At 36.8% G+C, this 57,671-nt stretch carries 33 protein-coding genes and 3 pseudogenes (1 of these 36 cut by a window edge); 18 read left to right on the forward strand and 18 right to left on the reverse strand.

The features are described from left to right. Window positions 1-67: 67 nt before the first annotated feature. From E4N74_RS11745 to murB, 4 genes are all read right to left on the reverse strand, one after another. Window positions 68-1,216: a GGDEF domain-containing protein gene (locus tag E4N74_RS11745; RefSeq protein ID WP_255817880.1), complete on the reverse strand. Its 1,149-nt coding sequence runs from the start codon at window positions 1,214-1,216 to the stop codon at window positions 68-70. Window positions 1,217-1,271: 55 nt separating this feature from the next. After that, on the reverse strand, window positions 1,272-2,606 hold the full coding sequence (nox, locus tag E4N74_RS11750) for a H2O-forming NADH oxidase (RefSeq protein WP_255817881.1): 1,335 nt from the start codon (window positions 2,604-2,606) through the stop codon (window positions 1,272-1,274). Between the two features lie 191 nt (window positions 2,607-2,797). Then, window positions 2,798-2,941 carry a hypothetical protein gene (locus E4N74_RS11755; protein ID WP_170225382.1) on the reverse strand — a complete coding sequence of 48 codons (144 nt, stop codon included), beginning with the start codon at window positions 2,939-2,941 and terminating at the stop codon, window positions 2,798-2,800. A gap of 172 nt (window positions 2,942-3,113) precedes the next feature. After that, window positions 3,114-4,085 (reverse strand): UDP-N-acetylmuramate dehydrogenase, encoded by a 972-nt coding sequence (murB, locus tag E4N74_RS11760; RefSeq protein ID WP_044978338.1) that lies wholly within the window; start codon window positions 4,083-4,085, stop codon window positions 3,114-3,116. A 51-nt stretch (window positions 4,086-4,136) separates the two neighbouring features. Here murB and E4N74_RS11765 point away from each other — a divergent pair, with 51 nt between their 5' ends. Genes E4N74_RS11765 through E4N74_RS11780 form a run of 4 tightly spaced genes read left to right on the forward strand, consistent with a single transcriptional unit; the run spans window position 4,137 to window position 8,516 of the window. Further along, complete coding sequence (locus tag E4N74_RS11765; RefSeq protein WP_044978339.1) at window positions 4,137-5,615, forward strand: cysteine--tRNA ligase; 1,479 nt, start codon at window positions 4,137-4,139, stop codon at window positions 5,613-5,615. 43 nt (window positions 5,616-5,658) lie between these two features. Next, entirely contained in the window at window positions 5,659-6,201 is a 543-nt protein-coding gene (locus E4N74_RS11770; protein ID WP_044978340.1) for an RNA polymerase sigma factor, read from the forward strand. After that, on the forward strand, window positions 6,185-6,847 hold the full coding sequence (locus tag E4N74_RS11775; protein WP_044978341.1) for an anti-sigma factor family protein: 663 nt from the start codon (window positions 6,185-6,187) through the stop codon (window positions 6,845-6,847). Before E4N74_RS11770 ends, E4N74_RS11775 begins: the two co-directional genes overlap by 17 nt. Next, window positions 6,837-8,516 carry a transglutaminase domain-containing protein gene (locus E4N74_RS11780; RefSeq protein WP_255817882.1) on the forward strand — a complete coding sequence of 560 codons (1,680 nt, stop codon included), beginning with the start codon at window positions 6,837-6,839 and terminating at the stop codon, window positions 8,514-8,516. The genes E4N74_RS11775 and E4N74_RS11780 overlap by 11 nt, the downstream gene beginning before the upstream one ends. Before the next feature lie 26 nt (window positions 8,517-8,542). Here the strand turns inward: E4N74_RS11780 and E4N74_RS11785 are convergent, their stop codons facing one another. Both E4N74_RS11785 and trkA read right to left on the reverse strand, forming a co-directional pair. Further along, window positions 8,543-9,985 carry a TrkH family potassium uptake protein gene (locus E4N74_RS11785; RefSeq protein WP_255817884.1) on the reverse strand — a complete coding sequence of 481 codons (1,443 nt, stop codon included), beginning with the start codon at window positions 9,983-9,985 and terminating at the stop codon, window positions 8,543-8,545. A gap of 7 nt (window positions 9,986-9,992) precedes the next feature. After that, window positions 9,993-11,393, reverse strand: coding sequence for a Trk system potassium transporter TrkA (trkA, locus tag E4N74_RS11790; protein ID WP_044978344.1), 1,401 nt, complete (start codon window positions 11,391-11,393; stop codon window positions 9,993-9,995). Window positions 11,394-11,495: 102 nt separating this feature from the next. Between trkA and E4N74_RS11795 the strand changes: the two genes are divergently transcribed. Together E4N74_RS11795 and E4N74_RS11800 are read left to right on the forward strand one after the other, a co-directional pair. Beyond that, on the forward strand, window positions 11,496-14,333 hold the full coding sequence (locus E4N74_RS11795) for a PD-(D/E)XK nuclease family protein (protein ID WP_255817885.1): 2,838 nt from the start codon (window positions 11,496-11,498) through the stop codon (window positions 14,331-14,333). A gap of 24 nt (window positions 14,334-14,357) precedes the next feature. Beyond that, window positions 14,358-17,777, forward strand: a complete 3,420-nt coding sequence (locus tag E4N74_RS11800; protein WP_255817886.1) for a UvrD-helicase domain-containing protein — start codon at window positions 14,358-14,360, stop codon at window positions 17,775-17,777. A gap of 31 nt (window positions 17,778-17,808) precedes the next feature. Here E4N74_RS11800 and E4N74_RS11805 read toward each other — a convergent pair. Both E4N74_RS11805 and E4N74_RS11810 read right to left on the reverse strand, forming a co-directional pair. Then, window positions 17,809-17,991: pseudogene (locus E4N74_RS11805) on the reverse strand (UvrD-helicase domain-containing protein); the annotation flags it as partial. Window positions 17,992-18,081: 90 nt separating this feature from the next. Further along, the gene (locus E4N74_RS11810) at window positions 18,082-23,049 is read right to left on the reverse strand and encodes a DEAD/DEAH box helicase (protein ID WP_255817888.1); all 4,968 of its coding nucleotides are present in this window, start codon (window positions 23,047-23,049) and stop codon (window positions 18,082-18,084) included. Between the two features lie 255 nt (window positions 23,050-23,304). Between E4N74_RS11810 and E4N74_RS11815 the strand changes: the two genes are divergently transcribed. The 4 genes from E4N74_RS11815 to E4N74_RS11830 all read left to right on the forward strand — a co-directional run bounded on the left by E4N74_RS11815 (window position 23,305) and on the right by E4N74_RS11830 (window position 28,435). After that, window positions 23,305-23,928, forward strand: a complete 624-nt coding sequence (locus E4N74_RS11815; protein WP_255817899.1) for a hypothetical protein — start codon at window positions 23,305-23,307, stop codon at window positions 23,926-23,928. A gap of 399 nt (window positions 23,929-24,327) precedes the next feature. Further along, window positions 24,328-24,942: an SPASM domain-containing protein gene (locus E4N74_RS11820; protein WP_255817901.1), complete on the forward strand. Its 615-nt coding sequence runs from the start codon at window positions 24,328-24,330 to the stop codon at window positions 24,940-24,942. Then, complete coding sequence (locus E4N74_RS11825; RefSeq protein ID WP_255817903.1) at window positions 24,939-25,655, forward strand: amidohydrolase family protein; 717 nt, start codon at window positions 24,939-24,941, stop codon at window positions 25,653-25,655. The genes E4N74_RS11820 and E4N74_RS11825 overlap by 4 nt, the downstream gene beginning before the upstream one ends. A gap of 2 nt (window positions 25,656-25,657) precedes the next feature. Continuing rightward, complete coding sequence (locus E4N74_RS11830; protein WP_255817905.1) at window positions 25,658-28,435, forward strand: leucine-rich repeat domain-containing protein; 2,778 nt, start codon at window positions 25,658-25,660, stop codon at window positions 28,433-28,435. Window positions 28,436-28,486: 51 nt separating this feature from the next. Here E4N74_RS11830 and E4N74_RS11835 read toward each other — a convergent pair. Continuing rightward, window positions 28,487-28,723 (reverse strand): annotated as a pseudogene (locus E4N74_RS11835) (PD-(D/E)XK nuclease domain-containing protein); the annotation flags it as partial. A gap of 50 nt (window positions 28,724-28,773) precedes the next feature. On the opposite strand from E4N74_RS11835, the pseudogene E4N74_RS11840 reads away from it, so the two are divergent. The 3 genes and pseudogenes from E4N74_RS11840 to E4N74_RS11850 form a co-directional block, all read left to right on the forward strand. Then, window positions 28,774-29,238 (forward strand): annotated as a pseudogene (locus E4N74_RS11840) (PD-(D/E)XK nuclease family protein); the annotation flags it as partial. A 115-nt stretch (window positions 29,239-29,353) separates the two neighbouring features. Continuing rightward, a complete protein-coding gene (locus E4N74_RS11845; RefSeq protein ID WP_255817907.1) occupies window positions 29,354-30,115 on the forward strand; it encodes a hypothetical protein in 762 nt (253 codons plus the stop codon). A gap of 86 nt (window positions 30,116-30,201) precedes the next feature. Then, complete coding sequence (locus E4N74_RS11850; protein ID WP_255806611.1) at window positions 30,202-30,969, forward strand: TrmH family RNA methyltransferase; 768 nt, start codon at window positions 30,202-30,204, stop codon at window positions 30,967-30,969. Here E4N74_RS11850 and E4N74_RS11855 read toward each other — a convergent pair. The 3 genes from E4N74_RS11855 to E4N74_RS11865 form a co-directional block, all read right to left on the reverse strand. Beyond that, on the reverse strand, window positions 30,941-31,468 hold the full coding sequence (locus E4N74_RS11855; protein WP_255805413.1) for a TDE2712 family protein: 528 nt from the start codon (window positions 31,466-31,468) through the stop codon (window positions 30,941-30,943). The two genes, E4N74_RS11850 and E4N74_RS11855, sit on opposite strands and share 29 nt — an antisense overlap. A gap of 139 nt (window positions 31,469-31,607) precedes the next feature. Further along, a complete protein-coding gene (locus E4N74_RS11860) occupies window positions 31,608-32,519 on the reverse strand; it encodes a PD-(D/E)XK nuclease family transposase (protein WP_255817909.1) in 912 nt (303 codons plus the stop codon). A gap of 127 nt (window positions 32,520-32,646) precedes the next feature. Next, window positions 32,647-34,011: an MATE family efflux transporter gene (locus tag E4N74_RS11865; RefSeq protein ID WP_145475300.1), complete on the reverse strand. Its 1,365-nt coding sequence runs from the start codon at window positions 34,009-34,011 to the stop codon at window positions 32,647-32,649. 224 nt (window positions 34,012-34,235) lie between these two features. On the opposite strand from E4N74_RS11865, the gene E4N74_RS11870 reads away from it, so the two are divergent. The 3 genes from E4N74_RS11870 to E4N74_RS11880 all read left to right on the forward strand — a co-directional run bounded on the left by E4N74_RS11870 (window position 34,236) and on the right by E4N74_RS11880 (window position 47,279). Then, complete coding sequence (locus tag E4N74_RS11870) at window positions 34,236-38,906, forward strand: Ig-like domain-containing protein (protein WP_255817911.1); 4,671 nt, start codon at window positions 34,236-34,238, stop codon at window positions 38,904-38,906. 21 nt (window positions 38,907-38,927) lie between these two features. Further along, window positions 38,928-45,365, forward strand: a complete 6,438-nt coding sequence (locus E4N74_RS11875) for a hypothetical protein (protein ID WP_255817913.1) — start codon at window positions 38,928-38,930, stop codon at window positions 45,363-45,365. Window positions 45,366-46,142: 777 nt separating this feature from the next. Further along, on the forward strand, window positions 46,143-47,279 hold the full coding sequence (locus E4N74_RS11880; RefSeq protein ID WP_255817914.1) for a sigma 54-interacting transcriptional regulator: 1,137 nt from the start codon (window positions 46,143-46,145) through the stop codon (window positions 47,277-47,279). Here the strand turns inward: E4N74_RS11880 and E4N74_RS11885 are convergent. From E4N74_RS11885 to tmk, 6 genes are read right to left on the reverse strand one after another with little or no spacing between them, the layout of a single operon-like run. Continuing rightward, entirely contained in the window at window positions 47,276-48,376 is a 1,101-nt protein-coding gene (locus E4N74_RS11885; RefSeq protein ID WP_255817916.1) for a tetratricopeptide repeat protein, read from the reverse strand. The genes E4N74_RS11880 and E4N74_RS11885 overlap by 4 nt on opposite strands. A 3-nt stretch (window positions 48,377-48,379) precedes the next feature. Continuing rightward, window positions 48,380-49,444, reverse strand: coding sequence for a hypothetical protein (locus E4N74_RS11890; protein ID WP_044978359.1), 1,065 nt, complete (start codon window positions 49,442-49,444; stop codon window positions 48,380-48,382). Beyond that, window positions 49,441-50,403, reverse strand: a complete 963-nt coding sequence (locus tag E4N74_RS11895; protein WP_255805421.1) for a tetratricopeptide repeat protein — start codon at window positions 50,401-50,403, stop codon at window positions 49,441-49,443. The genes E4N74_RS11890 and E4N74_RS11895 overlap by 4 nt, the downstream gene beginning before the upstream one ends. Next, complete coding sequence (gene rpe, locus E4N74_RS11900; RefSeq protein ID WP_044979704.1) at window positions 50,400-51,029, reverse strand: ribulose-phosphate 3-epimerase; 630 nt, start codon at window positions 51,027-51,029, stop codon at window positions 50,400-50,402. The genes E4N74_RS11895 and rpe overlap by 4 nt, the downstream gene beginning before the upstream one ends. A gap of 53 nt (window positions 51,030-51,082) precedes the next feature. Further along, window positions 51,083-51,697, reverse strand: a complete 615-nt coding sequence (locus E4N74_RS11905; protein WP_255817919.1) for a hypothetical protein — start codon at window positions 51,695-51,697, stop codon at window positions 51,083-51,085. Window positions 51,698-51,700: 3 nt separating this feature from the next. Further along, window positions 51,701-52,342 (reverse strand): dTMP kinase, encoded by a 642-nt coding sequence (gene tmk / locus E4N74_RS11910; RefSeq protein ID WP_084224558.1) that lies wholly within the window; start codon window positions 52,340-52,342, stop codon window positions 51,701-51,703. Window positions 52,343-52,374: 32 nt separating this feature from the next. Here tmk and E4N74_RS11915 point away from each other — a divergent pair, with 32 nt between their 5' ends. Further along, the gene (locus tag E4N74_RS11915; protein WP_255817921.1) at window positions 52,375-56,898 is read left to right on the forward strand and encodes a translocation/assembly module TamB domain-containing protein; all 4,524 of its coding nucleotides are present in this window, start codon (window positions 52,375-52,377) and stop codon (window positions 56,896-56,898) included. Between the two features lie 14 nt (window positions 56,899-56,912). Then, window positions 56,913-57,671, forward strand: partial view of an outer membrane protein assembly factor BamA gene (gene bamA, locus E4N74_RS11920; RefSeq protein WP_255805424.1) — the beginning only. 1,692 nt of this gene lie beyond the right edge of the window; the window shows 759 of its 2,451 coding nt (coding positions 1-759); it begins with the start codon at window positions 56,913-56,915; its stop codon lies off the right edge, out of view.

The following is a 57,671-nucleotide window of genomic DNA, read 5'->3' on the forward strand; positions in this document are numbered from 1 at the left end:
CCTATAGCTTGAAAAAAATATAAAAACGGTTTCAGAGGGGTTCTAATGGAATACTTGCCGGAAGTTATTAAGCGAAAATAACAACCTTATTCTTTCCTTCTCTTTTTACTTTATATAGAGCCGTATCGGCTTCTTCGATAGTATCCGTGATAGGTTTGCCTTTTGATAATTTACTAATACCGGCACTAAAGCTGATATGAGGGTTTTGTAACTTAGATAAACAGCTTTTATTAAATAAGTCTTTACTTTCATTCATTAATTTTTCGGCAGTAGTTTTATCCGAATTGATTACAATTAAAAATTCTTCTCCTCCATAGCGGAAGGCAGTGAATACATCTTTTGAATAAGATTTAAAAGTTTGGCCTAAGATTCTTATTACTTCATCTCCATATAAATGGCCGTAGTCATCATTAACCTGTTTAAAATTATCAAGGTCTATCATTACTATGTATATTTCCCCTTTATACTCCTGCACCTTACTGATATATGTTCTAAAGGCAGCTCTGGAGTATAATCCTGAAAGATCATCTATCATCATACCATGCCAATATTTCTCTTTTTCTTGGAGAGTGTTCAGTATTTTTAAAAGTTGGATATTATTGTAATTAAGAATATATTTTGCAGTAATATAGGATACAACGAGAATACATTCCAGTACCAGAAAGTCTAAGATATAATTATTTGTTATAACGTAATCTCCATCATATCTTATTATAAAAACAGACAACATGATTGCTGCAAAAGAAAAGACGGCCGTGATTTTTGTTAGCTTTTTGTCATTATAAACCGTCGATAAAAATATCATAACTAAAAAACCTGCATAAATCGTTACAAAGGCTTGATGAATTAAAATATAAAGAAAGGCTTGCAATAATGAGCTTAACATTACAAAGTAATTTTTAGTTTTCGAATCATAATACTTTCTATTAAAAATATTTGTTATAATATACAGCAGAAAATTAACGATAAATGGAATGATTACAAATTTAAGAAAATACTTACAGCAAGATGTATTTACTTGTTCTTTACCAATAAAATAATAAAAAAATTCAAGGCAGAATGCAATGATTATAATGATAAGCTGAGTTCTTATGTGAATAAGCCTGAATTGTGCCTGTAGTGAATTTATTTCATTATGTGCAATTTGAGTATTATCGTTGAAAAAATCATGCAGATGATTTTGAGTTACATCATCATTAATGCCGTAACTATTCATAGTATTATCCTTATCAAAAAACGGAGTAATTAAATAGTGCGAAAATTTTTAAAACTTATTTTGCTCCTAAAGCGGCCATCGTTATATAATTATACGGTTTATTAAAGTGAGGCAAAAAGAAAATATCTAAAAGTTTTAGCTTGTCTATTGTAAGTTTTTCTTGAATAGCAAGGGAGAACATGTGAATTCCCATAGACATATCGTATGTGGAAGCCATTTGAGCTCCGATTATAACCCTCGTTTTTTTGTTATACACAATTCTTAATTTTACGGGAGGATTATCGTGCTCCATAAATTCGGGACGCTGCAAATCTTCAAAATCGGTAAACTCCGCATCAATACCCAGCTTCTTTGCTCTCTCTACAGTAACTCCGCTCGATACCATCTTCAAGTCATAGATATTGATTCCGTTAGAACCTTGGACTCCTATGCCTTCTAGGGGAACTCCTGCTGCGTTATAAGCTGCTATAATTCCGCTTCTTACTGCGTTTGTTGCAAGAGCAATGTAGGATTTTTCGCCGAGAGAGTTATCAAAAACCGTCGCGCAGTCCCCTATTGCATAAACATCCTTTATACTTGTTTCTTGCTTTAGGTTGACCGAATAGGCTCCGTTTTTAAAGGTTTCAAGTTTATCTTTTCCAAGTTCGGTATTGGGACGAAAACCGATACAGACCACTACCATGTCGGCAGGATATTCTCCCTTGTCCGTAACAACGGCTTCTACCCTTGTTGTTCCCTTGATTTCTTGGACGAGCTGATTATATGCAAGTTTTATTCCGTGATCGCTTAAATTTTTATCCATCAAATCCGTGAAGGGTTTATCGTAATAGTTTGAAAGGCTTGACGGCATTGCATCAATGAGCACAACTTCTTTATTATGCCTTTTAAAGGCTTCGGCAAGCTCGACACCGATGTAGCCGGCTCCTACAACTGCAATTTTTTTAATTTCAGGATTTTTTAGCTTTTCGATCACCTCTTGAGCGTTTTGAAAGATTTTTACCTGCTGAACATTTTCCAAATCCATACCCTTAATTTTGGGCATTATCGGAATTGAACCTGTCGCAAGGATTAATTTATCATAGGATTCTTCGATAGGCTGTGAACCCTTTACCGTTCCGTATACGATTTTTTTGTCAAAATCGATTCGGGTAATCTCGGCTTCCATCGTAACCTTAGCACCTTTAGCTTCCAGTTTTTCCTTATTGGAATAAAAAAGACCTTCTGGGCCTCTAATTTGATTACCTATCCATAGGGCCATTCCGCAGCCCAAAAAGCTGATATTGGTATTTCGGTCAAAGACCACAACCTCATTTTCTTTTGAAATATCCGTTAAAAAATTAATGGCCGATGTTCCGGCATGATTTGCACCCACTACTACGATTTTGCTCATATTTAACTCCTTCGCCGCCTTAAGGCGGATCTCTTATATTGTACACCTAAATTCTTATTTAGTATAGGGTGTATGTTAATGATTATTTTTTACCGGTAAATTCAAACAAAAAAAGACCCGCATTCACGGGTCTTTTTTTATGGATGAATCTTTATATAAAGATTTTATGGCCTTAAATAGTTTTTACAAAATTACATTGTAAAGTAATTGATACCTACATAAGCCTTCCAAACAAGGGGCTGTTCATTAATTTTTTCTTGCTGTGTTGATATTTCGGATCTTTGAGATGTACCGTTTTTTTTGTTTGACTTAATAAATTTTAATAATGTTTTCATCTTTGCTTCTCCTTAAAGATATTGGCAGCTTTTTATCTGCTCTTGATACATCTAATATACATTAAAATAAAAAAGAAGTCAAGTAAATTTAAAAGAATTTTATGTATTTTTGTGTAAATTTAGAGAAATATTTGTAATTATTTGCGGTTTATTACGGTAATCTCTAAAAAATCTACTCCCAATCTCCTGCAAAAATAACTTCCGGTTCAAGTAAAAAGCCGGTTTTATCTTTAACGTTTTTTTGGACCTTTTCTATCAAAATTTTTACATCCGAAGCCGAAGCATCTTTTTTGTTAATTATAAAATTTCCATGCCAAGGAGCCACCTGAGCCCCTCCTTCACAGAGGCCTTTTAGGCCTGCATCTTCTATTAGCTTGCCGCTGGGCTGCCCGAATGTTCTGTTATTTTTAAATGTACTTCCGGCAGAAGGAGCCTTAAAATGCCCCTTTGAAATTCTATCTTGAATTTTCTCTTCGGTTTTGGCTGCAATTTCTTCCTTTATTCCATAAGTTAAAGTAAACACGGCAGAAATCACTATCTTTCGATTGTTTCTAATCTCGGTACTTATGGGATTTTGTTGAAACGGTGAAACTTTATAGCCCCAATCGGAAGGATTGTATTTATATTCTGCAAATTCCGTTTTACCATCATCGGCTAAGATATATTTTACTGATTTTAATCTATCCGAGATTGAAACATCATAACAGCGTGCGTTCATAAATACGGCTCCCCCGACGTTTCCGGGAAGACCTCCGAAACATTCCAGACCCGAAAGAGAATTTTTAACAGCCCATTTTGTAAGATTATCAGTGAGAACGCCTGCTCCGGCTCTTACAAAAATTTTGTTCTCGGATTCACCTATAATTTCTATCTTGTTTAAGTTTTTTAGGCTGATTAAAACACCCCTAAACCCCTTATCTGAGACAAGGATGTTCGCTCCGCCTCCTATTAACGAGACAGGAATTTTATTTTTGAGTAAAAAAATTAAGGCTTCTTTTAAATGTTCTTCGTTTTTGGGGCAAAAAAAAGCTTCTGCATTACCTCCGATTTTATATGCTGTAAGAGGTTTTAGAGTTTTATCGAATTCTATACTTCCCTCTTGAAATAAAGGGGTATTATGAAGTATACTAAATAAATTATTCATTTGATTTTAGTATATACAATTATAAATTAGATAACAAGATAGGGGGAACGTATGAGCTTAAAATTACATAATACCTTGGGTAATAAAAAAGAAGAATTTATTCCCATTCATGAAGGTAAGGCCGGAGTTTACGGCTGCGGGCCTACAGTATATGACTATGCACACATAGGAAACTTACGCACCTACGTTTTTCAAGATATCCTTGTTAAGACGCTAAGATTTTTAGGTTATGATGTTACCCATGTTATGAATATAACCGATGTCGGCCATCTGACCGATGATGAAGACTCGGGTGAAGATAAGATGGTAAAGTCTGCGGAAGAACGCGGAAAATCGGTGCTTGAAATTGCAGAATTTTATACGAAGGCTTTTTTTAAGGATACGGAAAGGCTGAATATCGAAAGGCCGGGTATTGTCTGCAAGGCTACCGAGCATATAAACGAAATGATAGAACTTATAAAAAGAATAGAAGCAAACGGACATACCTACATGGCCGGAGGAAATCTATACTATGATATTTCTACCTTTCCCAAATACGGAGAATTGGCAAATATAAAACTTGAAGACCTTAAAGCCGGTGCACGTATTGAAGTAGATAAAAACAAGCGCAATCCTCATGACTTTGTTCTTTGGTTTACAAAGAGCAAGTTTGAAAATCAAGCCCTTGTCTGGGATTCGCCTTGGGGCAGAGGCTATCCCGGCTGGCATATTGAATGTTCGGCTATGAGCATGAAGTATCTGGGTGAACAAATCGATATCCACAAGGGAGGGATAGACCATATAAGGGTGCATCATACCAACGAAATTGCCCAATCCGAAGGGGCGACGGGTAAAAAATGGGTAAACTATTGGCTTCATAACGAATTCCTTGTTATGAATAAGGGCAAAATGTCTAAGTCTGCCGGTTCTTTTATCATTTTAGAAGATGTTATCAATAAGGGTTTTTCGCCCCTTGACTACCGTTTTTTGCTTTTAGGCGGACATTACCGAAGTCAGCTTACCTTTTCATGGGAAGCTATGGAAACGGCAAAAAACGGCCGAAAAAACTTAAATATGAGAGTTTCAAAGCTGATGGAAGACCTATCCGAAGCGAAAATTAAAGAATACGTGTCCTTGACAGGAACCCTTAACCTAAAAACTGCAAAAAGCATGATAGAAAATGAAAAAGCCCGCAGCTACTTTGATGATTTTGTTGCTGCAATGGAAGATGACTTTTCTACTCCAAAAGCTCTATCGGAACTGCAACTTTTGATAAAGGAAAAGGATATTCCTAAAAAAGATGTGTTAACGGTTCTCGCAGCTATGGATTCTATCTTGGGTATCAAGCTGATAGAAGAATCTTTTAATATGCTAATGGATAAAGATTCTATTCAAATCGATGAATCCGAAATTCTAAAATTGATAGAGGAGAGAGCTTCGGCAAAACTTGACAAAAACTATAAACTTGCTGATGAAATTCGGGATAAGCTAAAAGGCATGGGTATTATACTTGAAGATCAGGGCAATAAAACGATATGGAAAAAATTATAAATTGATATGTTTTTTATAAAACTGTAACATTTTGGAGTTAAGGATGTTTAAAGAGAAAGGCGCTTTGAGGGCTTTATCGGATGATGATTTCAGATCGATATATGAGGCTCTAATGCCTGTTATTTATAAAGTAGCCTACAATATAGTCAGAGAAGGAGATATAGCCGAAGATATCTGCCATGATTCTTTGATAAAAATGACCGAAAAAAAGATGGAATTCCCGTCTATGGATGATGCTAAATACTGGCTTATTAGGGTTACGCGGAATGCATCGCTTAATTATGTAAAAAGGTGCGGTCGAGAACGAAAAGCTTATGCTAAAGCTCTAAAGGAAGATACCCGTAAGGTCGATACCGGAGAGGAGATAGTACTAAAGCAAGAGTCTATAAATTCGGTTCAAGCCGCTCTTGAAAAATTGCCGAAAAATTTGAGAGCTGTTTTACAGCTTAAAGAATACGGCAGTTTGAATTATAAGGAGATAGGCAGCATTCTTGGAATAAGCGAAGGTAACGTAAAGGTCCGAGTTTTTAGAGCTCGAGAACAATTAGCAAAATATATAGGAGAAAGCGATGTCTACATGCCCTGATAAAGATTTGTATTCAGTCTATGTTGATGGAGAATTAGAGTCCTCATGGAAAGAAAAAATAGAAGAACACTTGGCTTCTTGTGAAAAATGTAAGAGAGTGGTTGACTCATACAGAACAATAAGTTTAAAACTATCGGAAAACTCGTCTCCGGATTTGGATATTCAAGGCTCCTTTCTCAAACTTTATGCGAAAAGACAGGATTGCTTAAAAAGGATGGAGATTAATAGAAATAAACCTACAAGTTGGATGTATAAATCAAATAAGATTCCTATTCCGGCATTAGCAGCGGCAGCTTTGTTTCTTTTTGTACTAACTCCTATTGTTGTGCTTAGTACACAAAAAAGTTTGACTCCGTCAGAGTCCGTTGCTGTTAGTGAATTTAAATCCGCAGCCCCTACAACAGAAAATTTAAAATCGGTAAATAAATTTAAATTAAATGTTTCAAATATTTTCGGTTCAAATGAAAATGCTATTATTTTTGAAGGTAAGCCTCAAGAAATAAATCTAAGTAAATATGCAAATTTATATTTACCGCCATCAAATGAAACAAACTCTGATATATTAAATAAGAATATAAAAAACGAAACTTTATTTTTTGACTATACACATGGGATAACCGTAACTTCTTTTAAAAATGGGAAATAGATTTACTTATTCATTCAGAAAATTCTTTATTGTTAGATTTTTTGTATTTTTTATATTGTTAGGCGGACTTGTTGCTCTTACCTTATATTTAACTTCTTTAACTGTAAAACACCCTGTTATAGCTGAGATTGCTCCCCCGATAGCTAAAGCCGGTGATCAAATTGTAATTTATGGGGAAAATTTCGGTTCAGAGATAGATTCTTCTTGGATTGAGATAGGGGATGCAATCATTCAGGCGGAAAACTGTGATTCTTGGACAGATAAAAAGATTGTTTTTAAGTATCCGGAATATCAAAATGGCGGTATTGTATATGTGGCCGTTCAAAATAAAAAATCTCCCCCGTCATTTATGGCTTCCGCTTCTTCAATTCCATCTATCAAAGATAAAACTTATGCGGGCGGTATGCCTGAGATTATCTCGTTGGATAAAGACTTTGCCGAAGTCGGCAGCATTATAAAAATTTCAGGTGAAAATTTTGGGGAGACAAGAGGTAATTCTCAAGTTTTGTTTGTATCCGACTTTAATTCTTCAATGATTCAGCAAGTTGAAAAAAAAGAAGAGATCGAGGCAGCCCGCTGTTCGGACTATGATTTTGATTTTGTGCTTTGGTCAAATGAAGAACTGCATGTTAGAGTGCCTGACGGTGCAGATTCAGGTATGCTTATGATTATAACTTCTTCAGGAGCGAGCAATGCTGTTCCTTTTAGGGTAAGAAATAAAATAGGAACAAAGACTTATTCCAACAAAAAGAATTTTGTAATTGCAGCTGAGGTTGATATTTCGAATATGGCGGCTGCGGAAAAAAATTCTATGTTTATAAAAGTGCCCATTCCTATTGTTTTTTCGTCCCAACGAGATGTTAAGATTTTGTCTATTAATCCTTCTCCGTTTGTAGCCGATTATCAAGGGGCATCCATTCATCAATATGAGAATATAAACCCTTCCACAAAGATTCATATAAGACAAGAGTATAGTGTAAATACCTACGAGGTAAACACGAGGATAAATCCCGTAAATGTAAGAATTAACTCACGCCAAAATAAAGAGATATATGATAACTATGCAATTGCTACCGAATTGATTCCTTCTAATGATCCTATAATCCAAAAGACGGCGGCAGAAATTGTTCAAAATGAAAGGAACCCTTATAATAAGGCAAGACGTATATATAATTATTTATTGAAAAATGTTGAAATAATTCCTTCTTCAATATTGAATTCCGGTGCTTCGCCGGTAAATGCCTTAACTGAAAAAAAAGCCGACACATACGACACTGCAATTTTGTTTGCTGCTCTTGCAAGGGCTGTAGGTATACCGGCTCAACCGATTGCCGGTATTACGGCAGATGTTTCTCAAACGGTTTACCTTCACTGGTGGGCAGAATTTTATCTGGAAGGTTTCGGCTGGGTGCCTGTAGACCCCGGTATGGCTAAGGGCGTTCCTTTCGATATGGGAGTATCTCAGATGGAAAATTGGTACTTCGGCAATCTGGATGCTTTTAGAATTGCTTTTTCACGAGGTGAAAATATTCAGCCTCCTATGGCATCTAACAGCACAATGGTTTCAAAAGAAAGAAGCTATGCTTTTTATAATGGTTGGGAAGAATATTCCGGTATAACAAAGTATAATTCCGTTTGGCGGACTCCGGTTATAATAGCAATTTACTAAGGCAGACAGGTATAAAGGCTAAAGACCTATCTTTTCCAAAATGCCGGCATAAAGTAAACTATCATTGTGTATAATTCCAATCTCCCTGCAAGCATTACAAAGGAAAAGAAAATTTTTACGTGGGATGAAAAAAATGCAAAGTTTCCGGCAGGTCCTACTCTTCCAAATCCGGGTCCTATGTTTCCTATAAGTGCCAGTGAAGCCGTAAAGCCGCTCAATAGGTCAGCTCCGTCGGCGGCTGCAACCAAGGCTGTAATAAGGGTTAAAAAAAAGTAGCAAAATATAAAACCTGCAACGCTGTAGACTATGTCCTTTCTTCCAGGGCGGTTATTAAGCTGAATACCGAAAACCCCGTGAGGGCTTAAAAGCCTTTTTGCCTCCATTCCTGCTTGCTTTTTTAGGATAAGCCAGCGTATTACCTTGATGCTTCCTGCCGTTGAGCCTGAACAGCCTCCGACAAACATCAAGAAAAACAACACCATTTTTGCGAACTCCGGCCATGCATTGTAATCGGCTGTTGAAAAACCTGTAGTAGTGATTACCGAGGCAACTTGAAAAAGACTTTGCCGTAAGCCTCCTCCAAGTCCGTAAATGGGATAGATGGAAATAGCAATTAGGGCGGTTGATACAAATACTATTTTAAGATAGGCTTTAAGTTCCGAATTATGAAAAAATTCTTCAGGGTGGCCTGTGAACAAGTGAAAATACAGGCTGAAGTTTACACCGGCTAAGAGCATAAAGACTGCACAAATAATTTCAACCGCAGGAGAATTAAAGGCTCCAACGCTTGCATTTCTTGTTGAAAAACCTCCGGTTCCTAGTGAAGCAAATGTGTGGCAAAGGGCTTCTAAAAACGGAAGCCCTGCAAACATTAAAAGGATAGTTTGTACTACAGTCATTCCAAGATAGATAAACCAAAGAGCTTTTGCCGTATGGGTTATCTTTGCCGTTACCTTTCCCTTGTCGGGGCCTGTTGTTTCACTTTTGATTAGATGAAACCCTCCTACTCCTAAAAGAGGAAATAGAGCAACGGTTAAGGCTACTATACCCATTCCTCCCAGCCAGTGCATTTCGGTTCTCCAGACATGCATTGTCATTGGGCAGGCTTCGACATTAGTAAGAATTGTGGCACCTGTTGTGGTAAAGCCCGATACGGATTCAAAGAGGGCATCTGCAAAATTAGGTATTACGCCTGAAATAAACAAAGGTACTGCTCCCAAAATACCTGCAGAAACCCATGCAGCTGCAACTAAAATTATTCCGCCTGAAATTGAAAGTTTAATTTTTTTATTTTTTTGAAAAAAGAAAAAGCCGGCTGTGATTGCAAATATAAATGCTGACGGTATTAAAAAAGACGGTATTAGATAGGCTTCATTTTTATAAACTGCCGTTCCAATCGGGAGTATGAAGCTTATGGAAATAATCGCTAAAATCATAAAAATAATTCGGACATATTGGAATACTTTCATTTTAAATTCAGTTTCCTCCGAACATTTTTATAATTTCATCACTTCGAGATGATTTTACTATAAATACTATTTTATTTCCCGCTTCCAATTCAGTATCTCCGTTGGGGATTTGTTCTCCGACTTTATCCGTAATAAGAAGAACTAAATATATTCCGTGTTGTGAAATATCTTTTAGTTTTTTACCTAGAATCGGACTTTTTTCCGATACTTGAAGTTCTATGATTTCAAGTTTTCCGTCACCCATTGTATGAACACCTGTTACATTTTCGCTTACAAGATGACTCATTATAGAATCAACAACAACATCCTTAAAAGAGACTGCAACGTCGACTCCGATTTTATATGCAACATTTTCAAGGACTGAACTTTGAACAAGCGAGATTGTTTTATAAACGCCTAAAGTTTTTAAGTAGGCACAGGCTATCATATTAAATTCATAATTAGGCGTTGTGCATATTACCAAGTCGAAAGAGTCAAGGCCTATTTCGTCTACAAAGGCTTCGTCCATAACATCCGCTTTGTATATATAGGCTTCGGGAAATTCGGCAGCAACTTCCTTTGCTTTTTTATCGTTTATTTCTATAATGGAAATTTTCCATTTTTGGTTTAAGTTTACCGGTAAGAATTTTGAAAGAAAGGACTTGCTCTTTGAATTTTTAAGAAGGTATTCTGCAATGCTTTTTCCTATACGTCCCATTCCTACTAAGGCAATTTTTTTAAATTCTTGTGTTTTAAATCCCGACAGTTCATAAAATTTTTTTATGTGTTCTGGTTTTGTTAAAATTGAAACCCGTGTTCCTGCCGTCAAAATAGTGTCGCCTGAAGGAATTTTATTTTTTCCGTTTTGTTCTACACTTACGACAATGAAGGGAATATCTACATATTTTCTGATATCAAAAACAGCAAGGCCGTCCAGAGTACTTTTTTCACAAACATTAAAACGGGTAAGCTCGTAGCTTGAATTTTCAAAAGACAAAACATCGCTTACCGCTCCGTGTTCGATTGCTTGAATAACGGCAAGGGCTGCTTCTTCATCAGGATAAACCAGAGCGTTTATGCCCAGAGTTCTTTCTTCCGAAAAATTTAGGGCCTTTACATAGTCTTCATTCCGCACTCTGGCTATTTTTATAACTTTAGGAGCCAGACTTTCGGCAATGCCGCATATTATCATATTGAGTTCATCCGAGTCGGTTACAGCTATCGCAGCGTCGGCTTTTTTTATTCCGGCATCCAGTAAAATTTGGGTATCGTTTCCTGCTGCTTGTACTACCATACAGTCCAGTCTATTTGCTGCATGGCGGGCTGTGTCTTCATCTCTTTCTATTAAAACAACATCATGTTTTTTTCTTATAAGCCTGCGGGCTAATTCCGTTCCGGTAACACCGCCGCCCACTATAATTACTTTCATATTTTTATAGTACAATAAATTTTGATTTTTGAAAAGAGAGTAAATATTTAGTTTAGTATGCCCTTAATAATTTTTATATTTTATGATACAATATTACCCTGTATGAATTTAATAGAACAAACAATAAAAACTTATGGAAGAGATTTAAAAAACGTTTTTGTATTTCCTTCAAGGATTGCTTCAAGGTTGTGGTTTCAAAAATCGCTTAGTATTACCGGATTGGGTACCGTTCCTTCTGAAAATTATATGTCATGGGACGGCTTTAAGGAGACTTGTCTTGTTTCTAAGGCATCTTCTTTAAGTCCTGTGTCAAATACGGTGCGCAGAATTTTTGCTCAATATATAAGCCGCCTTAATTCGGAAAAAGCAAAAGACGGAGAGCCTATGTTTAAATTTCTTATTCCGTCAGGGTATGCCGAATCGGGAGAGGTTTTTTCCGAATGGATTGCAGGTATTTTGCCGCAGCTTGATCATTTTGAAAAACGGTATGCAGGCAGAAGTTCGGAGTTTTTAGACGATGATGAAATGAAGGATTATCTTCTTTTGAAAAAAGAATACGCCGATTTTTTAAAAAAGAATTCTTTGTTTGAACCGTCTTGGGTTTCTTCGGAATTTTATTCTAACCGGAAAAAATATATTATTATTTATCCCGAATTGATGGAAGACTTTAGTGAACATGCGGAACTTTTAAGGCAGCAGAAAGAAATAAGTTATGTTCACTGTCCTAAATTCAATAGAAAAGAAAACTTAATTGATGTTTATAAAAATTCCAGAAGCGAATTAAAAAATACGGTTTTACAAATTGAAAAACTTCTCAGTGAAGGAGTCAGAGCGGATGAGATTGCCGTAAGTGTTCCCGATATTGAAAACTATGCATCTTATATAAAAAGAGAATTTTATCTTAGAGGGATCCCTGCAGAATTCCGGTCGGGTTTTAAGTTGGGACTTGAACAAGCCGGTAAACTTTTTTCTCTTATTTATGATTGTGTGCAAAATAATTTTGCTTTTGAATTTATGAAACCGATTGTTTTAAATAAGCATATTCCTTGGAAGGATAGGGAAGGAGCTGAAGCCTTAATAGATTACGGCGTAAAAAATAATTGTGCAGTATCGTGGAAAGAAAATAAAGAAGATACTGTTTATAAAAATATTTGGATTGAATCTTTTAAAATAAATTATGAAAAAGATGAAATTGAAGTTGAACAAAAGAAAAAAGCGAGGGATTGGTTTTACAGTTTCTATTATGCCGTAAATAGAATCTGCGAATCTAAAACTTTTTCGGAGTTGCAAAAAAATTATTTTTTATTTAGAAAAGATTTAATAGATGAAAATCTTTTTTCCGAAAAAGATAATGCAATCTTGGGACGTTGTATTTCTTGTCTTCAAGAACTTTTATATTTAGAGGATAAGTTTGAAGAATATATGCCTTACGATAAATTTAAGTTTTTTATTTCTGAATTGGATAAGGCTATATATGTTCCTCAAAACACAGGGCTTGCGGTAAGTATCTTTCCTTACAGAGTTGCGGCTGCTACTCCTTTTACTCATCATTTTGTTTTAAATTGCAGCCAAGAGAATACAAATATTATTTATAATAAACTTTCTTTTTTGCGTAAGGATAAAAGAGATGCCTTAGGTGTTTTTGAAACCGATGCATCCGCTTATTTTTTTGAGGCCTATACGGAATCTCCGAATACGGTTTTTAGTTTTAGTCCTCACAATTTTAATTCATATTTGATTATAAATAATCTTTTTGAAATTTCTGAAGATGAAGAAATTAAAAATGCCGAACGAATGAATAAAAAAATAGAAGAATTAAAATCCTATGATTCTTTTTTACTGGATTATTTCGGAGAGAAAAAAAATAACTTAAAGGAAATTCCTACAATATATAAAATTCAAAAAAAAGGATTCTCAACTTTTTTTACATTCAAACAAAAAAAAGATTTTTCTTATTTACAAAATTCATATGATAGAATTAGCGAAGAATTAAATTCGTATATGGAGGAAAATTTATTTAAGGACGGAGCTTTTAAATTAAGTCAAACCGATTTAAAAATATTTACCGAGTGTCCTTCCTCTTGGTTTTTAGAAAAAGTTCTTTCCGTCTTTTCAGAAAACTATGACGCTAAAATTTTTGATGCTAGAAATATCGGCAACCTTTCGCACAATGTATTGGAGGTTCTATATAAAGAGATTGGTGTAACGGATAAGTATTTTAATTCTAAAAACTTAGATAAGTATATTGAAAGAGCTTCTTTAATATTTGATCTTCTTGCAGAAAAATCCATAGATTTTAGGGGTGGTTTGGCAAAACCTTTTATTCAATCCTTAAAAAGAAGGGTGATGGAAGCCGTCAACTTTGTTTTAGAAAGCGATGCTTCACTTTTGGACGGATATGCTCCTAAATGGGTAGAAGAATGGATCGAAATAGAAAATGACGGTATTTTGTATCAAGGGAAAATAGACAGGGCATCTTTTCCGCAAGATGAGAAGGGCGGAGTAATTATCGATTATAAAACAAATAATATGCCGGCCTATTCTTCATATGGTAAAAAAAATTTAAGTGCTGAAGAGATAGAGTTGACCGATTTTCAAATACCCATGTATATCTTTTTGGCGGAATCCAAATTAAAAAAGGATTTAAAAAACGGAAATAAAAATTTTGAAACTATAGAACATGCGTGGTTCTTAAGTTTTGTGCAGCAAAAAATAAATAAGGTTGTAAATGACAATGAAGTTATTCCCGTTACACGCAGCGGCTCTGAAAGAACTCGTGAAGATTTTCAATCTTCAATCGATGCATTTATTAGAGACGCGGAAAGATTTGCAGAGTCGGTTAATGCTCAAGATTTTACAAAACCTTCTTCCGTTTCATTTGAAACATGCATTAGCTGCGGGTTTAAGCATATTTGCAGAACAGTTTATTCGGTTAAGTAAAAATTTTATTGGAGAAAGATTAAAATGAATGATTATATAAAAAATATAATGGATAGCTTAAATGAAAATCAAAAAACTGCGGTAAGCATTGAAAAAAATTCCGTAATTGCAGCGGGAGCCGGTTCAGGAAAAACGAAAGTCTTGGCCGCACGTTATGTTTATTTTGTTGTTGAAAAGGCTGTCAGTGTAGAAAAAATAATAGCTCTAACCTTTACCGAAAAAGCCGCTGCCGAAATGCACAAAAGAATTTATAATGAATTAAAAAAAATAGATCATCCTAATGCAAAAACTGCTATCGAAAAATTTCATCTTGCTAAAATTTCGACAATAGACTCTTTTTGCAATCGAATTGCAAGGGAATCATGTAGAAGTTTCGGTATTTCTCCCGATTTTAACATTGATAATTCCGAGTCTGAAAAGTTGGCCTACCGCATAGGCTTGGATTTCTTTTTAAAAATGCGCTCCGATAAAACTATGCAGTTTTTTTTGGGAGATAACGGCATAGATGATTTTGTTTCGGGGCTTTTTGTAAAATTATTAAATAACTATGTTTTGATTTCAAAATCCATTGACTTTAAAAAAAGTTTAGAAGCTCAAATAAAATATCATGATGATGAAGAAAGAAAAACTCTAGCGGAATGTTTTGACGTTTTTGAATTTATAAAAGAAAACGATTCTTTGAAGAATTTTAAGGAAGAAGCTGTGAGTGCGTATTCTACTCTGACCCATTTTCCTGAATCGGTAAAAGATGAAGCCTTTATTAAACTACTTCTTATTGTCGATAAAATTTCTAAAACAGCAAAAGGGCGAGGAAATGATACCGTAAAAGAAGTAAAAGAAAAATTAAAAAACATATATAAAAAACTTTCATCCATTTATAATTTTGAATACTCGCGTGAGTACTTGGCACCTTTTTTTGATATGCTTGAAGGGCTTCAAAAAGAATATGTATATCAAAAAAAACAAAGGGGCATTTTAACTTTTTCGGATGTGTCACAGCTTGCTGTGGATGTTTTAATAAATGACATAGATTTACGAAACTTTTATAAAAAGAATGCAGATATTATTATGATAGATGAGTTTCAAGATAATAACAGCTTGCAAAGAGATCTACTTTTTTTAATTGCTGAAAAACTTGAACGCTCCAAAAAATCCGTTCCCGGTCCTCAGGAGCTTTGTCCCAATAAACTTTTTTTTGTCGGAGATGAGAAGCAATCGATTTATGCTTTTAGAGGAGCTGATGTTTCGGTGTTTCGAAAACTTGCTGACGATATTTCGGATAAAGAAAGACTTGCCGCTACAAGACTCTTGATAAATTACCGAACGGAGCCTGTTCTTATAAATTTATTTAATGCAATATTCTCCAAAGTTTTTTATTCCGAAATAAATAAGCCCTTAGAAAAAAACGGATTTGTTCCTCCCTATGAGGCGGAATATGTGCCGACTGAAACTAGAGCCCCTGTAAAAGGAGTTGAACCTAAAATTGAAATAATGTTTTTTGATGAAAAAAGATTTAATGCATTGGAAGATTCAAACAGCTTTCTTGATCCTGTAGAAACTGAAGCTTTTTATCTTGCAAAACGAATTTTAGAATTGCATAATCAAGGTTTTAAAATTAGGGACGGTAAATCTGCAAGAGCTTGTTCATGGAGCGACTTTGCCGTCTTGCTTAGGGCTTCGACAAAACAGAGTGTTTATGAAAGAGTTTTCCGCAATTTTGGTATTCCCTATAGGAGTGTGCAGCAAAAGGGTTTATTTAATGATGCGCCTATAAACGATATCTATGCTATGCTTAAAATTATAGCCTATCCTTCAGATAAAAAAACTTATGCACAAGTTTTACATTCGCCTTTTGTAAATATGGATGATGATGCCTTTGCAGTTTTGCTTTTAAATTTTACAAGAGCCTTTGACATTTCTTTAGCGGAAAAATTAAGCGGAAAAAATAAAGACGCCTATTTGCGGGCTTGCGATTTATTTGCTCGCTTAAATACAAATATTTTAACCATGAGCTGTGCCGAGTCGGTTACATATCTTTGGTATGAAGAAGCCTATAGATATTTTTTATTGAGTGATGAAGAAAATCATCGCTATATGGATTTGTATGATTATCTTTTTGAGCTTGCCTGTCAAGCTGATATAGACGGATTAAGTTTTTCTCAATTTGTGGATTTACTTTCATCTCATATTGAGAAGAAGGAAATGCTTGATGATATGGAGCTTCCCTTAGATGATGAAAAAGACTCTGTTCAATTTTTAACTGTGCATAAGAGCAAGGGTTTGGAATTCCCTATTGTTATAGTTCCCGACTGCGGAAACAGTGGTATCTCTGAAAGAAAAGATGGACTTGTTTTTTATAAGGAAGATATGGGACCTGTTTTGCACACTCCTAAGGCTTTGGTCTTGCCTGAGAACTCTGGCAATCTTATTTTTGAATCATTACGTGATGAGGCTAATGCAAAACTTATTGCCGAAACGAAACGGCTTCTTTATGTTGCCGCTACAAGGGCAGAATCTTATTTAATTATAAGCGGTGTATATGATTGCTTACGAAAGAAAAAGTCTAAAGATTCGAAAAAGAATGAACCCAAAGAGAATGATTGTTCGTCTTCAGACTCAAGAAGTCTTAAAGAAATAAAAAACTTGCTTAAATTTTCGGATAAGACTATAAGCTTTTTTGAATTACTTTTGCCTGCTCTTCCAGATGAACATGAAGATATTATTTTTAATGAAATCTTACCTCTTAAAAGAGAGGTTTTATTTAACAAGTTAAAAACACAAAAACATGAAAAAATAAATTTTGAAAAACTTTTTGCTTCTTCTAAGGTAAAAGAATTTAATCTTGCAGAAAAAAGAATACACACCGCTACGGGAATTGCTCATGAGGTAAATAAAAAGAGGGGCGAAGATTTCGTTTATTCTTTTACTTCCGAAAAAGATAAGCTGCCTATTTCTTCTAAAGATAAAGATGAACAAAAAGAATTTACGGCTGCCGAGCTTGGAACTCTTACCCATGCCATAATAGAAGCCCGTCTTTTAAATAAAGAATTTATTTATCCTAAAGGTCATTCCGAAGTTGAAAGAAAAAAGATTTATGCTTGGGCCGATAATTTTTTTAATTCGTATATGTATGTGCTTGCAAAAGAAGCAGAAAAATTAAAAAGCGAATACGGCTTTTTAACGGATTATGAAGGACAAATTGTAAGCGGACAGATAGACTTACTTTTTAAAAAAGACGGAATAGTCTATGTTGTAGATTATAAAACCGATGAGATAGAAAACCCCGATGCACACTTAACCCAGCTGAAGATTTATAAAAAAGCTGCCTCCGATCTTGCAAAAACCGAATCGGAAAATCTTAAAGAAAATCCGGATAAGCCCATCGAGGTTAAAACGTTTATCTTCTACCTGAAAACGGGACATTGTGTTGAGCTTGATACATAGGTAATGTAGTATTTTAGACAAACAGGAGAAGATTATCTAAGGTAAGAGCCAAAATCTGAGACTGAGGAATTCCCTTGTCGAGCATGTGTGCAATTCTAAAAGAGATAACGCGTGTTTTCCCCGAACCGGCTCCCGCTATTATAAGCACGGTCCCGTTAATTGTCCTAACGGCTTTAAACTGTTCGGGATTAAGACCTTCAGTAAATTCATTCATAGGAAGGGTGAGTATACCAAAAACGGGAAATTTGGCAAGAAGCGGTAGAGTTTTAACACGGAAATCAAATTTGTAGAGTACTCATTTTATTTACTCATTATCCCAGTCAACTTCTGGTAAATTATTAACAATGTCGACCGTCTGTATGCTTACATTGATTACCGAAAGCAGCAAGTCAAAAATATAGCGAGGCCTTTTATGTTCACGAGACCAGTCATTCGGGTTGTTTGTGATTCCTGATTTTTTATCTGTCGTTACAGCATAGCGCTCCATAATCCACTCGATTGCAGACTTTCCGTTTACAACATATTCATACGCTTTTTCTGGTATATTCTTTATAGTATGCCAGTGATTGTATACAATCGTATCTTTCTCACCTTTCTTCGGGAACTTCATTTGTTCCACTGCGTAATACTTGTAGTCGGTTTCACTATGCGGTGTAATCTTTCGGTTTGGCTCTGCTTCTATAAACCCATCCTTACAAGCATTCTTCGTTTCGGTATCGTACTGAATATATTTAAGCGAGCTTACTTTTATGCCTGGATAGTGTTCAATCTCTTCATAATTCAAATGCAAGTCAGCAAGCATACGGCCCGCCTTACTAAACTCCCAGAACTTTTGCCAGTCGCTTACAAGCGGAATACGCGGAAGCATTTTTTTGAGGTCGGCGCTGAATGTTTCTCGGTAGGATTTTGAATGCAGGATACCGTAGACATAATAGAAAATATCTTCTTTCTGAACTGTGTCTCCATACTTTTGCTGTGCACGGTCTAATATAAAGTCGCTGATTGCTTCATGTCTCATGATTTTTTCTCCGTCAGTAAAAAGTGAATGCTGCTTTGGCTCGATGGTCTCGTACCAATAAAGCGGGAAGCATTGAGATTTTTCTACATAATCAAGACTTGGAACCATATCTGTTATTAAGGCAGTTGGGCCTTTTGTTGAACTAATGCCTGTTACGCAAATCACAAGGTTTTTATGCTTTGGTGTAGGAAAGAGATTTTTGCTTAGACCGGGGCGTTCAATAAGACCTTCTGATAAATACAGATACTGTTTTTGAAATGGTCGATACATTCCTGAAACAGTGTCAATTTCATCAAACTCATGAATTTTATTTCGTTTTACATCAGATTTAAGATTTACTGTCCAACTGATTTTACTTGTATTATTTGAAACAACATCATCAACTTTTAAGTCTTTATTCAATTTTGCTTTTTCTGTAAAGATTTCTCGTTGCCCGTTATAAAAGTCAATCATTTGCTGCATGTTTTCTTTTAAAGCAGCTCTTGAATAATTGTATACCCAACTATCACGATTTGTCGCAACACCTATGGCATAAGTCGTAAAGAATGACTGTGCTTTAGAGTCAAATTTTTCATCTGCTTCTATCGGAATCCATGCAGAGAACTTATCGTTTCTCTGACTTATCCAGTCGCCGTACGCATTGGGCGTAATCAGACCTAATGGAAGTCTGCTCATGTCGTGGAAATCTGAAATTATTGTAAGCTTCTTTTCACGGCTGAGGTAGTTGCCAATATCATGATACATAATCTTTGCTTTTTCAGAATGACCGGATTTCTTAACAAGAAGAGTTATGGCAATAGGAGTACGGCTTCCTGAGCCGAAAATCTTACCGCCTTCTTTTTTGGAAAGCTCTCCACTGGTACGCTGGTTTCCCCGCAAATTGAAAACATAAATTGCACTGAATTCTTTTTCTATTGTTTTTCTGAATCCATCAAGACCATTTCCATCAAGCCAAGCACCATTTGAAACAAAAGCAATTACTCCACCGTCTGTCTTATCAAGTCTGTCACTTGCCCAGCGGAAGGCTTTAATGTATGAATCATAAGCGGACTTTTTTAATCCTGCTTCAGATTCCTTTGCATACGTGGTTGCAATACGTTCTTCAAGTTTTGGGTATCTTTGATTTTGTGCATTGTCGTTAGCCGACTTCTGCCCGATTGAATACGGAGGATTTCCCATGACGACGGTAATCGACTGTTTTTTCTGTTCGTTTACACGCTCGCTGTTTTCACTGAATATCCTGTCATCTAAAGTTTGCTCTCCGGTTTCGTAAAGCTGGAATGTGTCAGTCAAACAGATACCGCTGAACGGCTCGTAGGTATCCTTGCCGCTTAAATCGTGGTAGGCATTTTCTATGTTTACGCTTGCGATGTAGTAGGCTAGAAGGACTATTTCGTTCGCAAAGATCTCACGCTTGTATTTCCGCTTCAAGCTTTCGTTTTTGATAATTCCAGACTGTAAAAGACGAGTGATGAATGTTCCTGTCCCCGTAAATGGGTCAATCACGTTTACCCTTTCGTCGCTGATTGAACGACCAAATTCCTTATTCAAGACCCATTCAACGCTATGGATAATAAAGTCTACGACTGGAACTGGAGTATAAACAATACCCAGCTTCTCAACAGTCAGCGGAAAGGCGTTCCTAAAGAAAGAGTCGTAGAGCTCCACGACGACTTTCTGTTTTCCTTCTGCGTTGTCTATACCTTCGGCTCTTTGTTGAACTGATTTGTAGAATCGTTCGAGCTTTTCCAAATCTTCCGGATCTGATTGTTCATCGAGCAAGGCAACAATTTCTTCAAGTGATTTTGACACCGGATTTTCTTTAGTAAAGTGATCGTTCCCGAACAGAACCTCAAATACTGGTTTTGTAATCATGTGCTGGGCAAGCATCTCCACGGCTTCAGATATACTTACGCTCGGATTCAAGTTCTTTTTTATACTTTCCCAGTAAGCATTGAACTTGTCTTTGTGGTCACCATCCGCTGCAATCAGCCTGTTGATACGATCGATGTTTCTCTTTGCGATTTCACCTACATCCTTTCCCCAGTCTGCCCAGTAGCGTCTGCTTCCGCACTTGCTTACCATCTTTGCGAAAACCTGCCCGGTGAGTTTTTGGAACTTGTCATAAAGCTCCTGCTGAAGTTCGTCAAAATCGAGGTAGCCTTGTGTCGGCTCGGCTACTACATTATCGTCATCATCACCACCGACTACCGATTTTCCGCCAAAGTTACCTCCACCGGTAACGTTAATGATTTTAGGCTTCTTTTTATTCAGTTCTATTTTATTGATTGTCGCATTGAAGCGGTCGTCGTGTGCTCGGAGGGCGTTCAACACGCTCCATACAATCTTGAAGTCGTCACTTGTGTCCAGAACTTCATCAGCGTTTTTATCCGCAGGAACAAGAACCGGGATGATGATGTAGCCGAACTTTTTACCTTCGGCTCTTCTCATTACACGGCCAACCGACTGAACTACATCGACCTGACTGTTTCTGGAAGACAAAAACATAATAGCGTCGAGGCTAGGAACATCAACCCCCTCAGAAAGACAACGAACATTATTCAGAACACGGCACTCTTTTTTATTTTGGTCGGCTTTCTTGAGCCAGTCGAGTTTTTCTTCACGGACTGTACTCCCCATGCCACCGTCAACGTGGTCTGCCTGAACTACGACGAGCTGGGCTCTTTCTTCCTCAGACATTTTTTCATAATAGGCTTGCTGACATACATTAAATGAGTCTTTCAGGTAAAGTGAGTTTTTGATGTTAGAGCAGAATGCAACTGCCGACTTCATCGGCTCAGGGTCATCGTTTCTGAACAGTTCCTTATCGGTAAGATAGTTCGCTCGTTTTGAAAGGACGTTGATACAACCGATGAGTTTTATAGCGTCGCTTTCCTTCAAGCTAGCGTTTCCGTCCAGAAGTTTTTTGAGAAGCTGAGGCTCTACCGAGTTTTCGTCGAGAGTAAGAACGATTACCTTGTAATCAGAAAGCAGTTGCTTTTCTACTGCTGTACCGAATCCGATACGGTAGATTTCTTTACCGAACATTTCAGGGTCGTCCATAGACCAGACTTCAACTTCCTTTTCCCTTGCTTTTACCTGAGCATCGGAAGAGTAGAGTCTCGGTGTGGCGGTCATGTAAAGACGTTTCTTGCTCTTTATATTGCCGTTTGAATGTACCTTTGTGAATGAAGACTGGAGCTTATCCTTTTGCTTTACGCCGGTTGTACGGTGAGCCTCATCGCAGACAATCAAATCAAAAATGAACGAGTCCTTTTCCAGACTGTTTATTTGTTTCTGAACGTCGCTAATTACATCGATTGACTGGTATGTAGAGAACACAACAATCATTCCACCTTCGGAAGATTGCCTTGTTCTGAAATCCACGAACTGTTTGTAAACTTTGTTAGGGTCAGTTGTTGCAGGAAGCACGAGGTCTGAAATTGAGTCTTCAGCTTTATCGCTTGCGTGGGAATCCGAACAAATACAGATAGGATAAATGTTGTCCTTACATTGAGCCGACCACTCTTTGAGAGTCTGGCTTAAAAGTGCGATTGATGGAACTAAGAACAATACCAAGTGACTGTCTGTTGCCAGAGCTTCTGAAATTCGAAGCGAGGTGAAGGTCTTACCGGTTCCACAAGCCATGATTAGCTTTCCACGTTCGTAGTCTACAAAATACTTGGTCGTGGCGTCGAACGCTTCTTTCTGGTGCGGACGGAGCCCGTATTTCGCAACGGTTGCTTCAGAACCTTTCTTTCCATAATCCAGAGCTTCCCAGTCTACATCGTCATTTTTTAAGTCAATTAAACCGATACGATGAATTCCAAGACGCTCAACTACATTGCTTGCTTCGGCATTGAAGCCGTCATATGTTGTATCAATCCAAATTCTGAAAGAGAATGTTTTTTTACCGTCTTTGGTTTCAAATTCAAAAGAAGAAGTGGAAACAAAGGAGTCCACCATTGCCTTGTCTACTTTCTTGTCGGCTTGGTAGCATTTGCACTGGACTGCCCAGTATTCTCCATCGTGTGTACGGCAAACAAGGTCAATACCCGTGTCCTTACCGCCAGTTCCGAACTGAGCTTTATAAGGAAAGTCTGACCAGAGCCAAACATTGGTCAATAAAGACTTGTAGATCGGTTTCGTTAAAAGGTAGGCTTGCATAAGCCGTTCAAACTTGTCTCCTTTGTCTCGTTCAGAAGTCGAGTTCTCACGGTACTTATCAATAATCTGGTCAAATGTCAAAGTCATACTTCCCCCAAGGTACGATTGATAAATTCATTTATACTGTATCATAAAATCTGGTATTTGACAACTGAGTTTAATGCAAGCACTTTAGAAAAGTATGGAAGATGATTGTAAAGTCTTATATAAAAATCTACAACGAGCATTGAATATAGGACGAAAAGTAGCGTTAAATTTGGTCTCGCGATACAAACAAAAAAATTTAAACTTTTTGTAGACTTTCTAAAATTTTATGTGATATATTATTAGAGGGTATAATTTATGGAATTAAAACTACAAAGAGCAAATCATAATCTTAAAGAAATTTTAAAAGACGGCCTTATTTATAATATCATTTTGTTTTCTCCCAATAAACCTAAAACAACTCCCGGAGTAACCTATATTCCTTCCAATGAAGTTGTCAGACAAAATATTGAAAACTCTTTAAAGTGGCAAGGCTGCTGGTATAGTAAGGTAATAGAGAATGGTGAAGAAACTTATCTTTTGTATAACTATACGCTGCCTCATCTAAGCTTTTATCGATTTGTACAAGATTATAAAAAAGAATACTTTATTGTAGCTCAAAATGAATCTTCAGAATTAATTTATTATCTTTACAAGGTTGAACCTAAATATCCTCCATTTAAGCTTACAAAGGAAGAAGCTGCAAAATTAAAAGAACGCCGTTCCTTTGAGCTCATATATCGGGGAAAGTCTCTTAAGGAGCTGCACTCTCATCATAATGACGCGGCTCTAAAACTTATAGAAGAAAAAGATGCAGCAGAAGGTGCTTTTGTCTATACGCAAAAAATAATGGAGCTGTATTCGGAATGTCCGGGTATTTCTCTTGAACAAAGAATCAAAAAATATCTAAATAAGTTGATTTTTTTATATTTTGGAGTATAATAAGTATTATGAGAGTGGAATATTATCTAGGCTTACAATTTAATTTTTCTCAAAGCTTAAATTTGCTGCTGAAAGATACGGAGAAAAATGTTAGCCTAAGTTTACCCCCCCCCCCCATTTTCTCTATTAGCTCTAATATCTCTAACCGATAGGTTTTTATTTTATTTTTATTCTCATATAAAAAATTCTCTTGACAAAATTAAACTTCAAAACAAATTAAAGATTTATACTGCCTGCATATTTTTTACCAACTTTTTTAATTACAAAATTTTTTCTTACTTAATAAATATCTATAATTTTTATAAGACAATTTACTATCTACATCCTTTTTGTAAACACAAAAATGCTATTTTAAGACTCATCGAAAACGATATTCCCTTACAGATAAGCTGCCCCACAATGAAGCAAAATAAAGACGACTATGGTGAAGTTATGCGTTGGGCTCATGAACACAAGGTTCGTGCAGTTACCGATTATATTATGATGGCTCGGTATGACCATACTACAGGCAACCTTGATAACCGTTTAAATTTATGTGAGGTCGAAAAAATTATCCGCGATATTTTGGCTGATGACATCGACTATCAGGCTGAATTATTAAAGCCCGATTTTGACCAAAGGATAAAGGAACTTACAAACGATCCTGACGGAATTGTCTGCGGCGTAGGTATTTCCTCCGCCTGTATGATAGCAAACGGAAATGTCTATCCTTGTGCAGGCTGGCAGGATTATATTTGCGGTAACCTTTATGAAAAAACCTTAAAAGATATTTGGTACAATTCCGAAAAAATGAATTTTCTGCGTAATATCCGAAACAAGGATTTTCCCGAATGCGGCTCTTGTGAGGATAAACCTTTTTGCGGTATGTGCATGGTACGCAATGCAAACGAAAACCCTGAAGGAGATCCTTTTAAAATAAACAAGCACTTTTGTAAGGTTGCAGCCTTAAATAAACGAATTGTTTACGATTGGAGAAAAGAACACGGTGCTTTGCAAGAGGCAAAAAACATATGAAAAAAGAAATATTTGATAATCACATTCATATAGGACGCTTTTATGATATTTATTACGATGCTCAAACGGTTTTTAAAATCTTAAAAGATGCAGGCGTGATAGGCTTTATGTATTCTTCCACTACTTCAGGTGAAACGGTGGACTCAAAAGACGCAGCCTTACAGCTCTATCAAAAAATCAAAGAAGAAATCATAGATGCACAAAAAACAGCGGCTTCTCTTAATCTTAACTCTTTTCCTTTATATTGGATTATTCCTTTGGTACACCGCTTTTTACCTGAGCTTACACTTGAAAAAGTGATGAGTGAAGCTCCATATAAAGGGTTTAAACTTCATCCGCGTGCAAATATTTGGGATATTTCGGAGCCCTTTACAAGAGCTCTTGCAGAATCGGCATTTATCTATGCCGATAAAAAAAAGCTGCCGATTTTAATTCATACAGGTTATGACCACGACCGAGCAGATCTCTTTGAGCCTTTTTTCCGGCTTTGTACAAACGGAAAAATTATCCTTGCTCATTGCCGCCCATTGGATACTACACTGAGGTTATTAGCTGAGTATGATAATGTTTTTTGCGACACCGCATTTGTTCCGCCGGAAATAATTAAACAAATTAATGAAGCGGGATTTAAGAGTAAAGTTTTATTCGGTTCGGATTTTCCGATTACCGATTACTTTAATAATAATCGACATTATAAACTATTAAGGAGTTAAAAATGGGAAAGAGATTTACCGAAAAAGGTTTCTACTTTGAGGATGCCGAAAAAACAATTCTTGTCGGCTGCAGCAATGAGATAGCGGGAATATTAAAAATTCCTGCAACGACAGTAACAATAGGAGAAGAGGCCTTTACTGAAAACAGAGCTATAACGGATATTGATTTTTCTGCCTGCACAAATTTAAAAACAATTGAAATGGGAGCATTTTCTTATTGTCAAGAATTAATAAAACTGGACTTTTCAAACTGTACAAGTCTTGTATCTCTCAACGAAGCAGCTTTTTTTGAATGTCCAAGTTTGACGGAAATAATTTTTCCTTCAAGTCTTACCGAAATAGGTGAAAAGACATTTTATGCTTGCAATAATTTGACTAAGTTAAAATTCCCTCCTAACCTTAGAACAATCGGACAACATGCCTTTGCCGACTGTAAAAATATTACATATCTGGACCTCTCCGCATGTATCAGTCTTGATAAAATAAGCACGGCGGCTTTTCGAGGATGTACACAGGCAGAAGTAAAAATGCCTGCATCTATAGGAACAATAGAAAAATATGCATTAGGAGAAATATCTGATAATGACGATAACTTTCTGTGCTACTCGGTAACCGTTCCGGATTATAAAGTATGCAAAAAAGTTATGATATCATCTTATCCTTTATACAGGATTACTGTTGAAAACAGAGTTATCGAAAATGGTCTATGCTTTGCAGATGCAGAAAAAACAATTCTTATAGGCGAAGAGGATATTCAAAATGGAATAGTAAAAATTCCTGAAACGGTGGTAAACATAGGCGCTCAAGCTTTTGCATGGAACGAAGATATAACCGGTGTAGATTTTTCAGGCTGCAGAAAATTAGATAATATTGAATCCAGCGCTTTTGTTTGTTGCACGGGCTTAGTTCATCTGGATTTTTCTGGTTGCGTAAATCTGGGGCATATCTATTATTCAGCCTTTTACGGATGCACAGGATTAAAAAGTTTGAACCTTTCAGACACCAAATATTTTGCAGCGATAAAAGGCAATGCTTTTGAAGGTTGTACGGCTTTGGAGGAGATTGATCTTCCTTCTTCAATTATCGAAATCGATGAAGAAGCTTTTAAGGGCTGCACGAGTTTGAAAAAGTTTGACCTTTCAAAGTATACGCACCTTGAAATTATAGGAGCCGGTGCTTTTGAAGGCTGCACGAGTTTGACGGAAATCATTTTTCCTACGACTTCGACTTTTGCACTTGCCAAAATAGGAAAAGGAGCTTTTAAAGACTGTACAAGCTTAACAAGGCTGGACCTTTCGGAATATATTAACTTTCCTACTATCGAGGACAGTACTTTTCAAGGCTGCATTGGCTTGACGGAAGCACTTCTTCCACCCAATCTTATTTCGATCGGTGACAATGCTTTTAGAGGCTGCAGCGGTTTAAGAAAAATGGACCTTTCAGCTTATCCTAGACTTACCGGCATCGGTTCTGGCGCATTTTACGAGTGTAGAGGCCTGACGGAAATTTCCTTACCTTCAGATATAACTTTCATAGATAGCCACACTTTTTCAAATTGTTCCGATTTGACAAGTCTGGACCTTTCAAATTATACGAAGCTTAAATCCATCGAAATGGGTGCGTTTAGCAGCTGTAAAGGCTTAACGGAACTGATATTTCCTCCGAATCTAAATCATATAGATAAGTGGGCATTCTCCATGTGCGAAAATATCACCGAGCTTGTATTCCCTGAAACTCTTTTGAAAATCCGCTGGGATGCTTTTAGGGGTTGCAGTAATTTACTTAGTGCTGACCTTTCCGCATGCGACATGCTTGAAGAAATACGCGAAGGTGCTTTCGGCTATTGTGAAAATGCCAATATAAAACTGCCTGCAAAGATAGGAAAGATAGAAGAGAACGCATTCAGCTATCCAAATGGAGCGTGCTGCAAAAATGTAACCGTACCCAATTTTGAAGTGTATAGAAAAGTTGTTGCGTCTAATTATCACAAAGATAAAATTATCGGTGAAGGCGGGCTTGCTGTAGAAAACGGTTTTCTTTTTTTGGATGCCGAAAAAACTACTCTTATCGGCAGCGATGGTACTCAATCCGGTACATTAAGAATTCCCGCAACAGTAACAACCATTGAAGAGGCAGCCTTCAAAGGAATGGAAAATATATCTAAAATAGACTTTTTTGCTTGTAAAGGGCTAAAAAGCATAAAGAAAGGAGCCTTTCAAGACTGCGAAAATATAAGCGGTACGCTTATGTTTCCTGCCGGTCTGGAAGAATTGGGAGAAGACGCTTTCCGTAACTGTCAGAGAATAGATGCTTTGGATTTTTCTTCATGTACAAACCTTAAATGCATAGGAGGACAGGCTTTTTTGAATTGTAGATTTCTAACAAAAGTAAACTTTTCGGGTTGTGCAAAACTGGAGACTATCGGATGGTCAAGTTTTTTTCACTGTCATGGTCTTAAAGAAACGGATTTTTCAGGCTGCACAAGTCTTATAGACATAAAAAGCAATACTTTTGAAGAGTGTTACAATCTACCGTCTGTTGATCTTTCAGAATGTACAAACCTTACAGATATAAGTTTTAAGGCTTTTTTTGGATGTACAAAGGCAAAGATAAAGTTGCCTACTTCGATAGAAAAAATAGCCTATGATGCTTTTAACTGTAAAAGGTCGTGGTGTAAAAAGATAATAGTTCCTACCAAAGATGTATATGAAAAGGTTGCAGCATTAAAGTATCCTTTGGACAGGATTGTCTGTGAGGGCTTCGTTATAGAAGAAGAATAACAAATTGTATTTTGCTTATCGGGGAAGGGCGTAGAGCGTTTCGGTTTTTCTTTAAATACCAACAGCTTTCCATTCTTTTATCGTTCTTTTCCGCTCGTCAAAGCTCGCTCCGATAAGCATAATCGGTTTTCCGCATGAGGCGTATTTGCCCGCATAGTTTTTCTATTTTATCTGTGCGATTGCCTCTTCAGCACTCCCTTTCGCGCCGAGCTTAAATTCAAAAATATAAACGGCCGTTTCAGTCTGCACAATGCAATCCGCTCTGCCTGCGGAGCAATACACTTCCGTTTTCTTAATAGCTTATCTTTTCTTTATCTGCCAAGACCTGAATTTCGGGAGAAAATACAGCTGCCGAGCTGGGAACTCTTACTCACTCCTTAATAGAAGCCCGTCTTTTAAATAAGGAATTTATCTATCCGAAAGGTCATTCCGAAGTTGAAAGAAAAAAGATTTATACTTGGGCCGATAATTTCTTTAATTCGGATATGTATGAACTTGCAAAAGAAGCCGAACAATTAAAAAGCGAATACGGTTTTTTAACGGATTATGAAGGACAAATTGTAAGCGGACAGATAGATTTACTGTTTAAAAAAGACGGAATAGTCTATGTTTTAGATTATAAAACCGACGAGATAGAAAATCCCGGTGCACACTTAACCCAGCTGAAGATTTATAAAAAAGCAGCCATCGATCTTGCAAAAACCGAATCGGAAAATCTTAAAGAAAATCCGGATAAGCCCATCGAGGTTAAAACGTTTATCTTCTACCTGAAAACGGGACATTGTGTTGAGCTTGATACATAGGTAATGTAGTATTTTAGATAAACAAGAAAAGCCCCTCCCGCTGCAAAAAAGTTTAAACTTTTTGTAGACTTTTTAAAATTTTATGTGATATATTATTATATAGCGGGTATAATTTATGGAATTAAAACTACAAAAAGCAAATCATAATCTTAAAGAAATTTTAAAAGACGGCCTTATTTATAATATCATTTTATTTTCTCCCAATAAATCTAAAACACCCCCCGGAGTAACCTATATTCCTTCCAATGAAGTTATCAGACAAAGTCTTGAAAACTCTTTAAAGTGGAAAGGCTGCTGGTATAGTAAGATAATGGAGAATGATGAAGAAACTTATCTTTTATATAATTATACGCTGCCTCATTTAAGCTTTTATTCCCTTGTACAAGATTATAAAAAAGAATACTTTATTGTAGCTCAAAATGAATCTTCAGAATTAATTTATTATCTTTACAAGGTTGAACCTAAATATCCTCCATTTAAGCTTACAAAGGAAGAAGCTGCAAAATTAAAGGAACGCCGTTCCTTTGAGCTCATATATCGAGGAAAATCTCTTAAGGAGCTGCACTCTTATCATAATGACGGGACTATAAAGCTTATAGAAGAAAAAGATGTCTCAGAAGGAGCTTTTGTCTATACTCAAAAAATAATGGAGCTGTATTCGGAAGGTCCAGGTATTTCTCTTGAGCAGGGAAAGGAAGATATAGCTGAGATGGTATCGACGCAGCCTAATGAATGGATGGGCTCATATTTTAGAAGAAACAAGGTCCAGTGGGGAGGCGAAGAACGCTGGAAGAGAAATGATAAAGCCGAAGGCTCCAGACTGAAAATCTACCGTTTCGGATCAATGTGCTTTTCTTTTAATTTTTCTAAAAAATAATAGGAAAGTAGGTGAAGAAGTTGAGCTTGAGTCATTCAAAATTCCAGCTGCTTCCCTATATTTTGATTTTAGTGTATGATAAATTCATGGGTAAAAAATTTGAAAAAGAATTGCCGGTTTGCGGTTTTGAAAGCTGTCTTGCTTTAGCAAAATATCATCCCGAAAAAATTTCCCGTTTGTTTTTTTCGGAAAAAAGAGCAAAACATTTCGGCGAGGTTTGTAAATATTTAGCTTCCAATAAAAGGTTATATAGAATAGTTTCCGAGGATGAATTGGAGAAGCTGTCGGAATCGGTTCACCATCAGGGTGTAACGGCTATGATTTTTGAACCTGAAATTCCTATTTTAAAGCATGAGGAAATAAACCTTTGGGCTCAAAATAAAGAACACGCTTTAATGCTCGATGAAATAGGCAATGCAAATAACTTGGGTGCAATTATACGGAGCGCGGCTTTTTTCGGTATAAAAAACATAGTTTTAACAAAGGAAGATAAACAGGCATCTATCACAACTTCAGCCTACAGGGTTGCACAGGGCGGAATGGAATTTGTAAAAATCTTTAAGGTTTCATCGACGGCTTGGTTTTTGAGGCAATGCCGTGGAAGGCTTACCTGTATAGGCACTGACTTAAAAGCTCACCATGAAATAGCCGACATGGGAAGATTGGTAGAAAAGGATGAATCTTGCGTGATTGTCTTAGGAAATGAAGAGAGTGGAATAAGTGAAGAAGCCAAAAAACTTTGTGTCCATCTTGTAAAAATAAAGGGAAGCGGCAATGTGGAAAGCTTAAATGTTGCCCAAGCCGCAACCCTTTTTTGTCATTCTCTTAGCGCAATAAATCTTCAATCTTTTTAATTACATATTCTTTTAAAGGAAGACCTGCAATCTTAATATCTTTAGGATCTTCATAATTCGGAATAAGTTTAAAGAAATTTATATAAATTTTATTCCCCTTTATATAAAATTCTTCTGCATGGGCAGGGATAAATATAAGTTCTATTTCATCGAATTTTGTAGAGGGTTTATACTTTTCGATGATCTCCTCAAGGTTTAAGGTCTTAATCGGTGCCATCATATTATGCATGGTCTGTAAGTCTTCTAAAATCCACATATTGTTATTCCAAAAACGACTCTCACTCATAGTGCGGTTATTCAGCTTTTCTCTGTTGGAAATTGCAGACATAACCCTCCGCACGGAATCCTTAGAAAAGTCGTCGCCATAGACAACTTCCATTTGCGGCTTTTCGGCAATACTCATAAAGTAATCGTCTCCCATCTTATCCTTTGAAGCTACGCTTTCCCAAAAGAAAACCATCATTTCCAAAACATCAAAATCAATTTTTATATTTTTCATAAAAACCTCCGGAATAATTTTTTAACCAATGAAGAGTGTACATCTATTACCGTTTTTTTTCAATGAGGGGTAACTAAAAATATGATAGAGACGTTACAGAGCATTTAAAAAAAATGAAATTTTTAAGGTACGCTATAGCCTATAATTTTTCAATCTCTTTTTCAGAAAGCCCTGTGATTGTATAAATATCCTCAAGCGGATAATTCATGTTTTTCATGATTTTTGCTGTTTCAAGGGCTTTTTGATGTGATCCCTCAGCTCGGCCTTCAGCCCGTCCTTCGGTTAATCCTATACTTTTTCCTTCGGCTCTGCCTTCCGCTAAACCCTCAGCCAAGCCTTCTCTTCTAGCTTCGCTGCGTTCATCTTCCACATACATCCGGTATTTTTCGTCAGAGAGTTCTATTGCCATTCGCCTCTCTTCATCAGTTACCCTAAAGAGTGTTGCTTCTGCCATTTTTATACCCTCCTCTAAGCTACACAATTTTTCCAACATTCCGCTTTTTTTGTCTTCTTCATAGTTGGCTAAAAACCTTATCCAAAAGTCTTTTAAGCTATACTCTTCCAAGCTCTTTTTCATAGTATAAACTATTAACTCGTTTAATTCAACATAAAGATATTGAATTATTGAGCTCTCAGGCATTTTTACAAGCTCTGCGCTTTTAGGAACATCGCAGCCGAAAACTGAAAGGCTTATAGCGTATAAAAAATCATCTTCTTTGGGTTCCGTCTTTAAAAAGCGGGAAGCGAGGCGCATGAGGTACATTTGACTTCTTCGAGGATTGTTTGTTTTCCAAAACTGCTGCATTTCGAGGTCGACAAGAAGGCCTGTGTCAGTTCTAATCAAAAAATCGAGGCGGTAAGTTTCTCCCGAAGGCCTATCCCGAATAAGTTCGGTGTTTATAATTTCAGCCTTTGTGATTTTACCGTAAGAATCTTCTAAAAAAGCGTTTAAAAAGCTTATTAGGGCCTTATTTCCTTCTTCTCCTTTTGAAAACATCAGCTTAAAAACCCAATCTGTTTTGGGGTTTAAAATAGGTTGTTCATTTGACATAACGTTTCTCCTCAATAATAATTTACATACCAAATCAATGGTCAGGATAAAGCAAAAATATTTATGCCTAATCATTATTATTGTAGGATTTTATTGCATTTAAGAGTAAAATTATAAAAAAAAGCTTTTATTTTTTTATTCCCGAAACCCATTTGGTGTTTAAAATTAAAATAACGGCAATTAGACCGGCCGTTACGTTTGAAAAAAGATTTCCCCAATAGATTGAGTAGTACGAAAGGTATTTTTCGGTTGTAATTATAAATATGTACCTCAAAAGCCATATACGCAAAATACCCAGCATTAACGGAACCTTTGTTTTTCCAAGGCCGATAAAGGCTCCTTGAATTGTCATACAGACACCGAAGCCTATTACCGAGTAGGTGTAAATATGCAGGGCTTTTACTGCAATTTCTCCTATCTGGGGCATTTCAGGTTTAAACATTGATACGAGGTAGGCGGAAGACGGGACTATAATAGCTATAAGGACGGCTCCGCTTATTGCGCTTGTGATACAGCCTAAAAGGCAGGAACGCTTCGCTTTTCCGGGGTTTCCGGAGCCTATATTCATGCTGACCATGGTCGTAACGGCAGCACTAAAACAGCCGGGAATATTAAAACAAATTGTCGAGATATTGCTTGCAATACTTTGACCGTTTAAAACTACGGCACCGTAGGGTTCCATTTCTCTGTTTATCAAAAAAAAGCCTACATAGATGAAAGCATAATTTATCATTGCAGGAAAGCCGACCCGTAGCAATTCATGTATTGATGAAGGCAAAAATTTAAATTGTTTTAAAGTGAGTTTATCCGGTGTGTTTTTTATAAAAAGGTCGTAGAACATCCATGCCGCTACTACGATATTGGCTAAAAGAGAGGCTAAAACACATCCGTCTATTTTCATACTCAAAAAATATAAAAATATAAGGTTGCCGATTATTTTGATTATAAGCATTATAATCATTCTAAAAAAAGGAGCCTCAGGCTTGCCGTTTGCATTCTTTATTCCGTTGTATATGGATTCCATAAAGCTAAAAGGCATTACCAGACAATAAAGAGAAATATATCTGAAAACCAACGGAGCTATTTCGCTTTTTAGGCTATAGCTTATTACGGTACCTAATATAAATAAAATCGGAATTGAAATCAGGCCTAAGAAAAAAGCAAACACGAAAATTTGTGTTGCCGTTTTTCTACTCTCATCTATATCTCCGCGTCCGTTGAGCTGGCCTATGATTGCCGTAGCTCCAACGCTCAAGCCCTGTCCGAGAGCCAATACAATGGAGATAATCGGCTGGGAAAAACTGACAGCACTTGCCGTTACATGATCCGTAAGCCTGTTTATAAAAAGGCCGTCCGTAAATGGCATCATAGCTTGAAGCATTGCCATCATAAGGGCAGGCAAAGATAGTATGAGCAAGGTTTTAATAGGGGATGCAGTTAAAATGAGTTCACGCCTTTGAGCCGTAGTTTGTCCGATAAAATTGAATCTCATACTTTAAGTATTTTACTTTATTCTCTAAAAATAGGGAAGATGTATAAATGAAAAAAATTGTATAAAATATCAAAAATTGGTTGATATTATCAATGTTTTGTATGTATATTAATATCCACTATATCACTCATAATATTTTAACCTGTTTTAGACAAATTAAAGATTTTGTCTATATTTGCCGATAATCTGTCGATATATTTATGTAATTTACTTAGGAGTATGCTATGAAGAAAATTATCTTATATTTTGCCGTCTCAGCGGGCTTATTCGGTATGCTTTATGCCGGAGGATCTAAAGATATTGATACGGTTCAGATGACAAATAATGAAAGCTGGGAAAAATCTATAGATATTTCTAATAAGAAAAAAGGAAAGTACAATATCATAATAACGGCTACAGATATAGCAGGAAATGAAGGCTATGTCGGCCCGTTTAATATGTATATAGATCCTAATTCGGACTTACCGATAGTAAATATAAGTAATCCTAAAAATGATGATGTTGTATCAGGAAACTTAAATGTGATAGGCACCTGTTTAGATGATGATGCCGTCGACTATGTAGAACTTAGGGTAGACGGAGGAGAAACCATATATAGGGCAAAAGGAAAAGAGTTTTGGTCGTATTATATAAATACTGAAAATTTTGAAGAAGGAACCCATACGATAGAGGCCTGGGGAGTTGATATTAACGGAGTAAAGGGTAAATCGGCAAAGAACAGCTTTTATCTAAACCGTAGAACCCCTATAACGGGTATAGTAAATAAGACTATCGGGGAACTTGTTTCAGGAAATATAACTATTGAAGGAACAGTGGAAGACGGAAACGGTATAGAAAGGCTTCTTTATTCGGTAAACGACGGTGAGAATTTTGAAGAAATTAAACTATCATATAATAAAAAAACAAAACAGTCTCATTTTTCTTTAAAATTAAACACAAAAACAATAAATGACGGGCCCAAACTTCTTTGGTTTAAGGCCGTAGATAAGCATGGAAGTACGGGCATATACACATTTTTATTATTTATAGACAATACTCCTCCGGTAATAGAATTTATATATCCTGATAATGATCAGCCCATGCCCCCTGTATTTTCTATAGCAGGGAAGGTTATGGATTCGGCAGGTCTATCAAGTTTATCTTGGAAATGCGATGGACGGACTGGTGATTTTGAGCTTACTCCGGGAAATGATTATTGGATAAAGGAATTCGATGTAAGTAAAAGCGGTGTTAAGAGTGCAGCTGTAGAGATAACTGCACAAGATATAGCCGGAAATATTGTAAGGGTAAAAAAAACCATCCCAATCGATCAGAGCAAAGGGAAACCTGTAATAGAAATGCTCAACCCTGTAATGAATGCAAAGGTTTTTGAAGACCTTTATATAGCCGGTGTTGTGCATGACTTATATGGAGCAAGTGAAATACGGTATAAGATAGATAAGGGTGAAGAAAAAATTATACCTGCATATGCTGCCGGCTTTGGAGCTGTAGAAAAAGGAATAAGCGCAGGAACCCATACATTAACGATATATGCAGTAAACAAAAAAGGAATATCCGGTGTTCCGGTAAATATAAATTTTAAAGCTGAAGGCAAGGAACCCGTTATATCATTTGATAACGGTAAAACCGTCATACCTGTATATAATGCTCAATCTAAGGATTCTACATCAATTCATATAAAAGCTCCTTCAGGCTTAAAATATATAAGTGCAGGCTTTAACGGCGAAGATGAATCCTCCTTGCCATTAAAGGCCGGACAGACTGAATATGTGTTAAAAACAAATATAAATGCCAAATCCGAACCGGGCTTGTATACCGTCTCCGTTACGGCAGCCGACATAAATGACAGAATCACTAAGCAAACCTTGGTTATACGTGTTGTAAATATGTCCGGATCAGGCGGAGAAGAGAATCTGGTTTGGGCTAAAAGTAATTTAAATGAGAATAATCAAATTATATTAGGTGAAGCTAAGCCCTTAATCGGTATTTATCAGCCCAGAGAAGGAATGGTTATAGAATCTTTGGAAGTTATAGGAGCTAAAAACATTGAGGCCGAATATGAAGGCAGTTTGGTAAAATTAACCGTAAAGGGAGACGGTTTATATAAGGGCGTAGGTGTAAAAATTACCGACAGTGAAGGTTCCGTATATACAAGTCCTCTTGTAGACATTCTTTCAGATATGGCTCCGCCTGAGATAAACCTTGATATTAATGAAGCTGCGTCTTTTGTAAATAATTCTATAAATTTAAAGGGTAAGGCCTCGGACGGGTCCGGCATTAAAACCGTGGAATATAGACTAGGCAGTGACGCACCTTATGTAAAGTTGTCCAATGCTTTTAATGAAAATATAAATCTAAGCGGACAACCTGACGGCCCCATACTTCTGACGGTAAAAGCCGTCGATTTATCCGGAAGAGAGAGCTTTGAATATAGACTATTTTACAAGGATACGGAAGCCCCCGAGGTTGTTATGGTCTTACCTGAAAGCGGAGGAATGGTAAACGGTTCGATCTACTCGGCCTTTAAAGTAAGTGATAGATTTCCCGGCGTAAAAGCTGAATATAAGGGTGCAAGCAAGGGAGCCGACTGGCAGAGCTTTGAATACAGTACTCTTCCTAATCTTATAGTAGGATCGGCAAAAGAGCCTTTAAGTAAAAATATGCAGTTTAGGTTTACCGACCTTGCAGGGAATTCAAGGAATTTTAACAGCTATAGTTTTGAAATAGATAATTCGGGAGATGCTCCGAGAGTAGATTTACACTTACCTCATGAGAACGAAATTATAACGGGCGATTTTGAAATTTCAGGAATGGTATATGATGATGATGAAGCCGCAAAGATTTATTACAAAATAGATAACGGTGCATATAAGCCGATGGAAATAAAAAACAGCTTTTCCATACCCGTATTGCTAAGCGAGCTTACTGATAATGAACATGAAATATCAATGTATGCTGAAGATATTTACGGGGTTACAAGTGAGCCTGTAAAAAGAAAGATAAGAGTGTCTTTAGAAGTACCTCAGGTAACCGTAGGTTACCCGCTTATAACCGATACCGTAAAAGGAATAAGCGTAATATCCGGAAATGCAATTGATAAAAACGGAATCAAACAGGTAGAAGTATCTGTTGACAACGGACAGACATATAACTTGGCAGAAGGCTCTGAAGAATGGAAATACCGAATAAATACCCATATAATAAATGACGGTACCCATGTAGTCTTTATAAAGGCCACAGATAAATATGAACAAGTTTTTTTATATTCTACGTTAATAAACATAGACAATACGCCTCCTGTTTTAAGACTTGAATATCCTTTGGCCGGTTCAAAATTGGATAATAATCTTTTTGTATCGGGTCAAGTTTATGATAATATTTCGCTTGAGGGTGTAATGTTGAAGATAAAAAGTCTTAGCGGTTCTTCCGTACCGCAAAAACTATCCGAGATAAAAATGGAAAAAGATATAATCTTATCCAAAGATATAGACATAAGTTCATTACCTGAAGGAAGATATAATCTTGAAATAAGCGGAGTGGATAAGGCAAATAACGTAAATGAGGCTTCTATCAACTTTGATGTGTACCGGAAAAAAGACAAAAATAAGATAGAATTGCTGTATCCGCTGAATGGAGAGACGGTAAGAGGCGAATTTAATATATATGGAAGACTTATATTGGATAAACGGGTTGAAGAAGCAATCTTATACATAGACGGTAAGGAGGCTGAAAGGGCTCCTGTATCTAAAACGGGCTATGTTTGTTTTAAATTAAACAGTGAAAAGATTATAACAGGGGAACATAAACTTGAGCTAAGGGTAACTCCAAGCGGAACAGGTACATTGTCTTCCGAAGTACATACTATACACTATGATGCAGTAGGGCCTTGGATTACAATCGATAACTTTGCTATGGGGGATTTTGCAATAGAAAGGCCTTATCTTAGAGGAAGGGCGGGATATACCGTATCCGAAGAAGAAAAGGCTCTGGTATCCTCAAAGGGTGCTGCATCAGAGGATAAAAGAGCTTTTAAGGCCAAGAAGCTGAAAAAAGTAGAAATCAGCTTTGATAACGGAAAAACCTTTGTTCCGGTTAAGTCAACCGCCAATTGGAAATATAGGCTTGAAACGGAAGATATGGCTCAAGGAAATCACTTTTTATTGGTAAGAGCCGTTATGGAAAACAAAGAAACGGCAGTCTGTAGAACAATAATAAAGATTGATAAGACAGCCCCTGAGATTACATTGATATCCCCGGGCGAGGGAGGAAGGTATAACGGTTCTATAGACTTTAGAGGTTTATCATCTGATGATATAGAATTAGCCAAGGTTGAGGCTTCTTTAAGAAAGGGAGATAAGGCGAGCTATGGAGTACCTAAGTTCATCCAAGGTTTACACGTAGAAGGTGCTTTTTGGGGCGCTTCCTTGTGGAATTTAGGTATAGGATTAAGTTTTTTTGACGATAACGTAAAACTGCAGCTTCATTACGGGCAGTTTTTACAAAGTCAGTTTACAGCATTATACGGTAATTATCAAATTAGGTACGGGGGGCATATAATATCGTTAAAACTTTTAGCTAACGTATATGAACTGCCTTTCGGTTACTATTTTGGACCTGATTGGAAATGGTTGTATTTGGATGTGGCCTTGGGTGCACAGTTTTCGCTTTTTACAAATACCCAAAGCGGCCGTCCTCAAATATTGTCGGCTTTGCTTACACAAATTGAATTTCCCCGTGTGAAATTCCATAAGCAAAAATATTTTAGTTCTTTATCGTTATTTACGGAAGGACAATTATGGTTTATACCTACCGATGTAGATTCAACAAGTAAAAAATCTGCAATCAAATCGGTTATTCCGCATATATCAGTAGGTATAAGAGTTGATATATTTTAACAAAACTTTTTAGAGGTTTTTATGAAAAAGAACAGATTTTTTTTAATTTTTTTGGTTTTAATTTTGTTTACGGTATTTTTGAGTGTTACTTGCAAACAAAACATAGGTTTGGGCGGCACTATCGATATTGAACGCCCGGACGGACAAATTATTTATCCTGATGCAGGAGGTGCACCTATCAGGGGTAGTTTTGTGATGAAAGGAACGGCAAAGGACGATGAGGGTGTTAAAGATGTTTCTGTTGTATTTAAAAATACTGAAACAGGCTGGGTCTCTAAACAATATTCTGCTGGCTTATCAGATGTTAATAATGGCTCTGTAATATGGACTCTGTCTGTTAATAATGAATTTACCGGAAGGACAAGAGATGGTCATCCCTTGGTAAAAGAGTATCCGATACCTGACGGTAAATACATTGCTACTGTTACTGTTACTGATATTACAGGTAGAACAACAAGTTTTAGCCGTGAGTACGATATTGACAATACTCCCCCTGTGTTTATTGTGTCCCGCCCGTCGACGATTGTCTTAAACGATGATCCTACCGCACAGGCCGACCCTTACGGTTCGGTTTTTACAGTTATAGGACAAGCGGAAGATCGAAGCAAAATAGAGGATCTTACTTTAACAGTTGACGGTACCGATATAAGCATATCGAAAAAATTTGTCGGAAAAAATATAAACGAAGAAATAGCTACTGCTGTGAAAAATGATACCGAGTTTACAGATCCTTTGTATAAATATAATGATATAAATGGAAATCCTAAAATTAAAGCGCATGTATTTTTAACCGATAATGCGCGCTTTTTTAAAGGCGACGGAAATGAAGGTGAGGGAAACACTTCGGAATGGTATTATTTGCGGGATAGAGATATCCGATCGGTTTTGGAAAAAGGATATACCGCCGATGTTATAAACGATTATTTTGCGGGGAAAAGAGGTTCGGCTTCTTCATCGAATAAAACGCTGAAGCTTTTGGCAAAATTATATGACGACAGTGATCCTGAAGGACAGTCTGTAAAACAGATATTGGAAAATGCCCGCATCATGACAAATGGCGTTACCAATGAAAAATTTTCCTTTTTTACGCTGGATCCGAATAAATCGCCCGGTTTTAAAGTAACAAATGGAACCCATTTTCCTCAATCCTATCCCGCGACGACTCCAGATGCGGATTTGCCTCATCCCGGTGTAGAGTTTTTCAGCGGTTCGGTACGGCCTAAAGTTTCTCTTAAGCTTATTCCGAATAGAAACAGCACTCCGTTGGTTGACCATTTCAATTACAACGGATACAGATCGAGCGGTATTGTAATCAATATGTATAAATGCAACGATGATGTTTCGTATGTTGCTTCCGGCGATAAAAAAATATTGAATTTGGTGCAGTCCGCTACCCCTGCTTATTCTTTAAAATTTGCGGATTTATCGACACAAGACGAACTTAATCAGGTTGTTACCGGCACAAGTGAATTGACCGTACAATGGCAGCTGCCGAATCCTGCTACTTTTTCTGCCGGATATTATGTAATAGAAGTAGAAGGAAAAGATACCGAAAATAATGATTTTGTTGCTTATGATAGAAATAATTCGCCCGGAGGCTCTTTCGTTATCAAGTTTGAACCGGCAGGTAACCACCTCATGATACTTCCCGGTGCTCCTTCCGGGTTTGTAAAAGAAGCTTTTCATGTCATTGCAAATGTTTCTTCCGGGCAGCCGGTTACCAAGGTATGTTATAAATTGGATGGGCCGGCGGGTGAAAGCGATACGGAACTTCCGTACTCTTCCGGAACCGAATGGAAAACCGCTGTGCCTGTTTCACTTGGTTCATTATCGGAGGGACCACACACAGTTCATTTTTGGGCTAAGAGTGCAGGTCAGACTGCTGCTGCCGAAAAAGCGTTTATTAAAGATACAACAGGTCCCGTGCCGGTTTTAGAATATCCTCCGGCAAATGCCGAGCAGGCGGGAACCGTAAGAATTATGGGAAGCGTTAGCGATGCCTATGCCGGCGTAAACAAGGACGGTACGAAGTACATCATAGGAAAACAGACTTCCGTGCCAACCATTAATACTACTACTGGTTGGCGGGTTATGGATAAAACCACTCCGGTTTCATGGGAGTTTACGTATAACTTGGATGATTTTTCGTCAAATCCCGCCTCTCACGGTAATTTGGTTAGCGCGGGTGTGTACGATATTCCCGTCTATATTTTGACAGAGGATACCATAGGAAACAAAGCTGTTAAAGACTTCACTATACGCTATGATTCGAACGGCGACAAGCCGGTTATTACAGTACTTTCACCGCAGCAAAATCAAACTTTGGGCGGTACCATCCAAATATTCGGTACGGCAGCTGCCCGACTGGGCACTCCTGCAGACATCGGTAACGTATATATTCAGTTTTCAAAAAACGGCGACTTTAACGATACTGCAAACGGGAATATGACTTTCGGAACATCCGGCGGCGGCTATGATGCCGATTGGTATAAAGGCGGCGATGGTCAACTTGTACCGGGTACTGACGGTGCTACCGGTGGCTCGAATTGGCAAATTTCGATAAATGAAAACGGAGCGTTTAATAACCCGAACGGGCAAAACTGGGCGGTTTATTTCAGAGTCTGTGCCAAAAATAAAACTACCGGTAAATTAGGTTCATGGTCAGAGACTATAAAAATCTTTATAGATGAAAATTATCCGACAATCGGCAGCCCCGATTCCTTAAAGCTGGTAAATAAATCGGACGGTTCAAATCCGATAAATTATACATCGGGTATGTGGATCGCTGACGGGAAAAAACTTATCGGTTCTTTATACGACGACTCCGGAATAAAAACCGTCGAGATTTCATCTCAGGAACTGTTGGGCAATCAAAAATATAATTTGTCACAAGCGTTGTCAAACCATTGGATTGTCGAAGACACCGCACATGCGCCTGCTTCTCCCGGTGCAAAAAATTATACGCTTCAAATTCCTCTTGATTTAAGTACGCTCAGCGAAGCGTCGAAACGCAAAGGCGAGATATCGATAAAAATCAAAATAGTTGATGTGGGACAAAACTTGTCGAGAGAAGAAACAGTAAAGCTGAACTTCGATATTACGCCCCCTGCAGGTGATTTGGGAGACTTTATCTACAGATACAGCGGAAACGTCAGAGTATCTTCCATAACGGACTCCAATCTTGCACAAAAAGTAAAAGAAAAGGCTCCCGGCTCGTCTCCCGATTACAGCAAGCTGCGCCTTTTAATTAACGATAATATCTGCACGGTAACAAACGTCAGCGGAAATACGGTGTCTTTTGCCCCCAATCTTGATAAAGCGGGCACATACAATTGTCTTTTATATGAAGCGCCGTATATTATACGGAACGACGGCGGAAACTGGATTGTGCGCGGTGTTGCAAACGACGACGGCTCGGGTATAAAAAAGATCGAAGTGAAGGTTACCGTTGACGGGATGTCCGAATCAAGCGGTGAAATTACAGGAAATAAAATAACCAAACATCTCGGCGGACAAGTCAGCTGGGAAGGAGAAATCAATTTAAGCACCCTAAAGGACGGTAAAGGAAAACTGAGCTGTAAGATTTACGATGAGCAGGATAACGTATATACAGTTCCCGATGTCAATGTAGTCGTAAAAAACAAGCCGATCGCCGTACAGAAGATTACGCTTATGACGGACATAGGCGGTACACAGAAATCGTTTATAAGCGATAATTTGGATATTCCGTCCAACAAAGATACAAACCTCGATTTTACGGCGAATTTTGCAAGCAGCGGTTTTGCCTTTAAGAATAAAGATAATTCTAAAATAAAGGTTGACTTTACCGGCGGATACGGTACGGTAAAATATCAGCTTAAAAAAGAAAATGGTACTCGATTGGGAGGACTTACCGCTATTACAAGCGGCGGTGAAATCGATTTAAAGGATCATTTTGGCACGGCTGCAGATAAAATCAACAATTCAAACGGTACGCCGACAAAAATTATCCTTGAGTTATGGGGCGAAACGGCGGGCTATACACAAGGCACGGATTCCGCTTTTGCAAAAGTCAATATTACTACGCTCTTTGAAGCTATCGATACTACACCGCCGACGGTGGTCATCCTTCCGTTCCATTGGAACAGCGAAAACGATAACTCGCTATACGAAAACAAACGCACCAACGGGCATGTGGAAATTGCAAAGATTAACAGCTTAGGCAACGATCACTCTTCCGTTTCGGGCAAGGTTACAATCCGCGGGTTTGTGTATGACAATATTAAAATTGATTCAATTACAGCTGAGGTATCCGGTAAAACGTTAACAACTGCGCTTTCCGGCAATGGGCCGTGGACGGCCGGAACAATAACTTCGGCAGATGGTATTGTATTAAAGGTAAAAAAACTCGGTGCCGACTATCTTGGTTATTACGTTACATGGCAGATTGATTGGGACACTGAAAAGATGAGCGTAGGGCTTGCGAAAGACATTAAAGTAACGGCTAACGATGGAACAACGACATTTTCCGATACCGAAGTGACTACAGCAAAAACAACAGGCGTTACCCGGGCTGAAAAAAGATCTGCAGAAAACGCTGTTTTCGCAAATAAGAAGCCGGGACAGTTCGTTGTGTTTACAAAAGGCGAAACGCAGTACCTTACACGTATAAGAAGCGTAACAGGCAATAAGGCAACGCTTGAAGATGACGTCCCCACTGAGGCAACCACAGCTTATATGTACGATTATACTGCAAACGAGCCGAAAACAACGGTAAACGTTGTGCCGTATATTACGGAGGTAGTAACGGGTTTAAAAGGTGCCGACGGCAGTCATAAAGGCGCCTTCTCTCGCGCTTCGACCGGCGAATATCCGGTACGGGCTGGGGAAACGATTAAAGTAAAAGGTTTTAACCTCGCAGGCGGAACGGTTGTGCTCGGTACCTCTTCGCTCGGTACGAATTTGAACAGCGTAGTCATAGTATCATCGCATACGAGCGGCGATCTGTCCGTTAAGGTCGATTCTGTCGAATCCGTCAACAACAAGGTGGATATTACAAAGCCGTACAATATTGAAAGCAATGGAATTAATAACGATATCCTCAATGCAAAGCGTAAGCTGTTTGTATGGAATATGAAACCTATTATCAATAACAACTTTATGGAAAGCCCGCAGTTTGTGATGGATAGTAAGAGTAATTATTATATGTCTTACGGATCTTTGGCCGGAAGTGATATGAGTTTCAATATGATGAAAAACGGCACTGTAAATCATACATCAACACAAATGGCTTCTGCAAATATTATTGAACAGTGTTTTAGTAAATATCATAATACCGTAATAGCCTTTGATGATAGCGAAAATATGTACGGAGGTGCAACCAATACCGATAGAGCCGGAGGAAGTACGAGTTTTACGTTCTTCTCTCGTGAACAAGGCGAAGATGCACTCGGAACAAGCGGAAATTATACCGGTGGAACAAACCGCCGCCGTCTTGAAAACAATAATAATATAGGCAGAGGTGTTTATGATGTAAACCGTGTGCAGATACCTAAGTTGGCAGTTAGAGGACCCGCCTCCGATGCAAAGGTTGCTCTTATCTATTACGATAGAAATAACAACGCACTTCCCATTAAATTCCGTTACGGCTCCGTTACCGCTCCTGATAGCATTTCAAACGGTTTAGGTTATAATGTAAAGGATGATGGAGATTACAGCGATCCTAACAATTCAGGTTCTGCACGAGGCTATGAAGTTATAGCGGATAATGCGGATACCACCGTATATAAGAGCGGGGGCTATGCTGCCGTTGCTCTTACCTCTACTGAACGAGCCGTTGCCGTGTGGTATGATTCCGTAAACAGCCGATTGGTATACAGTTATCGTGATGTAAACAGTTATACGGAACCTGCTGCCGGTGCCGCTGATCGTAAAACTGCGGTATGGCAGGGTAATGCCGTAGTTGTTGATACCGGTGCACCGCTCTATGTTGATGTGGCAATTGACGATGAGGACGGATTACACATCGGCTACTATTCCAGCGGTGACGGCGGGGTGAAATACGCCTACTTGCCGCCGAATAAAGTAAAAGGGACAACAAAGCCTGTTTCTACAGACTTTAAAGTTGTTAAGGTCGATACCCACATGAATCCCGGTACCCTTCTCAAAATTGGTGTACGCAAAGAAGATACCAAGCAGGTTCCGTACATCAGCTACTATCATAACGGTTTTTACGGTTCCGCAAATGCAGCGCGTATCGCCTGGCTTAAAGACGGTATTGCTTCTGCCGCCGACGTTAAAAACGGCGTTGAGAACGGTAAGTTTACCGGTAATTGGGTGGTTATGACGGTGCCTGCAAGCGCCGGTATCCAGCAGTACACGATTTGTCAGGGTGTGCCTACGAGCGGTAATTATGCAAATAAGGTTATCGCCGCATACTTTACAACAAAGAATTACGAGATGGCGGTGCTGACGAAGTAACTGTTCCGCTTAGCGAGTTATCCCCCCGTCGGTAATCCGATGGGGGATTTTTTATGTGATGTGGGAAACCGAGGAAAGACAGCTGGTTTGGTAAGAGATCCAGGTATGAAGTGTCGAATGGAGCTGTTGCGATGCGGAAAATAAAAAAGAAAAATCGAAATATAAAATTAGATATTGACTTTAGTATGAAATGTGTGTATACTCTAAATCAGGGTCAAGAGTGCTGCCTTTAAGTGGTGCGTCGAGTTTTCTCGCTTGGCTCTCTTTTTTTGTTTGGAGGCTTTTCATGTATTTACTATATGCTGATGATTCAGGAGTAACTTCAGACCCAAATGTAAAATATAGTGTTTTGGCAGGTTTTGCAACTTTTGAAATTTTGAATATAATGATAATGCATATTATTCAATAATTAAAGATTGTTTTGATAAAGAAAAAAATCTACAACATGGATTATATCTTTTGGAAAAAAATAACATATAACATCAGAAAGGAACGTCATTCAGCAGTACACGATTTGCCAGGGGGTACCGACGAGCGGGGACTATGCAAATAAGGTTATTGCTGCATACTTTACGAACAAGAACTACGAGATGGCGGTATTGACGAAGTAACTGTTCCGCTTAACGAGTTATCCCCCCGTCGGATTGGTAGATGGGGGCATCTTTTTACACATGTCCTCTAATTAATCTTTGCACTCTTGGCGTGCCTTGCGATTAATTTTCGAGGTATTCAGAAAATAAGGCTTGTAATAAAGGCCGAAATTTGATACAATAAGATATGAAAAGGTGTGTTTATGCGGCGTATTCTAAAGAAGACGCAGATTACTTTCTTAACGAAATCAAAAATTTATGGGATGTAACTTTAATATTTGATAGCAGCAAAATAATAGAAATTTTAAAGAATGACAACTTTGATTTTGTGATTTTAGATGCTGAGGCCGGCGGCTTTTTTTTGAGGGATATATCTGCATTAATAAAAAAAGAATTTCCTGACATACATATATTTATCATAATCCATTGTAATAAAAACGAGTGGAACTATGATTTATTCGGAAACGATATTTCGAGTATTTTCGAATTCCCATGCGACTTAAAAACTATTTATAATACGATTGAAAATTTTTTTCTTGATTCTTGTTGCCATGATAGGATTGCTGATTACACAATCGAAAAAGAATTCGCAGACATATTAAAAAATGAGGTAATTGGTGTAAGTAATTCCGTCAATGAACTTAGAAATTTTATATATAAAGCCTCGCAGTCAAAACTGCCTGTTCTTTTATTGGGAGAGACCGATTCAGGCAAAGGTTTGGCAGCAGATTTAATACATAAACTTTCACCTATTAAAAATAAAAAATTCCTCTCAATAAATGTCAGCTGTATACCGGAAGAATTGGCTGAGTCTTTTTTATTTGGAACAGAAGAGGGGAGTTTTACAGGAGCAATTAAAAAAGAAGGGGTCTTTTCTGAAGCTAAAGGAGGGACTATATTTTTAGATGAAATGGAAACTCTTTCTATGGATGTTCAAGCAAAACTTCTACATGTTCTTGAGTCAGGCTTTGTACGGTCTGTGGGGGCAGTTACTGAAAAGAAGGTTGACTTCCGCTTAATAGCATCATCTAATGAAGACCTAAAACAGATGATACAAGAAAAAAAATTCAGGCAAGACCTTTATTATAGGCTGGATGTTTTGCGCCATGAAATACCGCCTCTAAGAAACAGAAAAGAAGACATAAAATATCTTGTTTACGCTTATTTATCCAAAATAAATAAAAATATAGATGATGAAGCTATAGCTAAGCTGCGTTTATATAACTGGCCGGGAAATATAAGGGAGCTTTATAACTGCTTAAATAGGGCAGGGATGCTTGCCGGTCAGGAACAAAGAATAGAAGCCCAGCATATACAATTTTAATCGTTCTCAGCCGGTTTTTGAGTTTGGTGAAGACCTTTTCCTTTTAGACAAATCGTTCCATCTTTTATTGTTATTTTACCCAGCACGCTGATAGGTCTGTCTGCATCTATTTTTGAAACAAATTCACAAAATACGGGAACTACACCTTCCAATATCTGCTTTGTGTCATACCCTACTAAGAGATTAAAAGCCGTACTATAGGTTCCTGTTTGAATATTTGTAGGCATTCCTTTCCAGACTACCCAGCAATCTAGGTAGAGCAGAGGTTCCTGTTTTACTTGAGCATAAGAATAAACATCTTGGATATTATCAAAACCCGGCTCGTCAAAGTAATCCATCAAAAGTCTTGATTTTTGTTTTATTGAAAAAGACGCATTAGATGAGAGCAATCTGTTTATTTCAACTTGGGCTGCATTGTCTCTATGAGCTTTAAAATAGTTTTGAGCATCCGTATAAGATTTTAATATTTGACTTTGAGTTAAAACATATAAATAAGAACCTTCCATATCTACGGCATGTTTTCTTTCATTGCTGTCCAATTTAAATTCATCTAAATTAGCTCTATCATTATCAGAAAATTGTCTTGTATTAATAACGTAAGGAACGATAAAAATAAGAGAAATAATTGAAATGCTTAAAACAAGAGCGATTGCAATAATCTTTCCTTTTTTTTCTTCCTTTCCCGGGCTAGGGTAAAGGGTTTTTATTTTTCCGGATTGAACTAAATTTCCGATTTTTTCGGGAGAATTATTTTTACGGATAATATCTAATCCTTTTTTTGCAATCTTACAATTTGGATTATGCTCAAGGGCTTGCAGATAATATTCTACAGCTTCTGCAGTAAGTGAACGTCTTAAAGCCATTGCTGCGTAAGTTGACAGTAAGTCCGGATCGTTCGGCTTTATTTTCTTTGCTCTTGTAAGATAGGTCATAGCACTTTGAATATCACCGGCATACAAATATGAAAGGCCTAAATAAAAATGAAACGCAAATGAATCTCTGTAGTCAAGGATATGCGGTTCTAGTGTTGAGATTACTTCATTATATTTTTTTTTGCTTAATAATTTTTTACCTTGGTCTACAATAGAAACGGCCATTTTTTATTCCTGTATGTCCTGTATTGCGTTATCGGTTTGGTTTATTAAGTCTTGAATATACTCATCAGTTACTATGTCAGGATTTGATTCAACTTCAAGAATTTTATCCAATAAAGTTTGTATGTATTGATAATCTTTTTCATCCTTCGGATTCATTTTTTCGGTGTTTGCCGAAGGAGTTTTATTATTTTCTTTATCCGTAATTTTTACCTGAGATTCTTGTATATTATTTTCAGCATTCTTCCTTAAAAAATCATAACAGCCTATCAGCATTGTAACATTCATCTTCTCACCGTTTCCTACCATTTCTTTCGGCCAAACAAACAGAAGGGCAGAATCGTTATGAGAATATCTTGTACTAAAAAGTCTTCCCGGAACGGCATTAGGCAGCCACTTGCGGCTTTGAAGTCTTTCCCAACTAGCAGCGTAAATTATTTGAGGAATTTTTGCTTCAGAATGATTTATTAAAAACAAACAAGCCAAATCGGAATTTGCAGAAATGACGGCAGAGTCTCTTTCCAGTTTAGGTTCTAAGACCGTCTCTCTAAAAAGTCCCGTTCTTAAATCCGTATATAAAGGTGTTTGCCTCCTTTCACCTAGGTTGGTATCAAAAATTGCCTTTAAAGCAAACTCTGAAGTACTGCCGCTTGTGTTTTCAATTATAGTTTCAATCTTTAAAAGATGCCCTCCGGTACCGTAATCCTTTTCGGTAAAAGACAGTTTTTGGGTAACATAGAAAGAATCATTAAACTCATATAAAATGCTTATTGAATTTTCATCAGCCTCAATTTTAACTGGTTTTCCTATTCGTTTTTTTAGTTCATAAATCTTATTGTCTTTATAAACGTAAAATTTATTGGTTCGGCCTAGAGACCTATCATCATAAAGAGGTACATATTTATCCTTCCCTTTTTGAGAAAGATTGTAGAGGCAAAAATTTCCCGTCTTTCTAAAAACTACTAATTTAAGATTATTTTTTAAAAGTTCATAATCAGGCAAAGATTTAGCATGTAAAAAAAGTGCAGCCATACCTAACAATAAAATACTGAAATATTTTTTTCCTCTCATTGATTTTGGTCCTCCAAAAGCTGATTATACATACTTTGCAAAATTTTAGCTTTTTTTATTAGAGCTTCAATGGCAGCACGCTTAGCATTGGGATCGGAGTAATCCGCTGATTGAGTACCGCTATTTTCCGCCATTTCGGAAGTATACTTAGAATCCATACTTGCCAAAGCCGCTAAAATTTCTTGATTTTTTAAATCAAGCATTACAAATTTATCATATAACTCTTCATTTTTCTTTCTTTCCATTTTGAGCTGTTCCGAAAGTTCTGCAATTCTAATATCGCCGCCGGTATCGGAAGATTGCCTTTGATATGCGGCAAGAGTTTGCTCATAAATTTTTTTATTTTTTTCGGATTCTTCGGAAAGTTTTAACAGTTCTTCATGGCTTATTTTTAAAAGTTGTAAAAGTTCGTCTTGTGTAGATGCCTGATCTATGAGGGCTATCTTATATCGGGCAGGTTCGACCTTTGCCGATGAAGGATAATCTATTATAACTCTGGAAAAAATAGTTCTTGCATCTTTTAAGCGTCCTACCATATATAGGTTTTCGCCTATCCAATAATAAGCAGATGCCGTTTGTCTGTGATTGGGATATTTTCTTAAAAAGCCGTATAAAATATTTATGGATTGTTCATGTTTTGCAGATAGACAATATATTCTACCTTGCTGATAAATAACCTCAGCTGTTTTAGAGCTTCTAGGAAATTTCTTTAAAAAAATTTCGGCATCGTTTAAAGCAACAGGATAATTCCGGGCTGAGGCATTTGCCATTATAAGCCAATATAAAGGCTCATCTAAAGAATTTTTTGAAATTTCCATTGCCTTTTGAAATGAAAATACTGCTGATGACCAGTCCGAACGGGCATAGGCATCTAAGCCGGACGACATGTAATCGGTGTAATCTTGTGTAAAAGCATTTAAAGCAAAAATCAAAAAAAATAAAATAAAGATTTTTTTCATAGTACTAAATCTCCCGAAAAAAATGCCGAACCGGATACAACAACATCCGCTCCTGCATTTACAACCGTCTCAATATTTTTTGAGCCGACTCCTCCATCTACCGAAATCAAATAAGTGCCTTTTTTTTCTTCACGCATTTGTTTTAACCGTTTTACCTTTTCCAAACAATAGGGAATAAGTTTTTGTCCTCCGAACCCCGGATTAACACTCATAATCAATATCAGATCAACCAGAGGTGCTATATGTTCGAGTGTTTCGATAGGTGTAGACGGTACAATGCTTACCCCGGCCTTCATTCCGTGCGAACGGATATCGGCAATAAGCCTGTCTGCATGTATAACCGCTTCAGCATGGAAAGTAAAATAATCGGCTCCTGCATCGGCAAAGGCTGCTACCAAATTTTCAGGATTATTTACCATTAGATGCACGTCAAAAACCAGCTTGGAGCAAGGCCGTATAGATTTTACTACCGGAGCTCCAAAGGTTAAATTAGGCACAAACTGCCCGTCCATAACATCTATATGAACCCAGTCTCCGCCGTTTTTTTCTATAAAAGCCAATTCTTCACCTAATTTTGAAAAATCCGCACTTAAAAGCGAAGGGCTTAATTTAAAACACCTACCCATATATACCATATTAGCAAACAAATGAATATATGTAAATAGGTAAATAGTAAAAATCAATAAGTAGTATCATCCATATTCATAAAGTCCTCTCTGACTTTTTGAAGGCGAAGAAGCTCCCTTTTTATAGTCCGCTCATAGTTTAAATCTCCTGAAGCAATGCGGGCTCGTTCATTTTCCCAAAAAGGAAGACCGTCTAAAAATATGAATTGAAATTCCCTCATATTGGCCTTTTCGGCCCATAGTTTTGCTTCATGCCAATAAACAAGAGCTGTCTCATAAAATTCTTCCGCCTTAGAAAGGCTTTCGATATTTTGTTCTTTCCAAGGGTAATTATAAAAATATGCAACTTGTTTGTCAAATTTACTTCCTAATCTTAAATGCTGATCGACCATTTTAAGGTTTAGGTGCATCATAAACATATACCGGTATTTTTCCCATTCTTTCTTAGTATTAATTTTGCATAAAGCATGAAGAGGGTTACAAAAATCGGCGTTTATTGCCCTTTCAAGCCAATAAATATTCTCAACTATATCATCGGGTTCTTGTTCGTAGTGGATATGATAGAGTTTATAATACTGCTCTTTGTACTCTACAAAATAAGAAAAAAGTTGATTATTTGAGAAAATAAAAAAACATAAAACAATAAAAGAGAAAAATCGCCTTTTCATCGATTATATTTTCGGCAAATTTTTTACAATACTCCATAATTTATTGTGAATTTCTTCAATTTGTTCAACAGCGTTAATTATGACTATGTTCATTTTGGGCTCTTTTGCCCTGTATTCATCTATAACCTTCTTATATTCATCTTGAACCTTGTACTGAAAAGTTTTTTCTTCATATATTTCGAGCATATTACTTCGGCCTATGACCCTATTCATAGCTTCATCAACGGGCAGATCAAAAAAGAATAAAAATTCGGGGAGAGGAAAGCCGTCGTTTTGAAGTTTTACAAGTTCGGCGGCTCCTGCAGCAGTTTGATAGGCAAGACTTGAAAAAACATACCTATCCGAAAAAACAGCCATTCCTTCATTAAGCCGATTAAGAATTCCTTGTGTACCGTAAATATGTTCGCAGCGGTCGGCAGCAAATAAGCGCGTCATTGTTTCGGGTGCCAGCTTAAAAGAACCTTGAAGAGCCGCACGGATTAAAGTCCCAATAGGGCCTGATGTGGGCTCTTGCGTAAATGAAACAAGATGACCTTTATCTTCAGATTCAAATCTTTCTTTTAAAAGTCTTATTTGACTTGTCGTTCCCGAACCGTCTATGCCCTCAAGTACAACAAAGTTAGGTAGTATCATGAGGCCTATCATAACATTTTTTTTTTTGATATAATAGTAGTCGAGTGGAAAATATAAAAAAAAGACGCATCATAGAAATTATCGTTTTTCTCGCAATAGTTGTAAGCTCTTTGATAGTGTTTTATCCGGCAGCCAAAGCTCTGGAAGAGAGGCTTGTACATGTGCGGGATAATCTTATAAAATCTGTGGAAGAAGAATTTGAAATAAAGATTACTTATGCTTCCATATCCCCTTCTTTTTTTGATAGAATAAAAATAAGGGATGTGAATATTTACAATGCTGCAACAGAGCAAAAAATAGCACATTTTTCACTGCTTTATCTTGATTATAGATTATATTCGTTAATTAAAAAAGATTTTACTTCCGCACTTGTTTCTTTAGGTATTTATGACGGAGTTATAGATTTTAATATCGAAAAAAATAAGAATATTTTAAAAAAATTTGACACACAAGAAATTTCATCAAGTGTAGAAAAAGAAGATCAAAAAAAAGTTAAAAATACCGAACCCGATACGGTAGATATATTAAAAATTGTTGAAGAAAATTTAAAAAACACAAAAACTATTAAACCTGCAAAAATTGAATTAAAAAATATTGCATTAAATTACAGTAATAAAAATTCAAATATGAATTTTTATACCTCAAGCGGGAGCTTTGCATTAAATTCCGATAAAATTGATTTTTATATAAATTCAAATATTCGATATAATAATTTTGTAAAAGCGGATTTGCCCGAATTCAGTACGGCTGTGAATATAAACGGGTCGGTTTATCCTGCAACCGTTTCTGCTTCATCAATAATAAATTTTGCAGATATTAAAATCGGAAATATTTATATTGATAAATTTTCGATTTTTGCATCATATTTGAATAAAATAGCCTCTATTACAACATTGCAGGATATTCAGCCTATTGATGTAAAAGGTTCTTGGAATACGGCGGACAATAAAGGAAACATAAATATTGAATGCAAAGATTTGAAACCTCTTTTGTTGATTTCTCCTTCTGAAGAAATAAGTCTCCTTAAAGAATTAAAAGATGCAGCATTTACCGGAAATTTTAATTTAAGTTTTTCTGCGGCTGAAAATTTTTTATGGGATACGGTCTTTTCGGTTAAATTGCCCAAATTCAATATATCAGGCAACAGGATTGAAGAATCCGTTCTCAGCTTTAAAATTGGAGGAGACGGCAATCTTATAACCTTACAAAAACTTCAATTAAATAATTCGGATATAAATGTGTCTGCACAAGGTTCTTATAAGATTAAAGAAATCGCTCCCGATTTTAATTTTAATATTTCAAAATTTAAATTAGGATCGGGAGAAAATATCGCAATGCGTTTAAATGTCTTCTCGGAGCAAAATAAAATTTTTTCTAATATTCCCTATCTGGAGATTGGAAAAGCTCAACTGAAAGATATTGCGTGTGTACTTGAAAAAAAAACGGGAAAAACCGACATATACATATCGGGGAAAGATACTAAGGGGGCTTTTAGCCTTGACGGAACATGGTCTCATCCTGTATCTGATGCCGAAAAAAATGTTAAACAAAACATGGGGTATTTGGAACTTCATGGAGCGGTTGATGCGATCAGCATTGAAAACATTTACAATGGAGTAAAGGCTGTTACCGATGTTAAGGTGCCTGCAAAAGAGTTTTTAGAAGACTTTATTTCTCCCGTTCAAATGACCAGCGAGTTTTATTTATCAAGCGACTTTAAACATTTTTCATATAACATAATCCAGACTGTTCTTGCTTCAAGTTCGAAGAATGGATTCTACAGTCTTTTTTCTCTTCAAGGAAATGAAACTTCTTTTGACATCAGCAATATTGATATTCTTTTTAACAAAATAAACCTGCGCGGTAATGTAAGTTCCTCTTTTGAAAATGAAGGAATGGTTTTTGATTCTCTTTTGACTTTAAACGATATAAGCTATAAGGTTTCCGGCTTAATGACTGATGAAGTTATAAGTGTTTATGGAGATTACGGTTTAAATGTAAATGTGTTAAAAGATTTACATAAAAATATAAAGGGAACGATACAGGTAAAAGAGCTTCCCGTTCCCTTTATAAATTCCATATTTTCCGCCGACACAGCCTTTGAATACAAAAATCAAAAAGACTGGATGATCACTTGCAATTATGCAAAACTTGAATACCTTGAGCCTGATATTACAAAAACGGATGACACTTTAGAGTTTTATACCGAAGGTTATGTCAAACCCGATGAGGCTTTTTTTCATGATGTAAAAGCCGGTATAAAAAATAAACAGCTCGAAGGTACCGCTGCCTTTAATGTTCTTCCTGTTTCGGATGAAAAAATCAATCAATATGCAGTTAATCTTTCACTTACGGATAAAAACAAAACGGAAAGTTTAATCTTTAATTCTTCATTTACTTTTTCCGACAAGGTTTATTTTGACGGTACATGTAAAATAAAGGATATATCGCTTAATCGTTTTTTAAAAACACAAAAAGGAGAAAACAAAGCAGATGCAGAATTTATATTTCTTGGAAATCAAGAAGCCCTTTCAATAAAAACCGATTTAAAAAAAATATCGTTTAATCTAAATGGGCAAAATCTTGAGGGCATGGCCTCGGCTTTTATCGACAACAATAAAATAAGCCTTTATGACTCCTCCTTGAAATGGGGTATTCACAATATAAATAAAATTGAAGCCTCTATCAGCCCGTCTGAACAAAAAGGATTCTTGAGCTTTTTATATGAAGCTGATTTAAAAGAACAGAATAATAATGAAAATCTTGATACTAAAGCCTCATTTTATTTTGATTTTATGTCTAATGCAGATAAAAATAATGAAAATAAGAATACTATAGAAAAAACTCTTAGTATGACTTCTCATTTTAATATAGATATGAAAATATCGGATTGGATACTTGCAGGAAAAAAAGGCGATTCGGATATAAAAGCCTCATTAGTAAAGGAACCTAATATTATAGCCCTATATGCCGGAAACAATGATGAGATATACGGCTTTAAAACCGATGATGGAATTGTTTCGCTTCATATAGATGAATCGTTTCCCTTCCATCTGAATATTGATGGTATGTTTACCGAAAATGATATAAACCTCGCTGTAACAAACATAGGTATAGACCTTGCTCCGGTTATAGATATTATCCCTAATAATGATATTATAAAGTTTTCTGCAGGAAAACTTACCGGTAGCCTTCAGATAAGCGGTACCCAAAAAGACCCGCTTTTTTACGGAGAACTTAAAGGTGAAAAATTATTTTGTACGTCTCCTAACTATAGTCCTGATACCTATGGCCCTGTAGAAGTGCCGATACACATTGACGGTACAAATATGTCCATCCCGTATACAGTTCTGCATGGCAAGATTGGAAGCCTTTGGGGCGAGGCTAAATCGGAATTTATCGGCTGGGTTCCATATTATACGACGGTAAACTGCGGAATTCTTGAAAATACGCAGGCCCTTATAAGAACAAAAAATATAGCCTTTCATGCGGACGGAAGAGCCGAAGGGAAAATAAAACTTGAAATAAATCCGGAAACCATTGCATTGACAGGTGATGCTTATTTTGATAAAGGATACTTTTCAGTTCCGTTTGCTGATTTACAAAAACAAAAAGAAATATCCTTGCAAACCCAAAATAAAATCGTTTTTTACATGAATTTGAATTTAAATTTGGGAAAAAAGTCCGAATTTAGGTTCCCATCAACTGAGCTCCCTATTTTAAGGGCTCTTGCTTATACTGAAAATGAACCTTTTAACTTAAACCTTGATACAGGTACAGAAAAATTTGAAATGTCCGGTTCTGCAAAAATTCGTACTGGCGAAATATTCTACATAAAAAGAAACTTTTATATAAAAGAAGGAGAAATTAAAATCCTTACAACGCCTTTTCAACAGATTGAGCCTATGATAACCGTCAGAGCCGAAATAAAGGATAAAATGGCTGACGGCCAGCCTCTTACAATAAACTTGGCTGCAAAAGATCAGCCTCTCGATATTGAACGTTTTAGGCCTGTAATTTCAACATCCCCTCCAATGGCAATGTCCGATTCCGATACGATGAACTTGATGGGGCAGGTAGCTTTGGGAGATTTAAAAAGCGGTAATATTTTAAAAGAAACACTACGCAATACCTCCGATATTTTAGCAAATATGGGTATTATGAGAGGAATTGAACAAGAAGCTAGAGACCTTTTGCATGTAGACGTATTTTCCGTAAGGAGTCTCCTCATACAAAATGTTATTTTGGAGAATTTATTTAGGACTTCAAAGGATAAGCCATTGACAATCGGTAACTATTTTGATAATACAAGTGTTTATATTGGTAAGTATTTTGGTTCTGCCATATATGCTGATGCAATGCTGCATCTTAGCTATTACGATCCGCTTTCTACAAACACAGATGCAGTTAGAAAACCCGTTTACGGGAATTTACTGTTTCAGCCTGAAATAGGTTTTGAAATGAATACTCCGTTTGTTATGCTTAGATGGCACATAACTCCCAGCAGGCCTGATTCTTTGTTTGTGTCCGATACAGGATTGACACTGTCATGGAAATTTTCTTATTAATTAAGGGGATAAAAATGTTGAAGAAAAAAATTATAGGTTTTATTCTAATCTTGTTTGCTTTAAACTGCTTTGCTCAAGAACCTGAGGGCTGGTATAATGGAAAACCTGTTTTAGAGATTCAGTTCAAAGGCTTGGAAAATATTGAGGCTTCAGAATTAGATGAAATCTTCAAGTCATATAAAAAAAAGCCTTTTTCCGATGAACTTTATTGGGAAATCTTACAAAAAATCTATGCTCTGGATTATTTTACCGATATTGTTCCTAAGGCTATACCGGCCGACGACAAATATCAATATGTCTTTTTGCAATTTACAGTTAAAGAAAAACCTGCCATAAAAGATATTATTTTTATAGGAAACAACAATGTAAGAAAGGCCGATTTGCTTTCGTCTATCAAGCTAAAAAAAGGTGATATATTTAATGAAATCAATGTGAAAAATGCCGAAAGAACCTTAAAGGCCTTTTATATCGAAAAAGGTTTTACAAAAGCCGAAATAACAAGTAAAATTTCTGAAGATAAAGAAAAAAACAGCATAAATGTAGAATTTTCCGTCAATGAAGGTAAAATGTCGGTTATAAGCAAAATACTTTTTGAAGGAAATTCAAAATTTCCCGAAAAAGCTTTAAAAAAAGTACTTGCTTCTAAGGAGTCATGGCTATTACAAAAAGGCTTTTTTAGAGAAGAAGCCTTACAAGACGATAAAAGCGCAATTAAATTATTTTATGGAGAACACGGTTATATTGATGCCCATGTTGAAACTATAAAAAAAGAT

The sequence above is a fragment of the Treponema putidum genome, assembly GCF_024401155.1.
Lineage (GTDB): Bacteria > Spirochaetota > Spirochaetia > Treponematales > Treponemataceae > Treponema_B > Treponema_B putidum.

What these genes read in the sequence shown, in the direction of transcription:
- E4N74_RS11745 (WP_255817880.1), bottom strand. Translation starts at nt 1,216, where the DNA reads ATGAATAGTTACGGCATTAATGATGATGTAACTCAAAATCATCTGCAT.
- nox (WP_255817881.1), bottom strand. Translation starts at nt 2,606, where the DNA reads ATGAGCAAAATCGTAGTAGTGGGTGCAAATCATGCCGGAACATCGGCC.
- E4N74_RS11755 (WP_170225382.1), bottom strand. Translation starts at nt 2,941, where the DNA reads ATGAAAACATTATTAAAATTTATTAAGTCAAACAAAAAAAACGGTACA.
- murB (WP_044978338.1), bottom strand. Translation starts at nt 4,085, where the DNA reads ATGAATAATTTATTTAGTATACTTCATAATACCCCTTTATTTCAAGAG.
- E4N74_RS11765 (WP_044978339.1), top strand. Translation starts at nt 4,137, where the DNA reads ATGAGCTTAAAATTACATAATACCTTGGGTAATAAAAAAGAAGAATTT.
- E4N74_RS11770 (WP_044978340.1), top strand. Translation starts at nt 5,659, where the DNA reads ATGTTTAAAGAGAAAGGCGCTTTGAGGGCTTTATCGGATGATGATTTC.
- E4N74_RS11775 (WP_044978341.1), top strand. Translation starts at nt 6,185, where the DNA reads ATGTCTACATGCCCTGATAAAGATTTGTATTCAGTCTATGTTGATGGA.
- E4N74_RS11780 (WP_255817882.1), top strand. Translation starts at nt 6,837, where the DNA reads ATGGGAAATAGATTTACTTATTCATTCAGAAAATTCTTTATTGTTAGA.
- E4N74_RS11785 (WP_255817884.1), bottom strand. Translation starts at nt 9,985, where the DNA reads ATGAAAGTATTCCAATATGTCCGAATTATTTTTATGATTTTAGCGATT.
- trkA (WP_044978344.1), bottom strand. Translation starts at nt 11,393, where the DNA reads ATGAAAGTAATTATAGTGGGCGGCGGTGTTACCGGAACGGAATTAGCC.
- E4N74_RS11795 (WP_255817885.1), top strand. Translation starts at nt 11,496, where the DNA reads ATGAATTTAATAGAACAAACAATAAAAACTTATGGAAGAGATTTAAAA.
- E4N74_RS11800 (WP_255817886.1), top strand. Translation starts at nt 14,358, where the DNA reads ATGAATGATTATATAAAAAATATAATGGATAGCTTAAATGAAAATCAA.
- E4N74_RS11810 (WP_255817888.1), bottom strand. Translation starts at nt 23,049, where the DNA reads ATGACTTTGACATTTGACCAGATTATTGATAAGTACCGTGAGAACTCG.
- E4N74_RS11815 (WP_255817899.1), top strand. Translation starts at nt 23,305, where the DNA reads ATGGAATTAAAACTACAAAGAGCAAATCATAATCTTAAAGAAATTTTA.
- E4N74_RS11820 (WP_255817901.1), top strand. Translation starts at nt 24,328, where the DNA reads ATGAAGCAAAATAAAGACGACTATGGTGAAGTTATGCGTTGGGCTCAT.
- E4N74_RS11825 (WP_255817903.1), top strand. Translation starts at nt 24,939, where the DNA reads ATGAAAAAAGAAATATTTGATAATCACATTCATATAGGACGCTTTTAT.
- E4N74_RS11830 (WP_255817905.1), top strand. Translation starts at nt 25,658, where the DNA reads ATGGGAAAGAGATTTACCGAAAAAGGTTTCTACTTTGAGGATGCCGAA.
- E4N74_RS11845 (WP_255817907.1), top strand. Translation starts at nt 29,354, where the DNA reads ATGGAATTAAAACTACAAAAAGCAAATCATAATCTTAAAGAAATTTTA.
- E4N74_RS11850 (WP_255806611.1), top strand. Translation starts at nt 30,202, where the DNA reads ATGGGTAAAAAATTTGAAAAAGAATTGCCGGTTTGCGGTTTTGAAAGC.
- E4N74_RS11855 (WP_255805413.1), bottom strand. Translation starts at nt 31,468, where the DNA reads ATGAAAAATATAAAAATTGATTTTGATGTTTTGGAAATGATGGTTTTC.
- E4N74_RS11860 (WP_255817909.1), bottom strand. Translation starts at nt 32,519, where the DNA reads ATGTCAAATGAACAACCTATTTTAAACCCCAAAACAGATTGGGTTTTT.
- E4N74_RS11865 (WP_145475300.1), bottom strand. Translation starts at nt 34,011, where the DNA reads ATGAGATTCAATTTTATCGGACAAACTACGGCTCAAAGGCGTGAACTC.
- E4N74_RS11870 (WP_255817911.1), top strand. Translation starts at nt 34,236, where the DNA reads ATGAAGAAAATTATCTTATATTTTGCCGTCTCAGCGGGCTTATTCGGT.
- E4N74_RS11875 (WP_255817913.1), top strand. Translation starts at nt 38,928, where the DNA reads ATGAAAAAGAACAGATTTTTTTTAATTTTTTTGGTTTTAATTTTGTTT.
- E4N74_RS11880 (WP_255817914.1), top strand. Translation starts at nt 46,143, where the DNA reads ATGAAAAGGTGTGTTTATGCGGCGTATTCTAAAGAAGACGCAGATTAC.
- E4N74_RS11885 (WP_255817916.1), bottom strand. Translation starts at nt 48,376, where the DNA reads ATGGCCGTTTCTATTGTAGACCAAGGTAAAAAATTATTAAGCAAAAAA.
- E4N74_RS11890 (WP_044978359.1), bottom strand. Translation starts at nt 49,444, where the DNA reads ATGAGAGGAAAAAAATATTTCAGTATTTTATTGTTAGGTATGGCTGCA.
- E4N74_RS11895 (WP_255805421.1), bottom strand. Translation starts at nt 50,403, where the DNA reads ATGAAAAAAATCTTTATTTTATTTTTTTTGATTTTTGCTTTAAATGCT.
- rpe (WP_044979704.1), bottom strand. Translation starts at nt 51,029, where the DNA reads ATGGGTAGGTGTTTTAAATTAAGCCCTTCGCTTTTAAGTGCGGATTTT.
- E4N74_RS11905 (WP_255817919.1), bottom strand. Translation starts at nt 51,697, where the DNA reads ATGAAAAGGCGATTTTTCTCTTTTATTGTTTTATGTTTTTTTATTTTC.
- tmk (WP_084224558.1), bottom strand. Translation starts at nt 52,342, where the DNA reads ATGATAGGCCTCATGATACTACCTAACTTTGTTGTACTTGAGGGCATA.